Source organism: Mycobacterium colombiense, from assembly GCF_003284935.1.
GTDB lineage: Bacteria > Actinomycetota > Actinomycetes > Mycobacteriales > Mycobacteriaceae > Mycobacterium > Mycobacterium arosiense_A.
On sequence record NZ_QMEV01000040.1, the window covers coordinates 1 to 49,065 of the forward strand.

Annotated in this window: 55 protein-coding genes and 2 pseudogenes; 25 read left to right on the top strand and 32 right to left on the bottom strand. The window is 65.6% G+C overall.

Annotated elements, in window-relative coordinates:
• The 13 genes and pseudogenes from DQP57_RS27650 to DQP57_RS17395 all read right to left on the bottom strand — a co-directional run.
• On the bottom strand, positions 1-424 hold a 424-nt coding region (locus tag DQP57_RS27650; RefSeq protein ID WP_165821834.1), incomplete at its 3' end, for a site-specific integrase.
• A 22-nt stretch (positions 425-446) separates the two neighbouring features.
• Positions 447-1,583 (bottom strand): annotated as a pseudogene (locus DQP57_RS17335) (FAD-dependent monooxygenase); the annotation flags it as partial.
• Between the two features lie 39 nt (positions 1,584-1,622).
• Positions 1,623-3,314: an FAD-dependent monooxygenase gene (locus tag DQP57_RS17340; protein ID WP_081284207.1), complete on the bottom strand. Its 1,692-nt coding sequence runs from the start codon at positions 3,312-3,314 to the stop codon at positions 1,623-1,625.
• Between the two features lie 7 nt (positions 3,315-3,321).
• Positions 3,322-4,416, bottom strand: coding sequence for a biotin synthase BioB (bioB, locus tag DQP57_RS17345; protein WP_240631798.1), 1,095 nt, complete (start codon positions 4,414-4,416; stop codon positions 3,322-3,324).
• Positions 4,417-4,612: 196 nt separating this feature from the next.
• Positions 4,613-5,047, bottom strand: coding sequence for a type II toxin-antitoxin system VapC family toxin (locus DQP57_RS17350; RefSeq protein ID WP_231119640.1), 435 nt, complete (start codon positions 5,045-5,047; stop codon positions 4,613-4,615).
• Positions 5,038-6,444 (bottom strand): hypothetical protein, encoded by a 1,407-nt coding sequence (locus DQP57_RS17355; RefSeq protein ID WP_133259255.1) that lies wholly within the window; start codon positions 6,442-6,444, stop codon positions 5,038-5,040. Before DQP57_RS17355 ends, DQP57_RS17350 begins: the two co-directional genes overlap by 10 nt.
• A 376-nt stretch (positions 6,445-6,820) precedes the next feature.
• Positions 6,821-9,160, bottom strand: a complete 2,340-nt coding sequence (locus DQP57_RS27450; protein ID WP_276310842.1) for a hypothetical protein — start codon at positions 9,158-9,160, stop codon at positions 6,821-6,823.
• Positions 9,161-9,256: 96 nt separating this feature from the next.
• Positions 9,257-9,742, bottom strand: a complete 486-nt coding sequence (locus tag DQP57_RS17365; protein WP_112634083.1) for a hypothetical protein — start codon at positions 9,740-9,742, stop codon at positions 9,257-9,259.
• Positions 9,743-9,921: 179 nt separating this feature from the next.
• Positions 9,922-10,521 (bottom strand): hypothetical protein, encoded by a 600-nt coding sequence (locus DQP57_RS17375; protein ID WP_064893909.1) that lies wholly within the window; start codon positions 10,519-10,521, stop codon positions 9,922-9,924.
• Between the two features lie 15 nt (positions 10,522-10,536).
• Positions 10,537-10,890, bottom strand: coding sequence for a hypothetical protein (locus DQP57_RS17380; RefSeq protein ID WP_064893908.1), 354 nt, complete (start codon positions 10,888-10,890; stop codon positions 10,537-10,539).
• 122 nt (positions 10,891-11,012) lie between these two features.
• Complete coding sequence (locus DQP57_RS17385) at positions 11,013-11,474, bottom strand: hypothetical protein (protein WP_064893907.1); 462 nt, start codon at positions 11,472-11,474, stop codon at positions 11,013-11,015.
• On the bottom strand, positions 11,471-12,049 hold the full coding sequence (locus DQP57_RS26650) for a winged helix-turn-helix domain-containing protein (RefSeq protein ID WP_064893906.1): 579 nt from the start codon (positions 12,047-12,049) through the stop codon (positions 11,471-11,473). The genes DQP57_RS17385 and DQP57_RS26650 overlap by 4 nt, the downstream gene beginning before the upstream one ends.
• Before the next feature lie 62 nt (positions 12,050-12,111).
• Positions 12,112-15,456, bottom strand: coding sequence for a type ISP restriction/modification enzyme (locus tag DQP57_RS17395; protein WP_081284202.1), 3,345 nt, complete (start codon positions 15,454-15,456; stop codon positions 12,112-12,114).
• Between the two features lie 418 nt (positions 15,457-15,874).
• Here DQP57_RS17395 and DQP57_RS27245 point away from each other — a divergent pair, with 418 nt between their 5' ends.
• Both DQP57_RS27245 and DQP57_RS17400 read left to right on the top strand, forming a co-directional pair.
• Entirely contained in the window at positions 15,875-16,645 is a 771-nt protein-coding gene (locus DQP57_RS27245) for a hypothetical protein (RefSeq protein WP_240631801.1), read from the top strand.
• Complete coding sequence (locus DQP57_RS17400; RefSeq protein ID WP_231119639.1) at positions 16,642-17,031, top strand: nuclear transport factor 2 family protein; 390 nt, start codon at positions 16,642-16,644, stop codon at positions 17,029-17,031. Before DQP57_RS27245 ends, DQP57_RS17400 begins: the two co-directional genes overlap by 4 nt.
• Here DQP57_RS17400 and DQP57_RS17405 read toward each other — a convergent pair.
• From DQP57_RS17405 to DQP57_RS17420, 4 genes are all read right to left on the bottom strand, one after another.
• A complete protein-coding gene (locus DQP57_RS17405; RefSeq protein WP_064893904.1) occupies positions 17,028-17,441 on the bottom strand; it encodes a hypothetical protein in 414 nt (137 codons plus the stop codon). The two genes, DQP57_RS17400 and DQP57_RS17405, sit on opposite strands and share 4 nt — an antisense overlap.
• A 32-nt stretch (positions 17,442-17,473) precedes the next feature.
• A complete protein-coding gene (locus DQP57_RS17410; RefSeq protein WP_231119638.1) occupies positions 17,474-17,773 on the bottom strand; it encodes a type II toxin-antitoxin system PemK/MazF family toxin in 300 nt (99 codons plus the stop codon).
• Positions 17,774-17,781: 8 nt separating this feature from the next.
• Positions 17,782-18,087 carry a hypothetical protein gene (locus DQP57_RS17415; RefSeq protein WP_231119637.1) on the bottom strand — a complete coding sequence of 102 codons (306 nt, stop codon included), beginning with the start codon at positions 18,085-18,087 and terminating at the stop codon, positions 17,782-17,784.
• A 288-nt stretch (positions 18,088-18,375) separates the two neighbouring features.
• The gene (locus DQP57_RS17420; RefSeq protein ID WP_112634085.1) at positions 18,376-18,927 is read right to left on the bottom strand and encodes a hypothetical protein; all 552 of its coding nucleotides are present in this window, start codon (positions 18,925-18,927) and stop codon (positions 18,376-18,378) included.
• A 248-nt stretch (positions 18,928-19,175) separates the two neighbouring features.
• On the opposite strand from DQP57_RS17420, the gene DQP57_RS17425 reads away from it, so the two are divergent.
• Both DQP57_RS17425 and tnpB read left to right on the top strand, forming a co-directional pair.
• Complete coding sequence (locus DQP57_RS17425; protein WP_064893901.1) at positions 19,176-19,760, top strand: IS607 family transposase; 585 nt, start codon at positions 19,176-19,178, stop codon at positions 19,758-19,760.
• Positions 19,753-21,213, top strand: a complete 1,461-nt coding sequence (gene tnpB, locus DQP57_RS17430) for an IS607 family element RNA-guided endonuclease TnpB (protein WP_064893900.1) — start codon at positions 19,753-19,755, stop codon at positions 21,211-21,213. Before DQP57_RS17425 ends, tnpB begins: the two co-directional genes overlap by 8 nt.
• 270 nt (positions 21,214-21,483) lie before the next feature.
• Here tnpB and DQP57_RS17440 read toward each other — a convergent pair whose 3' ends face one another.
• From DQP57_RS17440 to DQP57_RS17455, 5 genes are read right to left on the bottom strand one after another with little or no spacing between them, the layout of a single operon-like run.
• Positions 21,484-21,792, bottom strand: a complete 309-nt coding sequence (locus DQP57_RS17440; RefSeq protein WP_064893899.1) for a hypothetical protein — start codon at positions 21,790-21,792, stop codon at positions 21,484-21,486.
• A gap of 23 nt (positions 21,793-21,815) precedes the next feature.
• Positions 21,816-22,169: a hypothetical protein gene (locus tag DQP57_RS26655; RefSeq protein ID WP_133259257.1), complete on the bottom strand. Its 354-nt coding sequence runs from the start codon at positions 22,167-22,169 to the stop codon at positions 21,816-21,818.
• Positions 22,166-22,582, bottom strand: a complete 417-nt coding sequence (locus tag DQP57_RS17445; protein ID WP_112634086.1) for a hypothetical protein — start codon at positions 22,580-22,582, stop codon at positions 22,166-22,168. Before DQP57_RS17445 ends, DQP57_RS26655 begins: the two co-directional genes overlap by 4 nt.
• On the bottom strand, positions 22,575-22,925 hold the full coding sequence (locus DQP57_RS17450; RefSeq protein ID WP_064893897.1) for a hypothetical protein: 351 nt from the start codon (positions 22,923-22,925) through the stop codon (positions 22,575-22,577). Before DQP57_RS17450 ends, DQP57_RS17445 begins: the two co-directional genes overlap by 8 nt.
• The gene (locus DQP57_RS17455; RefSeq protein ID WP_064893896.1) at positions 22,925-23,161 is read right to left on the bottom strand and encodes a hypothetical protein; all 237 of its coding nucleotides are present in this window, start codon (positions 23,159-23,161) and stop codon (positions 22,925-22,927) included. Before DQP57_RS17455 ends, DQP57_RS17450 begins: the two co-directional genes overlap by 1 nt.
• Positions 23,162-23,218: 57 nt before the next feature.
• Here DQP57_RS17455 and DQP57_RS17460 point away from each other — a divergent pair, with 57 nt between their 5' ends.
• From DQP57_RS17460 to DQP57_RS17470, 3 genes are all read left to right on the top strand, one after another.
• Positions 23,219-23,464 carry a hypothetical protein gene (locus DQP57_RS17460; protein WP_064893895.1) on the top strand — a complete coding sequence of 82 codons (246 nt, stop codon included), beginning with the start codon at positions 23,219-23,221 and terminating at the stop codon, positions 23,462-23,464.
• Between the two features lie 493 nt (positions 23,465-23,957).
• Positions 23,958-24,317, top strand: coding sequence for a hypothetical protein (locus DQP57_RS26660; protein ID WP_036473420.1), 360 nt, complete (start codon positions 23,958-23,960; stop codon positions 24,315-24,317).
• Between the two features lie 38 nt (positions 24,318-24,355).
• Complete coding sequence (locus DQP57_RS17470; RefSeq protein WP_240631802.1) at positions 24,356-25,183, top strand: hypothetical protein; 828 nt, start codon at positions 24,356-24,358, stop codon at positions 25,181-25,183.
• Between the two features lie 394 nt (positions 25,184-25,577).
• Here the strand turns inward: DQP57_RS17470 and DQP57_RS17475 are convergent, their stop codons facing one another.
• The 7 genes from DQP57_RS17475 to DQP57_RS17505 all read right to left on the bottom strand — a co-directional run bounded on the left by DQP57_RS17475 (position 25,578) and on the right by DQP57_RS17505 (position 29,409).
• Entirely contained in the window at positions 25,578-25,991 is a 414-nt protein-coding gene (locus DQP57_RS17475) for a PIN domain nuclease (RefSeq protein WP_036473422.1), read from the bottom strand.
• Positions 25,982-26,176: a hypothetical protein gene (locus DQP57_RS17480; RefSeq protein ID WP_036473423.1), complete on the bottom strand. Its 195-nt coding sequence runs from the start codon at positions 26,174-26,176 to the stop codon at positions 25,982-25,984. Before DQP57_RS17480 ends, DQP57_RS17475 begins: the two co-directional genes overlap by 10 nt.
• A gap of 160 nt (positions 26,177-26,336) precedes the next feature.
• Complete coding sequence (gene ligD / locus DQP57_RS17485) at positions 26,337-27,320, bottom strand: non-homologous end-joining DNA ligase (protein WP_331245064.1); 984 nt, start codon at positions 27,318-27,320, stop codon at positions 26,337-26,339.
• A gap of 141 nt (positions 27,321-27,461) precedes the next feature.
• Positions 27,462-28,385: a discoidin domain-containing protein gene (locus tag DQP57_RS17490; protein ID WP_036473425.1), complete on the bottom strand. Its 924-nt coding sequence runs from the start codon at positions 28,383-28,385 to the stop codon at positions 27,462-27,464.
• Positions 28,386-28,388: 3 nt separating this feature from the next.
• The gene (locus tag DQP57_RS17495; protein ID WP_036473426.1) at positions 28,389-28,772 is read right to left on the bottom strand and encodes a hypothetical protein; all 384 of its coding nucleotides are present in this window, start codon (positions 28,770-28,772) and stop codon (positions 28,389-28,391) included.
• Positions 28,769-29,170, bottom strand: coding sequence for a nucleic acid-binding protein (locus DQP57_RS17500; protein ID WP_051641673.1), 402 nt, complete (start codon positions 29,168-29,170; stop codon positions 28,769-28,771). The genes DQP57_RS17495 and DQP57_RS17500 overlap by 4 nt, the downstream gene beginning before the upstream one ends.
• Entirely contained in the window at positions 29,167-29,409 is a 243-nt protein-coding gene (locus DQP57_RS17505) for a type II toxin-antitoxin system Phd/YefM family antitoxin (protein WP_196771116.1), read from the bottom strand. The genes DQP57_RS17500 and DQP57_RS17505 overlap by 4 nt, the downstream gene beginning before the upstream one ends.
• A 237-nt stretch (positions 29,410-29,646) precedes the next feature.
• Here DQP57_RS17505 and DQP57_RS17510 point away from each other — a divergent pair, with 237 nt between their 5' ends.
• The 3 genes from DQP57_RS17510 to DQP57_RS26890 all read left to right on the top strand — a co-directional run bounded on the left by DQP57_RS17510 (position 29,647) and on the right by DQP57_RS26890 (position 30,412).
• Positions 29,647-29,877, top strand: coding sequence for a hypothetical protein (locus tag DQP57_RS17510; RefSeq protein ID WP_133259258.1), 231 nt, complete (start codon positions 29,647-29,649; stop codon positions 29,875-29,877).
• Positions 29,849-30,115 (top strand): hypothetical protein, encoded by a 267-nt coding sequence (locus DQP57_RS17515; RefSeq protein WP_064893758.1) that lies wholly within the window; start codon positions 29,849-29,851, stop codon positions 30,113-30,115. The genes DQP57_RS17510 and DQP57_RS17515 overlap by 29 nt, the downstream gene beginning before the upstream one ends.
• Positions 30,116-30,238: 123 nt before the next feature.
• Entirely contained in the window at positions 30,239-30,412 is a 174-nt protein-coding gene (locus tag DQP57_RS26890; RefSeq protein WP_155762053.1) for a hypothetical protein, read from the top strand.
• Between the two features lie 697 nt (positions 30,413-31,109).
• On the opposite strand, the gene DQP57_RS17520 is transcribed toward DQP57_RS26890, so the two are convergent.
• The 3 genes from DQP57_RS17520 to DQP57_RS17530 are packed head-to-tail and all read right to left on the bottom strand — an operon-like array spanning position 31,110 to position 33,571.
• Positions 31,110-31,436 (bottom strand): hypothetical protein, encoded by a 327-nt coding sequence (locus tag DQP57_RS17520; RefSeq protein WP_036473432.1) that lies wholly within the window; start codon positions 31,434-31,436, stop codon positions 31,110-31,112.
• Positions 31,437-31,487: 51 nt separating this feature from the next.
• On the bottom strand, positions 31,488-32,855 hold the full coding sequence (locus tag DQP57_RS27455; protein ID WP_064893759.1) for a cutinase family protein: 1,368 nt from the start codon (positions 32,853-32,855) through the stop codon (positions 31,488-31,490).
• Positions 32,852-33,571, bottom strand: coding sequence for a hypothetical protein (locus DQP57_RS17530; RefSeq protein ID WP_064893760.1), 720 nt, complete (start codon positions 33,569-33,571; stop codon positions 32,852-32,854). Before DQP57_RS17530 ends, DQP57_RS27455 begins: the two co-directional genes overlap by 4 nt.
• Positions 33,572-34,141: 570 nt before the next feature.
• On the opposite strand from DQP57_RS17530, the gene DQP57_RS17535 reads away from it, so the two are divergent.
• The 15 genes and pseudogenes from DQP57_RS17535 to DQP57_RS17605 all read left to right on the top strand — a co-directional run.
• A complete protein-coding gene (locus tag DQP57_RS17535) occupies positions 34,142-34,342 on the top strand; it encodes a hypothetical protein (protein WP_064893761.1) in 201 nt (66 codons plus the stop codon).
• A 146-nt stretch (positions 34,343-34,488) separates the two neighbouring features.
• Complete coding sequence (locus DQP57_RS17540; protein WP_240631803.1) at positions 34,489-35,358, top strand: hypothetical protein; 870 nt, start codon at positions 34,489-34,491, stop codon at positions 35,356-35,358.
• A gap of 3 nt (positions 35,359-35,361) precedes the next feature.
• Positions 35,362-35,679, top strand: a complete 318-nt coding sequence (locus DQP57_RS17545) for a hypothetical protein (protein ID WP_036473439.1) — start codon at positions 35,362-35,364, stop codon at positions 35,677-35,679.
• 15 nt (positions 35,680-35,694) lie between these two features.
• Complete coding sequence (locus tag DQP57_RS17550) at positions 35,695-36,198, top strand: hypothetical protein (protein ID WP_064893763.1); 504 nt, start codon at positions 35,695-35,697, stop codon at positions 36,196-36,198.
• 36 nt (positions 36,199-36,234) lie between these two features.
• A complete protein-coding gene (locus DQP57_RS17555; RefSeq protein WP_036473441.1) occupies positions 36,235-38,733 on the top strand; it encodes an ATP-binding protein in 2,499 nt (832 codons plus the stop codon).
• A gap of 15 nt (positions 38,734-38,748) precedes the next feature.
• Positions 38,749-40,578, top strand: coding sequence for a hypothetical protein (locus tag DQP57_RS17560; protein WP_225337322.1), 1,830 nt, complete (start codon positions 38,749-38,751; stop codon positions 40,576-40,578).
• Between the two features lie 16 nt (positions 40,579-40,594).
• A complete protein-coding gene (locus DQP57_RS17565; protein WP_051641675.1) occupies positions 40,595-41,731 on the top strand; it encodes a C40 family peptidase in 1,137 nt (378 codons plus the stop codon).
• A 28-nt stretch (positions 41,732-41,759) separates the two neighbouring features.
• Entirely contained in the window at positions 41,760-42,407 is a 648-nt protein-coding gene (locus DQP57_RS17570; protein WP_133259259.1) for a hypothetical protein, read from the top strand.
• Entirely contained in the window at positions 42,407-45,151 is a 2,745-nt protein-coding gene (locus tag DQP57_RS17575; RefSeq protein WP_064893765.1) for an FtsK/SpoIIIE domain-containing protein, read from the top strand. The genes DQP57_RS17570 and DQP57_RS17575 overlap by 1 nt, the downstream gene beginning before the upstream one ends.
• Before the next feature lie 17 nt (positions 45,152-45,168).
• Entirely contained in the window at positions 45,169-45,582 is a 414-nt protein-coding gene (locus tag DQP57_RS17580; RefSeq protein WP_064893766.1) for a hypothetical protein, read from the top strand.
• The gene (locus DQP57_RS17585; protein WP_036473449.1) at positions 45,582-45,776 is read left to right on the top strand and encodes a hypothetical protein; all 195 of its coding nucleotides are present in this window, start codon (positions 45,582-45,584) and stop codon (positions 45,774-45,776) included. Before DQP57_RS17580 ends, DQP57_RS17585 begins: the two co-directional genes overlap by 1 nt.
• On the top strand, positions 45,776-46,654 hold the full coding sequence (locus tag DQP57_RS17590; protein WP_036473452.1) for a hypothetical protein: 879 nt from the start codon (positions 45,776-45,778) through the stop codon (positions 46,652-46,654). Before DQP57_RS17585 ends, DQP57_RS17590 begins: the two co-directional genes overlap by 1 nt.
• A 21-nt stretch (positions 46,655-46,675) precedes the next feature.
• A complete protein-coding gene (locus DQP57_RS17595) occupies positions 46,676-48,574 on the top strand; it encodes a bacterial transcriptional activator domain-containing protein (protein ID WP_064893767.1) in 1,899 nt (632 codons plus the stop codon).
• 10 nt (positions 48,575-48,584) lie between these two features.
• The gene (locus tag DQP57_RS17600) at positions 48,585-48,818 is read left to right on the top strand and encodes a hypothetical protein (RefSeq protein WP_036473454.1); all 234 of its coding nucleotides are present in this window, start codon (positions 48,585-48,587) and stop codon (positions 48,816-48,818) included.
• Positions 48,819-48,831: 13 nt separating this feature from the next.
• A pseudogene (locus tag DQP57_RS17605) lies at positions 48,832-49,065 on the top strand (Fis family transcriptional regulator); the annotation flags it as partial.

A 49,065-nucleotide genomic window follows, 5' to 3' on the forward strand; every position in this document is an offset into this window, starting at 1 on the left:
CACGATCCCACTTCGCCCCGCCGATGCGGCGAGGATTGTGCTCGGCGAACCGACGCCAATGCTCATAGTCCTCGACATCATCACGGGTCGCTTCCCACCAACCCACCTTCTTTGCCCACAGAAAGGTCAAAAATAAGCGCAGGTCGGTCACATGGTTGCGCCGTGTCTCAGCGGTGTAACCGCGGAAGATTCTCGTCTGGGCATACGTGGACAGCCGCGCGTCGACTCGGCGGTCCGGCGCCAAAAAGATAGGGTCACCCGGCCGAATCCCTACCGATTCTTCGCGATTCGCGAGATCAGCCCAGCCGGCTAACAGTCGTGGTCGCACACCTTGGACCAACGATGCACCCGGAATCCAGAAAACTCGCCAGCTCGCCAAGCGAAACCCTCCCGCGACTGGTTTGCTGACCAGCCACCGCGCCATCCCCAGACTGCACTCAAGAAAACCCTGAACCTAGTCGACACGCCGACTCAGCAGGGAACATCATCGCGGCGATTCGCTTGCGCGGCTCGTCCATGTTCAGCAGCTCAGACATGGTGTCGCGCAACGCGTCGAGACGTTCGCCGGGGGCGATGAGCGCGGTTTGGGCCATGGTGTTGCGTAGCACACCAGCGGCGACCGGGTGCCGCTCGTCTTGGTAGGTGTCCAGCAGGCGTTCCGGCGAGGTCGTGTTGATGACCTGGGCCAGCTTCCAGCCCAGGTTCGCCGCGTCCTGGATACCGGTGTTGAGGCCTTGCCCGCCGACCGGGAAGTGCACGTGCGCGGCGTCGCCGGCTAAAAGCACGCGCCTGTCCCGGTAGTACGCCGCTTGTCGCGTCACATCGGTGAACCGGGAAACCCAGATGGCACTGCGTATTCCGTAATCGGTTCCGCGAACGGCGATAAGCGCATCCCTGAGTTCACGCAAGGTAGGCTCACCGGTTTGCTCGAGATGCGGTTCGGCGACCATGACCCGAACCGGCCCGCCATCCTCGAGTTTGAAGAATGAATGAAATCCGCCGTGTCGGTGCATGCCCCACGGCGGGTGATCGTCCATCTCGACATCAGCGAGCAGGCAACTCATCGATGGATCCCACCCCGGGAATTCGATGCCGGCGACTTTGCGGATGACGCTGCGTCCTCCGTCGCACCCGACAAGATATGCGGCCCGTAGCGGCGGGCCGTCGCAGATCTCGACGTCGACACGAGCGTCGTCTTGGGTGAAACCTTTCACCTCGCGGCCGCGATAGATCGGCACCCCCAACTCGCTCACCCAGTCGGCCAGGATGCCCTCGATGCGGTACTGCGGCAGCCCCAACCCATAGTTATGCCGGGTGGGCAAGTCGCTGATGTCGATCGAAATCCCTGAGTAGTGCCCGATCTGGCCCGTCCATCCTTGCGACAGGAATCGATCAGCAATCCCGCGCTGATCGAGAACCTCAATCGTGCGCGACGTCATCCCGCCCGCGCGCGAGCCGATCAACTCATCGCTGTTGCCGCGGCGCTCGACGATCGCAACGTCGATTCCTGCCAGCGCCAACTCACCGGCCAGCATCAGCCCGGTCGGGCCCGCGCCGGCAACAACTACCGCATGGTCTGCCACATGCAACCTTTCGTGTTCGCTGGTCCCCGGAAAGTCCAGTTACGTGCGGCGATCCAGGATCTGTTCGACGGCTTGAATGAGCGGCGCGCCGTCGCAGCAGCCGGCCGAGCTGCGCCAGGCGACATACCCGTCGGGACGCACGAGGACCGCCCCGTCGCAGCCGATTCCATAAAGGTCGAAGAACGTGTTGGTGTGGTCGGCCAATCCCGGATCGCCGATCGCGTAGCTGGCGATAGGCACGCCGAGCTCTCGAGCTGCAACCGCGGCTGCTTTTCGCCAGATCGTCCCGCCTGGACCGGTAAGCACCGTGAACCCGGCGCCAAAGAGATCGAGTGTGGAGACCGGTTCAGACTCGGCGCCGAGCCAGACATGTGGGGCCCGGCAGCCCGGTGTCGCGCAGGGCGCGTAGTCGCTGTAGTCGTCGTCGACCTCGGGAGCCGGTGTGCCATCGGAGATGACGGCGGTCGAGCGATACGCGGTGCCGAACTCGACGCCGAAATGATTACCGAAGCGTCGACTGGCCCGCTCGGCCTCCTGGGCACTTAGGTCACTGCTGGCCGGATAGTAGTAAGCCGCGGCAAGCCGCGCGAGATTGCCGTGATTCTGCAAACACTGTTCGATGGTGGTGATCGCAGGTTCTCGCCGCTCGTGCTCATAGGTCTCGAGCAACGACCACCCAGCCAGCCCGCGCACGCACAGGGCTAACTTCCACATGGCGTTGTGCATGCCTTGCAGGCCGGTGTTGACTCCCAGTCCCCCGGTGGGCGGAAACTGGTGGGCCGCATCGCCACACAACACCACGCGCCCTTGGACCCAACGATCGGCGACCGCGGCGTTCATCTGCCACAGCCCAACGCCTTTCACCTCAACCTCGAGATCGGGAACCCCGACCGCGCCGCGGACCCAGCTCCTCACCCGTTCGGCGTCCCAGAGCTCGCGCACCCACTGGTCAGGCGACACACCGATCTGACACAGCCAGCGCCCGCGCGCGTCCAGTGGTTGCAGCAGACCGGCGGCGTTGGGGTTGGCGACGAAAAACACGACTCCCCGGCGGTCTCCGACGTGGTGTTCGATATCGGCGCGGAAGTAGCAGTTGACGAAATGGTGGATGCCCTGCTCGCCGTTCAAGGCGATGCCCAGCTGGCGACGTACCGTGCTGTCGGCACCGTCGGCGGCCACCAGCGCATCCCCGGCCAGGGTGTAGGTGTCTCCCGTGGCGGTGACGCGCACCGCCACGGGCGCCTCGACGTCGTGCTCGCGTGACCCGGACAGAATGTCGGTGACCTGGTGACCGAACCGAAGGTCGACGATGCCCGTGGCCCGTGCCGCGTCGCGCAGGATGGCTTCGGTCAGATCCTGCGACGACATGATCGGCAGCACCGGGCTGATCGCCGGCCCGGGCCCTTCGAAACCTCCCGTCTCGATCTGACCCACCTGCTGGCCGACAATCGTGTCCATATACCTCATCGGGCTCTTCCAGCCCGGCGGGGTATCGATGCCGCGCAGCCGTTGATACACCACACTTCCCCACCCTCGGGCGATCTCCATCGTCCGCGCATTCAGATTGCGCGCCTTGGGATGCCACGACGTCGAATCATGGCGCTCGACAACAACGCTGGGAACCGAGAACCTGGCGAGTTCCAGGGCGGCGGCCAATCCGACGGGGCCGCCACCGACAATGATCACCGGGTTGTGCGACACGATTGGGCTCATCTCGTGGTGCGACGTCATCAACGGCTTAGGTGTTGGCCGGAGTGGTGGTGCCGGCACCGCGCTGGCGGGTGATGACAAGGTCGTGGCGCTCGACTGGCAGCGCGGGTTCCTCGAGGCCTTCGATCACGAAGCCTGCGTCGGTGATCATCGCCCGATCGTCCTGGCCGGGCTGTCCTTGGCTGGTGAGGTAATCGCCGAGGAACATCGAATTGGCCAGGTGCAAGGCCAGCGGTTGCAGTGTGCGCAGATGTATTTCGCGTCCACCGGCGATGCGCACTTCGACGTCAGGGAAGGCGAACCGGAACATCGCCAGGATGCGCAGACAGCGTTGCGGGGTCAATTCCCAATGTCCACCCATCGGGGTGCCCTCAAACGGGATCAGAAAGTTCACCGGCACCGAATCCGGCTGGAGCTCGCGCAATGCCAGTGCGACGTCGACGATGTCGTCGTCGGATTCGCCCATTCCAACGATGGCGCCCGAGCATGGCGACAGGCCAGCGGATTTGGCAGCGGCGACGGTGGCGGCCCGGTCGTTGAAGGTGTGGGTTGAGCAGATCCGCGCGTAGTTCTCTGCGCTGGTGTTCAGGTTGTGGTTGTACGCGTCGGCGCCGGCCTCACGCAGCCGGTCGGCTTGCCCCTGTTTCAGTAATCCCAGGCAGGCGCACACTTCCACTGCCGGGGCGAAGTTTTTGATCGCGGCGATCGTGTCGGCGACGCGCTCGATATCGCGGTCGGCGGGGCCGCGGCCGGCGGCGACCAGGCAGATGCGTTTGGCGCCGGCGTCCATCGCGCAGCGCGCGTGGCCGGCGGCCTCATCGGGGTTGATCCAGGAGTACTTGAGGATCTCAGCGCTTGAGCCGAGTCGTTGCGAGCAGTACCCGCAATCCTCCGGGCACATACCGGATTTCATGTTCACCAGGTAGTTGAGCTTGACCCGCCGGCCGAAAAACTTGCGCCGCACCCGTGCCGCCGCGGCGATCACATCGAGCAGGTCATCGTCACTGCTTGCTAGCACGGCGAGCAAGTCGTCACGAACCACGCATCGTCGCTGCAACGCTGCGGCGGTCATCACTGACAATCGCTGCTCAAAGTCCATATTCGTCCCGGCTGAGTCGTGCACGGGCTTCTCCTTTTCTGGTTGCCGATCAACGCGTTGGGCCCTCGGTCGTGCGGGATGTCGATCCCCAAACGGGTTGTTTGACCGCCCCGAACGCAAAGGCGTGCTGCTGGCCTCTCAAGCCCATGACGAGCGACCGTACACCAAACTTAAGAAAAGTAAGAGTATCGTAAGGTCACATTAAGGGGCGTGGACACGGCTAGGTGTCGTCGTAAGGCAGAAGCGTGAACGCTGGGCAGTGGCGAGGTTCCACGTTCCGAAAGTGCCTTAGGTCCACGGTCGCGACCTGGGTGATTTCGAGGCGTTCAGCAGTCGCAACGACCGATGCGTCCACCGTGCCGAGCGGAAATCCTCGGTACTGGGCGACCAATTCGCGGATCCGCGGCCAATCCTCATCGACGACGGGCTCCACCTGAAAGTCGTCCTCATCGAGGTCGTTGAGAAACTTCTGCTCGGCCACTACACCTAGGTCGCGACACAGAACATGAGTGACTTCCGCGATGACGAGCATGGGCACAATGAAAGGGCCCGAATAGGTTTCGAGAAAATCGAGGAACGTCTCGTGATGTTTATCGCCGGCGTTGCCGTAGGCGATCAACGGCCCGGCGTCGACGATGACCGCGGTTATTTCCACACCTCATTGGCCAGGATTTCGTCGACACGCTCGGAGCTATCACTGCGCGCGCTGCGCCCGGCGGCCGCGGCATGCAAACGCCGCCGGCGCCTCGTCGCGGGCCGCTCAGGATGTGGCGCTAACTGCGAGGCCGCCTGTTGACCGTTGGCGGTCAAGGTGAGCCAGGGACCCTCGGTCCACGCTGGCCGCCCGCCCTGTTCAACCTCCGCGGTGACTGTGTCCAAAACGGCGTTGAGGTGTTCCTGTTCGTCGGCCAACGGCGGCGCGTCGCCGGTGGTCTCGTCTGTGAGCGTGATCAGGCCGTCGGCGGCCAGCGACCGCACCGCCGCCGCGGCATCAGCCCACGCTTGCTGCCGTGTCGCGAACGGGCTTTCGTCGACGGCATGCCACAACGCCAGCCGCAGTGACACCGGTTCGGCCAGCGCATCGACCAAGACGCGTGTACGCAGCGCCGCATGCACCGCGACGCTGTCGCGCTCAGGCAACGTTTCAGGCTCCTCAGCTTCTGCCGACGCCGCGCTCGCTTCGGGGTGGTCGATGAAGCCGACCGGTCTGCCTTTCACGGGGCGATGAGAGCGCTTCGGTACCGGCTCCCCTGGCGCGAAGGTCCGCCGCATCGTGTCGTTGAGGAAGGGCTCGGCCCGCAGGCGTTCGTCGTCGACGCCGAACCGTACCGAAGGCAAGTGTGTGTGCATGGCGCCCAGCGTGTAGGTGTGTGTGCCGACGGGCACGATTAGCGGCTCAACGATGATCAGTTCGTAGTGCGCCCTGGGGTCGATGGCTGTTCCCGGCGCCAGAGTGAAGGCTTCCCATTCGCCCTCGACTGTGTCGCCTGCGACCAGGCGGGCAGCGTCTTTGACAGCTCGCGCGTCCCGGCGGCTCACCCTGCTCAAGTCGGGAATCACCACCGGCGTACCCGCGTATGGCTGCAGGCTCGCCAACGCGCGCAAGTACTCCATCAGCGATTCCGGGAACATTTCGTCCGAAGGCGGGAGCTCCTGGAAGTCGACGAACTCCCCCGACGCCCAGGACACCTGTAACACGTTCGGCGCCCGAAAGTCCTGAAGTAGCTCGATGCTCGGTAGTGCGTCAACAACTTTGGCCCCTACGATGCCGGCCCGTGTGAAAGTGAATGTTCCCGTCATCGTCGCGGTGTCGCTACGCAGCTCGAACGACAAGAAACCGGACTTATCAGATCCGCGCTGGGTGACAACGGTTTTCGTGCTTTCAACGGTCACTGAAAGCAGCACGCTCGGGCCTGCGGTGGTATCGGGCCGTCGGACACGGAATTGCGCCTGATGAGCGTTGCGATCATCAGGGTTGAGCCAGAACGCGTGGCGGGCGCCCGCCATCGTCGTTGTGGCCGCCGGCGTCGACACGGTCTGCTGTCGACGCACGCTGCTAGCTGGTGGTGCAACCCAACGCTCATCGACCGCAGGGACTACCGGAGTCGCCGGCAGTGCCGCGTCAAGCAATGAAGTGGGCGGCACTCAACGACTCCTCGGCGAATTCAACACTGCCGCAGCAGGATCGGCGTGGCATGCAAGGCGAGCGCCGCCTGACGTCAAGGCTGAGTGCGGGTCCAACATTCGGGAAGAACCTCCATCCAGCTGTTCGCGTTCGACGAGTTGGTCGCGCCATCAACCTCCAACGCGCCCCGCCGCGACCGATCGAGAATCGATTCCGCGCAGCTGCGGCGCCGTTCGACATAGGTGACGGTTGCCGCCTTCTGCCAACACTCGCTGCCGTACTCCACCCGCCACACGCCCCTGCTCAGGCGACGGCGGCCGCGGGACTCAACGGGGCGCCGGCCAACCGCGTCGCATACAACAAGTCCGCACACCCCTCCGCGGTGTCGTAGTGACGCAACGACTCAATTACTTCAGCGGCCCGCACCGTCGCCAAGGACAACGCTGGCTCTGATCCGCCATGGCCCTGGCCGCCTATGGCCTGTTCGTATTCGATCAGCGCCATGAACCGCTCTTGGCGAACCTGCGCCCATAGCTCCTCACCGATCGGTTTGCGTTCCTCGAACAGCCGCATAACCTTCTCGCTCGCAGCCCCGTGCAGGTGACCAGAAAGGGCCGCCATGTGCATGTGCCGGGCCGCGACCTGCAACCGCTGTTGCTCATCAAAAGCGTTGGCCTGCCGCCACTCCCACGGCATCGCGACTTGGCAGCGATGCACAAAATGCCCGCCTGGGTTGGTGGTCGGCGAGACGTCGCGAGGGTTGACCTCGACAGCCCGCGCATTGACTTGATGGGTCCAGTCGGTCATCTGCTGCATAGGCAGCGATGAGGCGATCGCCAACACGCGTGCACCTGGAGCGGCCATCTCACGGGCTTGGGCGTGACGCACCACCACATCAAGGGGATTGATCCCTCCGACGGCGGCGCTGGCCTCCCACAGCTCGCGACCCACGACCGGATCGGTGACCGCCAACCGCACATCCTGCGGCACCCGTACCCCCAGCGGAATGCTCGAGGGACCCTCGCTTGTCGCCAGCCACGCCGTCACTCCCCCGGTGCGTTCGTAAATCAGCGAGACCGCGTAATGAGTCTGGATATAGCCCTGGGCCAGGGTCTGGGCCAGCATGGCCCCGATGACGTCATGGCCGGCGTCCATGGCCTGCTGGAACAACACCTCACCGCTGGCACCGTCGGCACCGATGGCCTGAATACGGGCATGCTGCTGGGGCATCGCCAACGGCGCCACCTGCGCCCCATTCGGCGCGCCGCCCGCCGCCGGGGGCGGCCCACTACCCCCTGGCGGACCGCCCGCGGGCGTTGACGGCGTCACAGGACCGACCGGCCCCGTGCTACTCACCGGAGTCACCGGTGTCGCACCCGCGGCGGCCGACGGCATCATCGCCATCGGGGCACCACCAACGCCGGGTGCGGCAGCCGCAGGAGTTGTCACCGCGGACGAACTGACAGTGGTAGCAGCCGGCACCGCCGCCGCGGCCACATTCTGCGCGACCTGGTGACCCACATTGGCCGCCGCGCCAAGACCATTCGCGACACCGCTGACCGCTCCAGTCGCCATCCGCGCCGATGTCTCAGCAATACCGGACCCCAACCCCGCCAACCCCGGCGCACGACCGGCCCCCGCGCCCGCGCCGGTGCCGGTCCCGACGCCAGTGCCCGCGCCGGTAGCGTTGGGGAACTGCCCGGCTTGTGCCCCAGCAGGATTCATCCCACCCGGGTTACCCATACCGTTGCCAGCAGCTGCCGATCCCGGCGACATCATCGACCCCATCGACGCGGGCGACCCGCCTCCTCCGGCCCCCGACGAGATCGGTTTCATCATCTGCCCGATCACCGAACTCGGATTGCTACCGCCCGATCCCATCTGCGGAGCAGCCGGTGCCTGCTTCGGGTTAGTCCCGTTCTGATCAGTTCCATCCGGCTTGTGAAACGCGGTCTGCTGCACCTGATTCTGCTGCTGCGACTGCGGAGTGTCACCCTTGTTGAACTGGGTTGTATCCGGGCTATCTTTTAGCCCGGTGCCGTTATGAACGGACTCGACCTTAGGGCCACCGCCTTGAGGCGCAGGTAGAGCTGGTGCGGCAGGCGCAGGAGCGCCGACGCCGGGGACGCCGCCGGATTCGGGCAGTGTTGGGTTGCCGTACGGCACCGCCCACTTGCCGACATCGGCCGCCAATGTCGCTATCTTCCCTGCACCCTCGGCATCGCGCGCCTGGGCCAGACCCGCGGCGCCGGCAACGATTGAAGCGATGTCCGCCTTGAGCTGAGCGTCGATCGCTGCAGCAGCACCCGGGACGGCCGTGGCCGCCTGCTTGGCCTTTTCGGCGGCCTCGCGTGCGGCTTTGATGTCCTCTTCGGCCTTATTGACGATTTCGACCAAATCGGCCTTAGTGGCATGGATCTCGCCCGAGGCCCACAACGCTCTCTTGGCGAGGTAACGGTAGCCCTCAATACGATTCTCCAGCGTCGTCTGACGACCGTCGACGAGTCTGCGGGCCGCATCGATAAAGGCGCCCTCCATCGGCGCCACGATGCTGCGGATGTCGTGCTGCGTATGGAGTTCAGGGAATAACTTGTTTGCCGCGCCCGTGAAGCTCTCCGCATAAGCCGACCACGCGGAGGCCATCTGCAACGGCCAGGACGTCCCCAAGATCGCCTGCGAGTGCTCAGTAGTAGGTTTTGCGGGATCGCCAGCGCCAGAAGCCATTCCAGTCCTTTCGGCCTAAGGTGCCAAGCGATTGCACAGAGTGCCAACTTCCTTGGCGGCGGCGTCGGCGATGCCGAACGCGTTGCCATTGGCAGGCGAGCCGGTGGCGATAGCGGTTCCTAACGTCTGCAGTGCTTTGACTGCGGTGTTTGACGCTTCAAGCAGGACCGGCGTCGTGCCCGGCGCAATCTGTGAGCGCAAGGCATCGCTAGCCTGCTGGTAAAGGCTGCCAGACTTTTGCAAGGCGGCTGTCCAATCCGGATTGGACTGGATCGCGGGATCGCCGATCTTGACGTCCTTAGGCAATACCGGCAGTGCATCGTGCGCCATGTTGGCGTAGTGGTCGGCGGAGTCCCAGCCTTGGTAGCAGGTCTGGTGGTCTGCTTGCGCGGTCGGCAGAGGTGCCGGGGCCGCCGGCGCCGGCGGCTGAACGGTCTTGGTCACGGGCGCGGGCGTCGGCGCGGCGGCTGGCGTGGTGTCGCGGACCTGCATGGTGATCACTGCGGCGATGATCGCGGCTACGACCGCGCCCGCCGCGGCGGCGGTGGCGAGGGCGGGCCAGCTCCGCCGCGACCCGCCCCGAGGCGGTGGCGGCGGCCCGGGTGGGGGCGGCCACTTCCCTGGATCCGGCGGCGGAGGCAGCGGCGGTGGGAAAGCGATGTCGACGGTGTGGTGTTGAGTCATCGTCCGCACACCCAATCGAGGGAGTCGCGGCCGGCGGTGAACATGTCGACAACTTTTCCTGAGGTGGGGTCGGAGGTCTTGTAGGCCACCGCGAGGGTGCGTAGCGCGCTGACGGTGCTGTCAGCGAACCCAGCCAGCATTGGGCTGGTGCCGGGCGCGATCTGGCCTGCGAGGGTTTCGGCGGCTTGGCCGTAGAGCTGGCTGGCGCGGTCTACTGCTGCCTTCCAGGTGGGGTTGGCCTGTACGGCGGGGTCGGTGAACGGCATGTTCTGCGGGATGACGTTGAGGCCCGAGGCCGCGGTGGTGACCAGGTCGTCGGTGATTGCCCAGCCTTGGCAGGTCTTCTTGTCCGCCTCTGCGGCCGGCAGTGGGGCTGGTGGCGCTGGGGGTGAGGCGGTCACGATGACCGTCGGTACCGCGGCTGGCGCGCTGTTGTTGGCCGGGCCGGGTGTGGCGGCGATGGTGACCAGGGTGGTGATGACTCCGGCGATGATTGCGCCGGCGCCTGCGGCTGCGGCGATCGCCGGCCAGCGGCGCCGCCGCTGCAGCGGCGGGGGCGGCGGCCACGCGGGTTGGGCCGGTGGGGCGATCGACATGGTGCAAACTCCTGGCTAGATGGTTCGTGGCAGGTTGGATCCGCCGCCTGGTTTCATGACCGGCGTCGGGAACTGGACCTGGTTGTAGTCCTGCGCGGCGTGTTGGTCCTGTTGGGCCAGAACGGGTGGCGACTGGGTGAGTGCGGCTTGCTGCTTGGTGGCCCACAGCGAGTCTTGGGTGTCCACGTTCGTGCGTACAGCTTCGGTTTTCGCGATCACACCAACGAGCGCTGCGTCGAGTTTGGACGCGGCGGCAGGCGGTGGCGGGGCGAACGTCGGCGCGGCGCTACCGGTCAGCGTCTGCGTTGCTTTACCGCCCGCGGACGCCAACTCTTGGGTGTCGATCTGCAGCTTCGATTTAGTCCCCATAGGTGCATTGTCCCAGCATCTGCCGACAATGGAAACCGCTTTGAGTCGCGATGGTCGGCTCACGAGGGGCCTGGCGCGTGCTCGGCGACACTGCCTCTTGATGGACGGGGTGCGTCGGGTGGTCATGGCGCGGTGTAAATCGTGAGGTGTGGAAGGAGTTTGACGGCGTTGTCGATGATGTGGGCGGCGGCGTTCAATGCCTCGACGACCTCGCTGCTGCGGACTTCCACGCCCGGATACGACGGGTACTCAAGCTCGGCTCTACGCCGGCGCAGCGTCCCGAAATCAACGAATAAAGCCCCGAACTGGGCGCGCACGGCGCGCTCGACGGCCACGTGGCCGCCCCTCTGTGTGGCGCGTAGGCCCTGGTGGGCGAGTACTCCAACGAGGGCAAAGCGCGCTGCGTCGTAGGCCGTGACGTAGGCCGTGTGCGGGTCGATATCGGCGATGGCCTGGGCTGTCTCAACTTTGCGCTGAGCGTCAGCGATCCAGCCGTCACCGGCGGCCTGGCCCCCTGTCACCTGCTGTAAGTCGCCCGTGCGTAGCGCGGCGGCCACATCATCTTGACCCTGCTCCCAGGTCATGACCGACTCACCTCGACGCGTGGCGACGATCTGATCTCCGTCATCAAGGGGTCGTTGTCGTCATTCCAGCGTTCCTGGGAAGCGATCACGGGGTTGACTGGCATGCCGGTGAGTTCTTGGACCTTGTCGGCGGCCTGGTAGACCGCGGCGCGGTCAGGGTTGCCGACGGCCAGGATGTCCAGATCGTTGGGGGGCGGTCCGGGCTGGCCGTGGTAGCGGGCGGCCCATGACCCGAAGATGAGTAGCAGGTCGATGTTGGCGACGTCGGCGAAAGCGTTGCTCACGATGAGATGCGGACCCATTGTCGCTAAAGCGATTTCAGTGAGCGGGGCGACGAGGCGATTATGGGGGTTAGCCCGCACGAGTTTCGCGCGCCCGACGTGGCGGGAAACGAGGATCTGCGCGTCGATGAGGCGGGTGACTTCGTCAGAGACAGTCGCCAGCGGTATACCCAAGAGGCGGGACAGGTCGCTGATGGTCCGTTCACAGTCGGGATGGAGCAGCGTGGCAGCCAGGACCTGGGCTTGGGCCGGGGAGCGGAACACCGGGAACAGCGCCGGAGCAGAACTACGCATAACCCGATAATAACAACGGATAATGCGTAGATCAAGGTTTGTTTGCGCGGCCGGGCGCGACCTCAGTTGCCGCCGAATGTGAAGCCGAGCTGTCCGTCCACGTCCTCGGTCTGCTGGCCCTGGTCCGCCTCCGCGTAGTTGGGGCTGCGCTGTACGTCGTTGGCGTTCGGGCCAGGCCAGGTCACTCCGGCGGCGGCGAGGTCGGTGTAGCTCGCCACCGGCTTGGCGAGGATGGCATTTAGCAAGTCGGCCTGCGCAGGCTCCAGCTCAACGAGGCGACTGAGCACCGACAGTAGGTCGATGAGTTCGCCGTTCCACTCCGTCGGCCAGGTCGTGGCGTTGATGTCGTCCAGCGGGCTGGTGCGGCGCCCGGTCGGGTTGGCCTTGCGGTAGTTGAACCAGGATTTGACGACTTCTCGGCCGCCGACGGTGTAACCCCAAACCGCTTGCGGGACAGGGCCGAATGAGCCCCCGCCGATGTGGATGGTGGCGGTGTCGGGGTCGTAGGTCATTGCGGTGGGCATTGTCTTGACTGCGGTCAGGTTAATGATGCGCTGCGGGTCACCCGCGGGGTATCGGACGTCGCTGCAGTGGATAGCGGTGAACCGTTCGGCGTAGGTGTGTAGCCAGATCGTGTGGCGGCCGAGGTCGATGGCTTGTTGGAGGAGTTCGGGGTCAGTGGTGATCGGTACGCGGATTCCGGGGGTGCCCAGTTCTTCGGCGAACTGTTCGGTGAATCCGGGGTGGGCGGTGACGCCGGCGATGTATGCGATCAGGTCCTCGGCGGTGAGTACGCGGCCACTAATTGTCGACAGGGCCCCAAGGAGGCCTTTGGCGATGTTCGGGCGGCCGCCGGGGTGCAGCATCGGTAGTGCGCGGCCGCCTCGGTTGTTGAAGAGGTGGGCGTCGGGGATGAGGGCCGAGACCATGACGCCTGGTCCGTCGCTGACTGGTTGGGAATGCTGTTCGATGACGAACATCTGACCGGGGAGCCGCGCTGCCCACAGTTCCGGGCGTGAGCGGTCCAGCAGTCGTCGGTCGGCGATTATCCACTGGCGATCGAATGAGCGGTAGCCGTATCGGACGATGCGTGCGGTGTTGACGTAGCTGGCTGTTTCATTGTTGAACGGGCGGTCGGTGTGCGGTTCGGTATCCGAAGCGGCGAAGGGCTCTTTGCGCGCGGTCAATGACGATGTGTCAGTTTGCTTGAAAAGTTCGGCTTTGCGGGCGGTATCAGGTTCTGCGACAAGCCGTTTGAGGCGCTCTTTGAGGACGGCGACGGCGGGGGCGCTGGGCCAGTTGCGGTTAGCAGTGATTCCGGTGCTGCTCCAGGGCAGCAGATCGTTCAACGCGGGATAGTCGTCCCACTGGGACTGGGCCGCAGGCGTGAACGGGGCCTGCCAGCTGGTGCGCGTCGGGTGCCACTGCGTGTCGTGGAGGTTCAGCTTGGCCAGGGCGTCGTACTTTTCGGCACGGTGGCCGTGTACGGCGGTGTAGTGAATTTGGGCGGGGGTCTGCGGGTCGCAGTGCGGGGTTCGGGTGAAGATGGCGATCGCCAGGGGTTGTTGGACGCCCGAGAAGATGCGCGTGGCCACCTCGGGGCGTTGCCCTTCGGGCGAGACGTCGATGATCCAGCCTTCGGTGGTGTTGCGTCGCAGATATTCGCGCATCCCTTTGAAGCCGGGCCCGCGCAGGTAGCCCGATGTGGTGATGTAGCAGACGATGCCGACGTCGCCGTTGGGCTGATCCCTGTTGGCGTCGAAGACTTTCCATGTGCCCCAACGCCAGAAGTAGACGTACAGGTTTTTCAGGTTGAATTCGTGGCGGCCGTTGCCTTCGGCTCGGAAATCGTCGAGCGGCTTGTAGGGGTCGGCGCCGCTGCCCCGCTCGACCCAGCCGCCCATTCCTTCGGCACGTTCGCGGTACGGCGGATTGCCAATTACCACAGTCACTTTCGTCTTTGCTTTGACGCGGGCGGCGCGTTTGCGAGAGCGGCTGATCAGCTCCAGCCCGGAGCCCAGTTGGGTCTGCTCGGCGTAGGGATCGTCGAGGGTGTCGGTGACGAACAGGCCGAGCCCTCTGGGTGGAAGGGTGGCACCGATATCGGCCAGCAGGTCGGTGGCGCGCAGCTCGGCGACGGCGAACGGCCCCATCTGCAGTTCGAACCCGTAGAGCCGGGTGGCCAAGTCGGTCACCGCGCCGGCGACAGCGCCCTTGCCGTCGCGGGCCTCGACGCGGTCGGCGACGTGCTCGATGACCTGCTGGAGATACCCACCGGTGCCCATCGCAGGATCCGCGATCACCACCGATGGGTCGGCGAAGCCCTCGGGCCGGTCTAGTCGGTGGACGAGAACGTCTTCGGCCAGGCGCACCATCTGCTCGATGACCTGGTGCGGTGTGTAGTAGGAGCCGGAGAGCTTGCGGAGCTCGGGATCGTATTCGCCGAGGAACCGTTCGTAGAGGTGCAGATATGTATCGCGGTTGCCTGCACGGACTTTCGGCCAGTCGACGGCGCCGATCACGCGTACCAGCAAGTCCAGTGTTACCCGGAAGTCAGCGGCGACGTAGTCGGTGAGCAGCTGCAGGGCACGTGACATCAGGGAGTGCTGCCCGGCCAGCTTGGTGCCGACCTCGTGCAGACTGCCGGCGGCGACAAGGTCAATGTTCTCGGTGCGGGCCAGCAGCAGCGCGAAGGTGACGGTCTGGGCGTACCCGTCGGCGAAGACGTCGTCGGTGGCAGTGGGAAACAACAGGGCCCGCCAGTCGCGGGCCAGGCCGTGGAACGGCTGATCGGCTTCCTTAGCGCCGGCGGCGATCGCGCGGGTTTCTTCGGCGAGCTGGTCGAGGACTTCCCCGCGTAGAAGCCGGCACAGCGGTGCGACCTCGCGAACGAGTGCGACGACACCGGTGATGTCGACCGGGTCCCACCGCAGAAAGTCGGTCAGCAGGACCTCAAAGTCGTCCCCGCAGGTGAGTTTGGTTCCCGCGGTACGCAGTGTGCCGCCGGACAGGTGCACAGGGTCTCTGACCGGGTCGCCGTGGTGGTAGAGCCGCCACTCGGTTCCGTTGGTGTAGATCAAGTTGGGAAAGTCGCGTTGGCGTTCCCATTGGCGCTTGTTGTGGCCGGTGAACGATTCGGGGTCCAGGTTCGCCCCCGGCTTCTTGACCTCCAGGTAGCCAGTGATGGCCCCGTCGACGCGGATCGCGTAATCCGGGCGGACGCCGCGGTCTTTGTCGCTGACTTCGTCGTGAGGAACGACTGTTAGCGACAGGTTCTGGCCGGCGGCGGCGAGCAGTTCTTCTATGGGGGCTCGGATCGCGGCCTCGGCTTCTCCTGGCCCGGCCAGCTTTTTCTTGCAGACATCACCGAGTGCTGATGTCGCATCGACGATCCATTGCGCAGGCATACGTCCTCACAGGTCATTCCGAGCATCTGAGGACATCAAACACTGCTGACCGTGCAGGATCGGGTATTTCTGGGCCCTGGAGCGCCGGTAGATGCCGCCTTACACGGCATCACCTCGCGCCGTCTCACCAACGTGGTGACACACCACCGCCTACACTCCGCTGGCCAGCTCGCGCTGCTGACGTTCGGGCCACACACGGTACCGAAAGACCGAAAATGACGCCGGACCGCAGTACGCATAAACCGGCCATATGTCCGGATAAACCCGACAGTCCGCATAAACCGGACAGATAGCAAACGAAAAGACGACCCAGAGCCGTCGGGGACGCCGCGACGAGCGGCCCTCTGAGGGGCGCATTGAGTGCGCGGTAAGTCTCTCTGCGTCTCGTTCAGTCTCGTTGATAGGTAGGCTGATCAACGTGCGTGTGATAGCTCTCAAGTCCCTTCTCGAGGAACGCCACCTGCACGCCTATTCAGAGTTCGTCGCCGAATACAACCGGACCGCAAAGGAATTGGGCGTCTCACGCCAAGCAGCACCCCCCACGAAGGCGCAGTACTACCGCTGGCTCGGAGGCGAAATCCAGAACCTCCCACGCGGCTACCATTGCGCCGTGTTAGAGCGGATGTTCCCGGGCTGGTCCGCCAAAGAACTGTTTGGACACCCCGACACCCCGCACCGGGGCGATTTGCTGACCGGTGTCCATCCCGGCATTGAACCGACCGACCTCGCCGGCCTATGGGTGACGAGCTACATGGTCGACGGGCTGCATCACGCCGATCTATCACAGGTCGACGTCACCAAAGGCGGCATAACAGCGACCAACTACCCACCGAGCCCACGACTCGAAGACCACGAACGCGGCTATGCCAACGACATCGAAGCCGAAGTCTTCGGCCGCCACATCATCGGCAAGTGGCGCAACGTCAACGACCGCTACTTCTACGGCTCCATCCATCTCGCCGTCTTGCCCGGCGAAACGTCAATGGACGGCTACTACACCGCAGTCCTAACCGACACCGAGGTCACTTCGGAGCGATGGCGATGGGCGCGAGTGGATCCTGGATCCGGCGCGGGCGTGGATCTAACGACCGTGAAGCTGGCAGAACCCAAAACGATCTTCCAAAGCCTCAGCGACCGAACACGTTTCGACGGGCCAATCCCACTCGCCCAGGTAACGGAGCACCCGTGAACGCACCCACACCCCACCAGCACGTGCGCCAACTCATCGACACCTATCTGCGTGCATGGACAACGCAAGACCCCGACCTGATCGTCACGATCTTCACGCCCGAGGCGACGTATCACGAACGCGTCCTCGACGAGCCGATGCGCACCACCGCCGAGATTCGACGGTACTGGGAAACCAAAGTTGCGCGGGAGCAGGCCAACATCGACGCGCGGCTCATCACCTTGTACGTCGACGGATCCACCGTCATCGCGGAATGGGAAGCCCGATTCGACGACCTCGTCAAAGGCCACCGCAAACTGATGCGAGAAGTGGCCATCCTCGAGCTCGACGGCGATCGGATCGCCAGCTTGCGCGAATACTGGGCGTCGAAACCGATAGAGGCTTAGAGCGCCGCCTGCCCGTTCTCAGCCCGTTCCGCGGCAAGAAGGAGTTCGTTCCCGCGCTGCAGCAGGCCGTTCGCCGCCCTCATCAGCTCATCGAGCACCGCGCCGCGGTCGAGCTGGGCGAGCGCTTTGCGGATCAGGTTATCCCCAACCAGCACCAACTCGTCGGCGACAACTCGTGCTTCATCCGGGGTGAGTTGCATGTCGAGCCCGATTCCGTTGTGCCGCACTGTATTGGCAGCGGGCTCCTCTGTCGAGCCGTCAGTGATCGCAAGCATGCGGCGGATATCGACGCTTCGGAGTTGAACCTCCAACTCGCAGTCCTCGAGGGCATCCACGTCCGCCGCCGAGCGCTGTCGCGCATGGGCGATCAGGGCGACCGCGGTGTCCCGGTCCAGTGAGATGTTGAGCATTCAGATCCCCCTCCAGTTTCAACCCCCAGCGCTTACGGCAGTGCTATCCGCAGCGCTGCACTGATCTCCCGCATCGTCGGTAGCGAGAGGCTGCCGAACGGTTCGGTGAGTTCGTCGTGATAGAGCTGCACGATGTCGTCGACGAGCACGTATCCGGAAACTGGGTCGGCGGCGTTTAGGGGCACCACTGTCGGCGGTCGTGCATTCGTGGTCGTTGTGGTGATCCGCGCCGCCAACACGGTGTCGAGATTCCTATTGCGAGAGTCGTTGCTCAGGACCACCCAGGGCGTGGGTCCACGCCCGAAATCGACGCGGTATACGTTGCTCTGCATCGCGCGATTCACCGGTTTGCCTTACTTCTACGCGCGTGCCGACCACGCGCAGTTCGACGCTCGGCGTTGGCGGGTTCGCTGTTGAACTCGGACGCCAGTTCGGCGTACCCGACGTCGAGCACACGCTCCCCGACCGCTTGGGCGCCGGCGTGGAGCAACGCGCGAAGCGCGCCCGCTTCTGATTTGATGTCCCCTTCGCCACGCTGGCTGGCCAACTGGCGTAACGCCTCGAACGCGGCCGAGCCCTCGCTCAGGTACGGGGCGATCGCTGCTTCATCGGCGTCCTTGAGAATCAGGCTCACCCGCTTGGCCATGGTGCAGAAGATACACCGGTTGTGGGTGCATTAACCGGCGCAGAGTTGTACCGACAGCTAGCGCCACCTCTACTCGTCGCGGCTCGGTCCAACAAGGGCGACGCTGTGTGTGATGCAGCATGCATCACACCTGGTGATCACCTTTATCGTTGATAAACGGATCAACGCCGGCACCTGGGGCCACGCACTCCCCACGCGATCGACGGAGAGATCTACGGAGGCGCGCTTCGGGGTCATGCCCCCGGGAAATTCCTCCTGCCAGCCGGCTATCGATAGTCATTCATGCGGCTACTGCGCTACCGCGCCAATGGCAGAGCCGCTGAGCTCAACGAGGACTGGGAAGCCAGGGTCGCTGGGCTGCATCAATGATCTGAGGTAGCTCAGACGGTGGCGCCCATCGTGGAACCACATTGCTCGTCCGTTCCAAAAAAGGCGGGGCGGGTCCAAGATCCACCACGCGATTACAGGGCCGTGGGCTGCTATGAGCTCGTCGAGCGACGGGATGCCGCAGCGATATTGAGTAAACGCCTCGGCATAGGTGCCGGTGATATCTCGGTTGAAGGCGTGGCTGGCGTGTGCACCGTTGACGGCCCGCGTAGCGACCTCGACGATGTCGCCGCGTCGGTCGAAATACGGTTTGAGATGACTACGAATGAGATCCTGGTAGCGCGGTGTCCAGAACAATCGCTCGTTGGCGGCCGGGTCTTCCCAACGGTGGCCCAGGAGTCGCCTCATGCCAAATTCGAGCTCAGGGTGATCGCCTTTGCCCAGTCCCTGCGGGTAGGGAAGGTCGCCCACCGCAATGGTGGTGAACCGATAGGTTGTGACGTGATTGCTCATGCAAGTGACGGTATCGCTGGCCAGCGACAATTTGTGGCCGAATGCCACCGGACGGCAAAGGAATTGGGGGTCTCGCAGCCGTCACGCTTCGAGATGGCTACTCCACCTGCGTCGGCGTGCTAGTCCGGGTACGGCCAGACAGCGCGGCGAGACCGTCGAGCGCTGGCGCGTCGCTGCTAATCGGTTGGGGCTGGAGCTGATCGGCGAAATGTGATTATTCGTGATCGAATGTGTGTTTTAGTGAGTGTATGAAGCTGGCCGAGTGGGCGCGTGCCAATGGTGTGCACCCGCAGACTGCGTACCGGTGGTTCCGTGAGGACCGTATGCCGGTGCCTACTCGTCGGTTGGAGTCGGGCACGATCTGGGTCGATGCACCGGCGGCAGAGAACGCCGGTCGCGCAGTCGTGTACGCGCGGGTGTCCTCGCATGATCAGCGCCAGGATCTGCAGCGGCAGGTCGCACGACTGACCGCCTGGGCCACCTCGAACGGTCATGTGATCAGCGAAGTTGTCACCGAGGTCGGGTCAGGGTTGAACGGTAAACGGCCGAAGTTGCGAAGGATTCTGTCGGACCCGTCTGCTTCGGTAGTTGTCGTGGAACACCGTGATCGGTTGGCGCGCTTCGGGGTTGAGCACCTCGAGGCCGCGTTGTCCGCGCAAGGCCGCAAGGTCATCGTCACCGAGGGGGGCGAGACGGCCGACGATCTGGTTCGCGACATGATCGAGGTGCTGACTTCGATGTGCGCTCGCCTCTACGGCCGCCGCGGCGCGCGGAACCGCGCGATGCGGGCGGTGACCGCAACCAAGCAGGTAGAGGCCGGTGGGGATGGCTAGGTTCGAGATCCCCCACGGGTGGACCGCGCAGGCCTACCGGTTCGCCCTGGATCCGACCCCAACACAGTTGCAGGCGTTGGCATCCCATGCTGGCGCGGCGCGGTTCGCGCATAACCACATGCTGGCCTTGGTCAAAGCGGTGATGGATCAGCGGGCCGCCGAACGCAGTTACGGCATCGGCGAGGATCAGTTGACCCCGGTGTTGGGGTGGTCGTTGCCGGCGCTGCGCAAGGTCTGGAATCAACGCAAGCCGTCGTGTGCGCCCTGGTGGGGCGAGAACTCCAAAGAGGCCTACAACACCGGCCTGGATGGGTTGGCCCGCGCCCTGGAAGCCTGGTTATCGTCGCGACGTGGCCAGCGCGCTGGACGGGTGGTCGGGTTTCCCCGGTTCAAGTCCGCCCGTGCCCCGAAGTCGGTGCGGTTCACCACCGGGGCCATCCGGATCGAAGCTGACCGCCGGCACGTCACGTTGCCGCGGTTGGGGGCGATCCGCACCCATGAATCGACCCGCAAGCTGGCCCGCCGGATCGAGGCCGGCACTGCTCGGATCTTGTCGTCCACCGTGCGTCAGGACAGTGCTGGGCGCTGGTACTGCTCTCTACAGACCATCGTCGCAGCCAAGACACGGCCCGCGCACGCAGCGCGCTCAGTGCATGCGGTGGTCGGTGTCGATGTCGGGGTGAAGGCCGACAGGCTGCTGGTGATCGCAACCCCCGACGGGACCGAAGTCGATCGCATCCCCGCGCCGAAGTCGCTGAGCACGGCGCAATCGCGGTTGCGGGCTCTACAGCGCCAAGCCGCCCGCCGACGCGGCCCGCACGACGCCGCCACCCGGACCCGCCAGCAGCCCTCGAAGCGGTGGCGACGCACCCAGGCCCGCATTGGCCGCACGCATGCCCATGCCGCGGCGGTGCGCCGCGACGTCCTACACAAGGCCACCACCGCCTTGGCCCAACGACACGATGTTGTGGTGGTCGAGACGCTCAATGCTGCGGGCATGCGCGCCGCCGGCGGAGCTCGCAAGCGCGGGCTCAATCGCGCGTTGGCTGATGCCGCCCTGGCTGAGATCCGGCGCATGCTGAGTTACAAAAGTCGTTGGTACGGGAGCCAATTGGTGCAAGCCGACCGGTTCTACCCGTCATCGAAGACCTGCACAGGCTGTGGGAGGCGAAAGTCAAACCTCACCCTGGCCGATCAAGTCTTCGAGTGTGACGAATGCGGTATCCGGATCGACCGTGATCTGGGTGCTGCGATCAACCTCGCCCGACTCGGCGTACCCACACCCGTGGGTGAACAGAGTCCCGCCGGGAGTGGCCCGGTGGCAGGACGTGGAGCCACGCGTGAGACCGAACCCGCGCCAGCGGGTGACGCAGCAGGCGACGAAGCGTCAACCCCGCACCACCAACAAGTGGATCAGACGGGGACCGCCTCACCGCAAGGCGAGGCTGCCTGATGAGAGAGCCGAACTCACATTCGCTCAACAAAAGGCAACGGCCGCGCCGGTAGCTGGCCTTGGCTTCGCTGCGGTCAAGGTTCGCTTCGATCGCGTCGCCGTGGAGCCACCAGCCGAGTAGGTCCGGCCATGGGGTCTCGGTGAGGAAGGAGCGGGCCGCCGCGGAGGCGGCCAGGGCCGCGGTCTGAGCAGTCTTTTCGGCGGCTTGCACCTCGCCGAAGAGGTCGTATTGAATCACGTTGGCCGGCAGCCTGTTACGGCAGGCGGGCCTCATTGCAGATCGCTCATGGCCTGGATGATCGTGAAGGCGCGCACCTGGGTGATCTGCTCCCAGGTCGACCCGGTGCTCGGATCGTAGAGAACATGGGCGGAGTTGTTGGCTTCGCCGTAGACAGTGAGAGATTCGCCGCCATAGCGCTGGTTGGGCTTGTGAATCGTCCAGCAGCGCTGCGTGCTCGCCGTCGCGTACACGTCCAGGCCGTGGCGAAGCGCGGACTGCAACAACCGTCGCGCGCGTGAACTGTCGACGAGGGCGATGTCGTCGAGTGTCATCGAAGTGTCGAGGTCAGCGGTGGACATCGGCTCTGCCTTTCGAGGGTGTTTCAGTGTGAATGTGCTTGGCGCCGGTGCTGATTCCAGGCGGAGATGTCGTCGAAGGGTGCGCCGCAGTGTGGGCAGCCTTCAGCGCGTAGGAGGTCCTCGGCAAGCGCGCGCATTGCCGCGGCCTCGGTGCGGTCACTTGCGATGGCGCGGCGGCAGCCTGGGCATGTTGTGTCGTCGCGGCTGACCAGCTCAGTGGTGCGAATCCGTTTGCCGCACGCGGATTTTGTGGTCTTTCCGTAGACGAGCACGAAATCGCCGAGCAGGGCATAGGGCGCGTGACGCACTTTCGGCTTCGGTGTCATCGCTTGATGGTGCGCCGCGAGTGCGACAGTAAAGCTGTTTGGCTGAGTCATGGGCGCTCGATCGCTGGGGTTGTGGAGGTAGTTGTTTGGCCAGTGGCTCGGTGTAGTGCGGCTTGGCCGGCGTCGGTGAGTTCGACTTTGGCGCGCCACCCGTCATCGGCGGGGGCGGAGTGCTCCGGGAGCTCGATGACCTTTTCGCTGCCAGTGATGGTGTGGGAGATGCGAGTTCGGGCGGGAACGGTTTTCAGTGGGAGCAGGTCGGTGCGTTCGACGATCCAGCCCAGCTCGGCGAGCCGCGAGTAGGTCGCGTGTTGGCCACCGTAGACGCTGTGTCCGTCGATCAGGAACACCAGCGGGCCGGTGTGCCCTCTGCGCGCCATGTCCGGGTAGGCGTTGCCCCATTGCACGCGGCCGGCGGCGACCGCGCTCAACGCTTCGATCTGGCGGGCTGTGGGCTTACGCATCGCCGAGGAACGCGATCGTGTCGGTCGTGATGGTGACGGGCTGGCCGCCGTTGTCGATGACGAGGGTGTAGTCAACGCCCCTGCCTGCCGGCCGGTTCTTGGTGTGCCAGTCGACTACTTCGAGGACGTCGAACCAGTTCGTTGCTGTGTAGGCGCGCAGGCGCAGCGGGCCGAGGTCGTTGAGGTCGGTGGGCCAACCATTGGTGCCGGCGAGGGCGGTGAGGAGGCCGTGCGCGGCGCAGATGGCGTCGTCTGGTGTCTTCGGGCCGTGTTCGCAGGGTTCGCGGTAGCTGGTGTGCCAGTAGGCGACCGTGGTCCGGCCGGCGGCGGGTTGGGCGGACATCAGAGGACCTGCCGGTAGGTGTTGCCTTGGAGGGCGTTGGTGATGGCGCTGGCGATGACCGCGACCTGGTGGCAGTTGATGGTGCCGTTTTGGAGGTTGATGAGTTCGACGACGGCGTTTCTGGCCACGATCTTTGCGACGTCGTCGAAGGCATCGAGCCGGCTGACGGCGTCCTGGCATGCTTCGCCGGCGCTGAGATAGTCGCCGGCCTTGAAAGGCACTGTGGGGGTGGGCATAACACGGACCTTACAGCGAGAACGCTGTAAGGTCAATTGTGTTGTAAAGTCGTGCGTGTGATCGAGCTGCTGTCCCTGCGCGGCTTCGCCAACCGCCGCGGCCTCGCACACGGGACCGTGCGCCGCTACCACGTCGAAGGCCGACTACCGCAGCCCGACGGAGAACTAACCGACGGCGCCGACATCCGCCACCCAGGCTGGCTCCCAGAAACCGTCGACAACTGGCAGCGGCCAGGACAAGGCGCTCGCACCGACCTTCAGTCGGTCAAAGGTTGCGGCGACGCAGCCAACGCGCCCCGATGAAAATCACCACCGCGACCACCGTGAGGATGACGAGTCCTGGCGCTAGGCGGAAGAGAGCGCCGGCCGCGTCACTGCCAGTGCGCCAAGCGAATCCGTGTACCAGCGTGTTGAGAAATCCCTGACCGGTGTGGTGTGCGCTCGCGAGGTGAGTCATGTGCCTTCCGCCTTCTCTGATGCGTTGGTGGGACTGTAAGTCCGCGAAGCGACAGCAGCGGATAAACCGGTGGCCCGGTCGGCTGGCGACCCCCGTGAAGCGGCAGGATTTGATTGCATCGTGGTCAACGAGCAGCCCTCCCCCACCGTCGAACGGATCAGCATCCGTGCCCGGCAACCTGCCGGGAAGAGATTGAGGCGCATATCCTCGCCCCGGCCCAGCGGAAGTAATTCGCAAGAGGCTCGCTGAAGGCACGAGCCAGATAGGTGGACTTGTTCCCTCAACCGTCACATGATGCAGGCTGCATCACTTGTCAGCGCTGGACCGCATAATCCAGGGATGCGGCAGGATGGGAACGCTGGGCGGCCGCGCAACGCGGTTGAGGCATATCTCGAACAGCTTCGACAGGCTGAGCTGGTCGCCGAAGCAGAGGATGCGGCGCACGGCAAGCACTATTTGTCGGTTGCCACAGGAGATTTGGAGACCAGTGATGACGTGGCGCGGGTCGAGCAGCTCACCGCTACGGCCTGGGCCGGGCGTGAAGGCGCACACATGACCTCCTCTCGAGGAGGAAGCGACTACGTGACGCTGGTGATCGAAGGTCCGTCTGCCGCACAGTTCGTCGACGAGCTGGCAGACCTGGCCGAAGAACTCGATCCGGGATTCTGGCGCATCTCCCGCTCGTCGAGCCAATTCTGATGTACGGCTCGGTTGCGCGGGCCAGACAAGGACCAAGGATGACCGCCACCCATCGCGCGTTGCCCAGGTTCGCCGCAGTCTCGACCATCATCGCGATCCTTTGTGCCACCGCGAGCTGCGATTCAACGCGTCACGCTCAAGGAAATCCAACGCCGACGGCCCGCGCCTCCGGCTGGCCGACAACCCTGAACGACTTCACGGTGGTCTGGACCGCTGAACCCGGCATCGACGTCACGACCGGGCCCGTGGTAGCGGTACGCGCCTACGCCGAGTCCTACCTGCTCGCCTCCATCACAGGAGACAATCGCTACCTGTATCCCGGCTTCCAGCAGTCCGTCGATCCCAACCAATCCATCGACCATCCCACCGGCACGCAATACCTCTGGCCGAAGCACTACGAACGCGAACACCCGTGGGTGGGCACCGACCAGGTGCACATCTCCTCTGTAACGACGTCCGGCCGCGACGTGACGGTGCTGGCTTGCGAATACACGTTTGGCACAGCTCAACTAGCCCGAGACGGGTACGAACCCAACATCGCTCTGCCGCCACCGCATTCAGGCATTACATCCATGCGGATCACCATGACGGCTCCCGCAAAGCCGGCACCCCAATTCCCCCAGCAGGGACCGGCTCGCGCACCGTCGGCCGACGTCTTCAACGGCTGGCGGATCACCAGCCATCAAGGCGGCTACTTCGCGCAGACCGGGATCGGCGACGAATGGCCAAATGTCATCGAAGACGAAAACACCTGTATCGCCAAGGCGCCTCAACACCCCGATCTCAAACGCGGCGGCCGATATCCTCGCGGCGACTTTCCTACCCAACCGGCATCCCCGGGATGGCCGGCCCCCAGCGCGGTATAGCCGATTGCTATACGCGCCTATACGTGGCTATAAATCGTGGGCCTCGCGAGCGTAAGGGTCGCTGACCAACCACCGCGTGATGGTGGGGTCACCACCATCCGAACGTCCGGCTTGTAGCAGCTTCGTTGCGCTTCAACGTGATTGAGGGCAGTTCGGTTTAGCGGGCGGGGAAAAGAGCCGCGGTCGTAGCCGGCGCTGGATCCGCTGTCAGCTAATCGCGGACATGGCCAGATTCCCCAGTTTCGATGAGAATGCTGCCCAAGGTTCACTGAGATCGGACAAGTATCGCACCGGCGTCTGAAGGTTATGGCGTCGATTTCACGCGTCCTCTGACCCTCTCCGCGTTTCGTCACGTGACGGGCTGTCGTTGTGCCCGTAACTGGTCAAGGGCGCTCTAGTCGACGGTCCCAGCAGGCACCACCCACTGGCAAGGTTGGCCAGTCACTGCCGAAATCAGGTCGAAGTCTGCGTCGTAGTGAAGAACAGTGAGTCCGTGTTCTTCTCCGGCGGCGGCGATGAGTAGGTCAGGAATCTTGCGGCCGCGCTGGCTTCGCTGAGCCAGGAGTCGCTGGACCTGAAGCGCGCGACGATGATGCGATTCGGTCGATTCCACAAGCTCGAATGCATCCAACGCCGCTATTAAGTCGTCCCACTCGGCTTCATTCCTCGCCGAATAGCCGACCTCGAGATCGGTGATACGGGCCCGCGCGAGTTCGCCCGAAGCCGCGAGCGGTTCCACCACCTCCCGGACGCTGGGCTGGCTGAGTCGCTTTATCACACTGGTGTCGATAAGAAACGTCAGCGCCATGCCTCGGCGCGATCTTCGGACGGCGCGGCGGCCAGTGCATCCAGCGCGGAGGCCACGTGTTCTGCGCGGTGCGACGTCGCGCGGCGCAGAGCCGCGTTCACCGTCTCTTTGATCGTGGTTGTTCCCAGTTCTGCGCGAGCCATCTCCAATGCCTGTTCGTCAATGTCGATCAGATGCTTGCCCACATGCCCAGTATATACAGGGAGGCGCGCGATATATACCCGCTGGTACGGCCCGGTCGCGAGTCACCAGAAGGCGGTTCGCCCCGGGTTCGATGAGAAAGCGTGAGGTCCCCCAACCGGGTCCGGGTTTGTCCCCGCCTGAGGCAACCGCGTCGTAGCTGCTTCAGCGGTCGCTCGGGATACGGATGTGGGCGGGGTCGGTGTCCCGTAATCCTTTGAAGCTGGCGTGGCGAAGCCAGCGGTGGGCCACATATTCGCGGTAAGCGACTTCGCAGACCAGTTCGGGTTCGACCCACGACACCCCGTGTGCCTCAACGGGATTGGCGGCGGGTGTGGCGGTGCGCGTGATGGGGTGGAGCATGGCATAGAGGTACCGGCGGGTGGTGTCGCTGAATCCGGTTCCGACTTGTCCGACGACGATCAGGTCGCCGTCGTCGTTGTGGCCGGCTAGCAGCAGTGAGCCGATACTGGTGCGTCCCCCGGGACCGGCGGCGTGGCAGTAGCCCACGATGATCAGTTCGCAAGTTGGGCGGACGAGGGACTTGATCCACTGGGTGGTGCGGCCGGGCCGGTAGGGCGCGTCAAGGCGCTTGGCGACGATTCCCTCCATCTGGTGGTAGACGGCGACGTCGAGCATGTCTGCCGGGACCACCGCGGTCAGGGCACGCGGAATGGTCAGGGTGGGCGACTTGTCGACGACCATGAGTGCGTCGAGCAGTTCGCGGCGTTGGATATACGCCTGAGTGGTGAGGCTGCGGTTGTCGAGCGCTAGGAGGTCGAAAGCCAGCAAACGGACGGGCACTTCGCGCAGCAGCTCGGGGTGTGGTCGACGTTGCTGTGGCCAGCGGCGCTGCAGGCGGGTGAACGATGGCCGGCCGGTGTGATCGACGGCGACGATCTCCCCGTCGAGAACCGCTTGGCGATCGCCGATGGCGGCGGCCACGCCGGCGAGTTCGGGGAAGGTCCGCGACACGTCTGCACCATGGCGGGTGAAGACCGTGACCGCGCCGTGCTGGACGTGGACGGTTGCTCTCTGGCCGTCAAACTTCCACTCGACGGCCCAGCCATCCGCGCGTCGTGGCGGGGTGCCGAGCGTCGCCAGCATCGGTGCCCATGCCGGATTTCGCACAGGCGTCTGGGTGGCCACCGGATCGACGGTACCCGCCCGCTCGGCGGTGGGATCTATCTGCGTGGTGATGGTCCGGTGATGCAGCCTGCATCACGGCTTAGTGGGCGTGGACGATATTCCGCGGCGCTTCGCCGGCGCGACGGATCTGCACGTCATACCTCACGTCGGGTGGGTGCCTTCGGTGCCGATGAATTGAATCTCGCTGATAGCTACGGTGGTCACCTCATCGGGAGTCCCCGACGCGGTTGGGCTTGGGGACGTTGCGGATTGAGGCGGATCAGAGGTTGCTTTGACGCGGATGAGTAGTTTGCTGACAGTGGCTGGTGGATTGAAGGTGATGAAGCGCCAATCCCTGGCCCCTGCGGTGTCGATGACGACGGGGTCGCGTTTGAGGTCCTTCGGGAACCACACCTCGAGTTGGGTGACAATGCGGTGCTTGGACCATTGGTCGGAGCCGTCGGGCGCGGTGGCGTCGAAGCCGCCGATGGCCCGGAGTTGGGTCAGGGTGACTTGGCGGCCGAAGTCGACTTGCAGGGTTTGTCCGTCCTGGTTCTTGACCCGGGTGCAGACCCATGCGGTGTTGAAGTCGCCGTCGAAGGCCCGGTTGGCGTCGGAGTAGTTGGCGTCGCGCGGGCACACGTCGCTGGCGGTGACCCCTTTGAGGATGGTGTCTTGCCGTAGCGGCGCCTGTGAGGGTGGTGGCGGTGCGGTCGCGGCCGGTGTGGTGATGTGGGGTTGCGGGTTGATGTCAGAGGTGAGGTAGTTGACGGCGGCCAGGGCCACCAGCAGGATCACCACGGCGGCCGCGGTGATGAATGCGGTGTGCATTCGGCGATCGGGCGGCACTCGCTTGTTGAACGCGCGGCCGCCGGCGCGGGCCGCGCGTCCGGACGCGCGTAGGGCGCGGGTGAGCAGGCCCGGCTTGTCAGGCGGTTGACTGTCGTTGGGGGTGTCGTCGTCGGGGGGTGGGGGTAGGCCGCGGCGGGCGGGCCGGGTGGTTGTGCGGGGGGCCAGCGAGGCCAAGATGAGGCGGCCGTTTTCCCAGCCGTGGTCGGTGTGGAGGACTTGGTCTGTGCTGCTCATGGGCTACAGGGTGTCGCTGTCGATGGTGTTGTAGATGGCGTCATGGGCGAGCTGCTGGCTGCTGCGCTCAGGTAGTGCCGGGCGGCTGTAGTCCGGGCGTAGCGTGACCGGCGGTGTCGCCATAGGCGGACCGCTGTAGTAGTGGTGATGGTGGTTGATCTGCGTCAGGTGGGGGCCGGGAGCGGCGGCCTTGGCGGGAGCGCGGCGGGGATGGCGCCGGCGGCGCACACGGCGGATCTGGCGGGCGGCCACGCGGGCGGCGGGCCAGGTGAACCAGAGCGCTCCGCACAGCAGAAGGCTGTAACCGAGCGCGGCGTCTTCGGGGGCGCCGAAGAAGTGGACGGCGGCGCCGGTGAGCAGCACCGCGGCGATCAGGGCGCGTATCACGGTGAACCTCCGGGCGAAGTTGTGGTGATGTGGTGGGCTGCGGCGTCGCGGGTCAGCTCGGGGTTGTAGGTGATCAAGGTGTGGAGTCGGGGGCCGGCGGACAGGGCGGCGGCGATGTGGAGCGCGTTGGTGGTGTGCCCCGGGGCGGGGGCGAGCTCGATCGCGACGTCGAGGAGCCGGTCGGTGACTGCGACGAGGTCCAGGCCGGCCAGGACGTGGTGGGCGTGCTCGGCGGCGTCGGGGTGAAGAGTGGCCACGGTGCGCATGACGTCGGCGCGGCTGAGGGCGCACGTGAACCAGGTGGTGTCGGTGCGCGAGCGCAGGTAGTCGGCGAGGGCCGGGGACTCAGGCGTCGTGGTGATGAGTTTCATGATGGCGGTGGGATCCAGGTAGATCACGGCGGCGGGGACTGGGGGCTGTAGCGGCGGTGCGGGTGGTCAAGGATCTGGGCCGGGGTGAGGCGGGCGGGCGTGACTTCCTTGCTGGCGATCAGGGCCGACCAGGCGTCGTTGGTAGCGGGAATCAATTGCGCGACCGGGTGCCCGTGGTGGGTGATCTCGATGGTGTGGCCGTCGGCCACCGCGCGCAGAAGCACACTCGCATTCTGGCGCAATTCACGGACACCAACCCGTTTCATGTAGCACATCGTAACTCAGCGTGCTACATGAGGTACACAATCTGGACCGTTGTTTCAAGTTGCCTTCCCTTGGCTGCCCACACCTCGAACGATTCTCCGACGGCTAGGTGCCCAACTCGCCTCAAAGTGCCTGGTCTCCGACCAACGATTCGTACGCCTTGGGTGGCTGCTGAGTAGCCTTGACAAAGATCAGGCGCGGCCAGTCGCGTGCGGCCTGCGGCGGAGGAGACGACGACGATGAGGGTCTCTCTCGACGACTTCGTCAACACCCTCGACCCGGCCCGCGCGACTGTTGAGATGTTCAGCCCGTCCCTGCACCTAGAAACCATCGACGCCGTCTACGACTCCGGAACGGTGCTGTGGCGCGCCGACATCACGATGACCCACGTCGCCTCCCACGTGGGGGATCCGGACGTGGTCGTCCAACGGGTTGATCCTGATGCATCCGCATTGGGATTCCGAGGCTGATCCGGCACCGTCCGTCGAGCAGTTGGAGACGGTCGAACGCCTGAACAAGTACTGGATGACCGCGGGTATGGTGCCGCTTACGGCGGGCCCGCAGTTCCTCGGCCAGCACGCCAACCGTCCCGCGCTGAAATTCGCGCTGCACGCCTATCGGCAGCGCTTCTTCGACGACGACTACCTGATCGAGGTGCCGCTGGACCCGCTTCGGCAGCGGATCCGCGACGGCGACGACTTCCTCTGACGGAAACTAGTCGACGCCAACCGTTAGTCGAACGAGCGAGGGCGGCGGCGGAAGGTCGCAGGGTGAAGCACGGGTCGGCGTACTCAGCCTGACGCATGAGAATCGACTCGGATCGGAGACACGGTGAACCACAACGCGAAACTGCGGTGGCCGATTGTGGCCATCGTCTTGGCGCTTTTAGGTCTATGGATCACATGGGATCACCCGCATCTCATCGATAAGGTGATGGGCGTTACCGTCCTCAGCCTCGGTGCAGCGGGAACGGTTTGGGGACTCGTCGAGAAATGGCCGCTTTGACGTCCCTCTGGAGGGGCAGGGACAGGTGGGGCTCCCCTGGCTCCGACCAGAGGAGGACGTCAACGTGCCCACGACTATGCCCCGGCGGCGGCGAGTTTGTTCGTTGCACTTGAGGGCCCAACGTCCCGTTTGGTGAGGTCGAATCGTTGTCCCTGCGGCGACGTTATCCGCGGTCACCACCACGACGCGCAGACGACAACCCAACTGCCGCATCTGCCACACCCACGGACTGTGTTCTGCCACTCCCTGGCCCCGGAGGCTGACGCAGTGACCCGTGCGGAAGGGTCCGGTCGCGCGGTACCGGCGCGGGCGGCTCGGCACGCCGTGGCGCACGTTGGCGCGGGCTGGCGCGCATCCGGTGATCGAGGGTGTTTGAGGGCGGTGAAGCGTCGGGATGAACCGCGGTCTGCCGGTGCTTGCGGGGCTGTGGCCGGCGGCTTGGTGCGGGGGTCGGTCGGGGCGCCTGCAGAGCCTTGGCGGAAGGTCTGGGCGCGGGCTCGGAGGGCGGGTCGAGTGACCAATTACGGGGACTGTGCGACCCGTGATTGGTGCGTGGTGGCGCGCTGTGGAGCGGCATCCCAGCACCGGCCGGGGCAGGGCGTTTTGGTGGCGGTGGGGCTGCTGGTTGATCGCGAGCGGCGGGGCCCGCCGGTGGGTGTTTGGAGGTGGGTTGGCGCGGCCTGGAGCGGTCGGTCGGTTACCGGCGGTCGCGTGCTCGGTCGGTGTCGAGTGCGGCGCGTAGCGCGGCAATGTCGGGGTGGCGAACGTAGACATCCCAGTTCTTGTCTAGGTCGCTGAGGTCGTGGCCGGCGGCCAGGTCGAGGCCGAGCTCGGTGAGGCGCGCGGCGAGCTGGCTGGGTTCGCGGCACAGCGTATAGACGGGCCAGTGTTCGGTCTTGCTCGCGGCGACGGCGCTGGTGGCGCCGGGGGTTTCCGACCAGCCGGTGAGGGTGATTGCGCCGGTCGGTTCGCGCAGCAGCCAAAGCCCGTAGTCCATGTGGGTGGTCTCCTGGTAGACGGTCATTTACGAGCTCTGGGCGGGGGTGTCTGGGGTCATGGGTGTCCGGGGTGCCTTTCAGACGATTCTGTTGAGTTGGTTGACGAAATAGCGTTGGACGAGCTGGGTGCCGGTGTGGCCGGCGGGGTCGAGGCGGGCGGTGTCGTAGTCGTTGTGGTAGTCGCCCTTGATGAATTCGGCGAAGTGTTTGAGTGCGGTGGCGACGGTGGCGGCGCTGAACTGGGCGAAGGTGGGGCCGAAGATGCCGGTCGCCTGCGTTCCGACGCCGCCGGTGGCCACGCTGATGGCGTTGATGACTGCGGTGACCAGATCGCCGAGGCCGGGGCCTGGGTGGGCGAGGCCGGCCCCGACAGGGCCGAAGGCGCTGACGTTGATGGCGTTGGTCTGCTCCTGCATTTTCGACAGCGCGGTGGCGACGTTGGCGGCTTTGGTTGCGATGGCCGTGATGAGCGCGGGCAGTGCGGTCCACGCGCGTGCCTGGATGAGGTTGATGATTTGGCCGGCGGCGTTGAACAGCTCGGATGCGGTGGCCGCGACCTGTGGTCCGGCGAGCCAGAACAGCTGCTGGGCCAGTGCGACGCCGAAAGCGACGCCGCGGTGGACGAGGTCGGGGATGAGGTTGGGGTCTTTGACGAGCTGCAGGATTTGGTTGACGGCGGCGGTGGCGGGGGCGACAAGGCCGGCCATGAACATGGTGGCGAGCTTTTGGGCGGAGCCGGCTGGATCCGAGGCGTCGAGGTGAGATCCGAGGTGGCCGATGAAGCGCATGACGAGGTCGGCTTGGGGCAGGTTGCAGAAGTAGTCCAGCGGTGCGCAGATCGACAGGATGCCGTTGCGTTGAGTGAGCGCGCCGAAGCCGCCGGCGCGTACGCCGGCGAAGCCGACGCCGGGCTTGTTGAGCCCGATGGTGGGCTGGCCCACCGGGGACTGTGAGGGGTCGGCGACGAGGGCGACGCCGAGGAGCCGGTTGGCGGGGATGGCGCCTCTGTTGTGGCCGATTGCGGCTGCGATGTCGCCGGCGGCGTCGGCTCCTTGGCTGTAGCCGGTCAGCAGGAAGTTGGTGTGTGGGCAGCGGTTGGCGACCGTTCTCATGTGGGCGTCGGCGCTGTCGATGCCGGCTTGTTTGGAGGCCAGGTAGCCGCCGCCGTCGGTGCCGCCGAAGATGGTGGCCGGGTAGGGCGTGTAGAAGGTGTCGACGGTGAGGTGAACGATCCGTTTGATCGGTTCGAGGATGTTGCCGAGGATGCCGACAGGTTTGGTGGGATCGGCCTGCGGGGTGGTCTGCGTGGTGCCCGGGATCGCGATCGCTTCGACGGCTGGGCAGGTGGGCGGTGCGGCATGGGCAGGCGCAGCGGTAGACAGCAGCAGGGTGGCGGTGAGGGGTAGCGACACCGCCAGTGAGGTGCAGCGGTGGCGGATGGTCATGCTGCTGCTGCCGCGCTCTCGAAGTGGCTGCTGATTTTGCGGATGGCGCGTTGGGCGCGGCGTTCGATGGCACCGACGTTGGCGCCGAGGCTGCGCGCTGCGCTTCTGGGGCTGTAGATGTCGGTGTTGAGGTAGAGCGCTTTGAGGGTCTCGTATTCCAGGGCGGTGATGATGCGGTGGGAGCGGGCCTGGGAGAGCAGGTGCGCGGTGTGGTCTTCGTCGGTGCCGGTGTCGCTGCGGTCGAGGATCGCGGAGTGGGGGTCGACGCGCACCGCCGCGGTGGGGGTGCCGGCGCGTGGCCGGGCGGCCATGACTTTGCGCAGGGTTGCGTTGTAGAGGTAGCGCGACGTCAAGATCTGTGGTTCTGCGGCGGTGCGGATGAGGGTGAAAAAGATGGTCAGGGTGTCGTTGTCGCGGGCGTCGCGGTCGGTGGACAGGTAGCCGTCGGGGTCGGCGAGCTCAGCGATGCGGCGCAGGGCGTGGCGCATCAGGACGGCTGCCATGAGCAGGGCGTGGCGGTCGCCGTTGCGGGCGTAGCGCGCGAGGGTGGGCAGCACGGTTGATGCGGTGGGCAGGTGCGCGCAGATGGCGTTGGGGGTGTGCGGGGCGCGCGGGTGCAGGGATTGGATGAGGGTTACTGCGGGCGTGAGGTCGCCGCGGCGGGGCTGGGTGAGCAGGCGGTGGGCCTGGTCGGCGAGTTGGTCCCAGATGGTCATTGGATTCCTTGGCGTCGCGGGGAGGTGACGCGCTTATGGAATCCGTGGACGTTGTTGCGGGGGTTTGCGAAGCGGTGTTTAGAGCGGTTGACAACCCGTCCTCATGGAGGTGACGTGTATCACATCCAGGAGTGGTGACCTTGGGTGATGTGGTTGTCAGCTCGGTTGACGGGAAATGGGTGGGCGCCGCTGTCGGAGGTTGCTGAGCGCGGCGTACCCGGAGGCCGGCGCGTCGGTTCGCGGGGCGGCACCTGGGCATAGCGATGCGTGGGGGCCTTCGGCAGGGGTGCGGCGGGGATTCGTCCGGGCTGTCGTCACCGCATATGCGGTGATGCCCGTGGCGCATACGTTGACGAGCTAATGCAGGAGGGGGAGGCGCTCGTCCGTGGCTTCCGCCTCGCGGCTACAGCCGAGCCGAGCGTAATCCCCCTGTCAAGCATCGAGCGAACATCGCGATGTCATACGCGCGTATGCGTTACCAATTCGTTATGTATGCGGTTGTCGCCAAATCGGTGTTTTGGCCCGCATTAGAGGGCGTCCGAGCATCTACCCCTCTTGGAGGCCTTACCGATGGCGCAGCCGATTCGCCGCACCCACGCTGCGGTCCGCTCCTACTGCGACCAGCTGCGCGAGCTCATGGACCAGCTGCGGTCCGACCCCCTCAACGAGGCCAAGTCCGTGGCCCTGGTCGCGCACATCATCAACAACCGCAGCACCGCCCTGCAGCTGCTTGACGTGCTGGAAAACCAGGCGGTGGGGTCCGTATGTTGACGCGCCCCATCGCCGGTGCGCTGGACTCGCTCTTTCTGCGCGTCAGTGGCGGGGACACCATCCGCGCCGATGAGCTTCGCGCCCGAGCGAGCGCGTCGTTTCTGGCGTTCATCATGATCAGTTACATCCCGCTTCTAGCCGGGGTTGTGCTGCTCGTCATGAACCGGCCGCATGCAACCGATACAGCGGCCGAACAAGACCAATTCACGGCGGTGAAGTCCTACGCAACCCGCTACGTGGATGCCTATCTGAAAGACCCGTCGAACACGGCGGCGATCAAGCAGTTCTACGACGGCGATATCCCCCCGTCTGCGCTGCCGGCCGGCGGGCGGGCGCTGCGCGCCGCGTCATGTCTTCCGGGTGTTTTCAACGACGGTTTTCAGACCTATTCGGTCGTCGTTGACGCCGAGATCCCGAAGGCCGCCAACGCCGCGTCCATGGTGCCGGTCAAGCTCCAAGTCGATATCTCAGCAGACACCCACAACTTGTACCGCGCGTTCACGCTTCCGCACGCACGACCGGATCGCCAACCGGGGCTGCCGGTGCAGCTGGCCACGCAAACATTGGTCTCCGAAGACCGGCCGGTGTACAAGACCGTCGCCGGGTTCCTCGCCGCGATGCTCACCGGGCAGGGAGACCTGACGCCCTACATCTCTGCGGCGGCCAAAATCACGGCCGAACAACCACCGCGCTTCACCACGATGGCCATCGAGCGCGTGCAAACCAATTCCGAGGCTGCCACCGCCCAGGACGTTCCTCCCGCAGCCGACGGCATTGAGGTCACGGTGCGGGCCGTGATGCAAACCGCCAGCGGCGTGCTGATGCCGATGGATTTCCCCCTCGTGATGTCGGTGGCAGCAGGCCACTGGCAAGTCGACCGGATCAACGATGCCCCCAGCATCATCCCGCCCAACCAAGCAGGGCCGTCTGGACCGTCATTGACCCCAACGACCACCACCACAACGTCCACCAAATCACCGCGCGGCTACGCCACCAACAGCCCCGAAGGGAGCTAACAAATGATCACCACCGTCGCCTCGTTCATCGCGGACGGATCCGCCTCAGCAGCAGCCACCCATGTCCGAACCGTGGCAGCCCCGATTTGGGATATCGGCGCCAACATCAAAAACCAGGGCATCAGCTTCGCGGTGTTCTTGGCGATGGGCGGCACGGCGGTCTTGGCGGTGTTCGAATACTTCGTCGTCAAGAACAAGACCGCCGCGCTGAAAACCGTCGCTGTCGGTGTCATTCTCATCGGCATTATCGGGGCACTGCCCTCGCTGGGTGTGGTGTCCAAAGACACCGTCCACAGCCTGACCAACAGCGGAACCCGCTGAGCCGGGACAGCGCCGATGTTTGTCGCCAAGTGGTACACCCGAGCCTCGCGGGTCCGCATCGTCATCGCCAAGTTCGACGGGCGATGGAAGCTCCCCGGCGGACCCTTCCCGATCCCCGAGCTGATCGCGCTCGTCGGCGGGTTGTTGATCACCCTGTTCGCGCTGCCCCGGTTCGGCGATCCCTTACTGACCGGCGCGGTGGGAGTGAGCGTCACAGTCGCCGCGGTCGGGGTGATGCGGCGCATGCCGTACTCCCCCGTCAAATTCAGCACTCGGCTGCACCGAATCTTCCTCCTCTACACCAGTCCCCGAAGCAGCAGCGTCAACGAACAGCGCCGCGTCGAGGCCGTGTCGACGGTGCGGCCAACCATCACCATTCTCGACGCAATCGACGCGGCGCCGGTATCGCACCGCGGCGCCGAATCGCGCCCACATGCGCCGACCGCACCAGTCACCGATTCCGGGTGGGACGACCTGTTCGACCGGCCGCACAGCACTGCAGCAGAACTGTTCACCTGATCACCGCCTCAAACACCCTCGAAGAAGGACGCTCTGATGGCTCACCAGCTCGACCAGAACCTGCAACCCACCATGTCGGTGATGGGCAACCTGCGCCGCATGCGCGATGGCGCAATCTGGGCCGACTACCGGCTCACCGGACTGGCGTATGGATACACCAGCGACGAACGCAAATACGACACCTTGATCCACCACAAAAACCTGATCCGAGCGCTGCCGAACAACGCGGTCATCGCAGGCGTCATCGCGGCGATGAATCCGGACGAAATCCTTGCGCGCGCGATCGCCGGAACAGACCTCAGCGCCCGTCCGATGTGGCGCGAGGAATGCGAGGGCAAGCACGAGTACTTTTCGTCCACGGTGCACGCCGCCGAGCGGATTTTCGTGCTGTCATTTCCGGTCACCGACGCCGACGTCGTATCCGATCTCACCGGCTGGGGCGGCGTGGCGCGCCGCTCGGCGGAGCGTGACCGCGTCGAGATGGCAAGGGCGGCAGCGCTAGCGGCCGCGATCGTCGCGCGTCTTCCGTCGGTGTTTGCGTTCGAGCCATTGACGGCAGCGCAGATGGTGTGGCTGTGGAACCATGCTTTGTCACGCGGGACGCGCCGCGAGGTGTTTCCGCCCTCGATTTCGTCGAACGTGTCCTCCCCCGCCGGAGCGTTCGCCGCAGCGGAATTCGACGAAGGTGAACGGCGTGGCGACCGCAAGCGGTGGCGGCCGGACAGCTTTGCGCCGCTGGTGAAGATCAGCCAGCCCGGCCGGATCGGCGCGGCCACCTCATGGCAGACGCTGCTGGCGATCGAATCGCTTCCCCTCGAGGGGTTGCAGTTTCCGGGGTCGGAGTTTTTCACCATCGCCGACCGCGTCGATGGATTCGACGTCGACTGGGCAGCGCGGATCAGCAAGACCAGCCGCGAGCAGGCGATCGCGCGCAACACCAAGAACCTGCGGCGGCTCAATGAGCAAGTCGGTGAGCGCGACTCCGAGGTGTCCTTCGCCCAAGACATGCTGTCGCAGCAGGCGCTCGATCTCGGCGAATACAACGCGCTGTTGGAAACCAACGACGACGAGATCGAGGTGTCGATGTGCCCGATCTTCGCCATCGCCGGCGCCTCGCGGGCCCAGTGTGAGGACGGGGCGCTCAAACTGGTGCAGGCCTTCGAACGTAACCGCATCAAAGTGGTCGCCCCGCTGGGCGGGCAACGCGAGCTGTGGTCGGCGATGAATCCCGGCGGTGCCGGCCTGCGTGTGGTTGCCGACTTCTCCCACGTCACCATCAGTGAGTACCAAGCCGCCAGCGTGCCGTTCGCGACCAATGCCGTCGGTGATGCGCAGGGGCCGATCATCGCGCTGAATTTGTCGGGTCGGCGCAATCAGCCGGTGCACCTGGAGTGGTGGCGTGAGCCGCTCAAAGACGCGTCCTCGGCGATCGCGATCGCCGGTGAATTGGGTGCGGGCAAGACCTGGCTGATCATGTACATGCTGTTCCATTTGGTCGACATCGGTGGTCAGTTCTTGGCGATCGACCGCACCGATTCCGGGGAGTACGCGCGCCCGGCGGCCACCCTGGGTAGTCACGCGATCATCGACCTGATGCGGCCGCAGTGGTCGATGGATCCGCTGCGCACCTTCCAGGCCGATATTGGGGTCGACTCCGCCGTCGAACTGCTCACGCCGCTGTTCGAGTGCGAAGCGAACTCCCCGATGGGAATGACACTGGGTGAGGTGCTGCGCCCGGAATGGGGGGTGCGCTCGATCCCGGACCTGCTTGCCGTGCTGCAGCGCGGGGCTGACATGGGCAAGTTGGCCGACGGCAAGCCGCTGCCTTCGGGATGGGATGAGCTGCACCGCCACCTGGCCTACTGGTCAGGCCGCCGCTATGCCGCGGCGCTGTTCGACCCGAATCTGCCGTCGCTGGATCTCAACACCGAAGGCATCGTGATCCGCACCAACAGGGTCGAGGTGCCCACCGGTGAGGAAGTGGCGGGCCGCGAGGCACTGAGTCCGAGCAAGGTGTTCGGTCGGGCGATCTATGGGCTGTCGATGGAGTTGGGTCGCCAAGCATTCCAGCTCAACAAAGCGCGACCGGCCGCGGTGGCCCTCGATGAGGCCTACCACGTGACCTCCACCTCCACCGGTTTGGCCCGTACGGCGCGGCTGGCGCGCGACGGCCGTAAAGACAACATTTCGTTGATCCTGGGCAGCCACGACCCGGTCAACGACTATCCCGCGGGCACCGCATTGGACCTGATACCGATGCGGATCGTCATGCGCCACCGTGACGAGACGCTGGCCAGGCGGTCACTGAAATGGCTGGGGATCGACCCCGACAAGAACCCGCACATCGTGCGTGACTTGACGACCAACACCTCACCCAAAGGCGCCGACGGCAAGGTGGTGCGCGGCCGCGAGGGCGAGGGCTACATGCGCGACGCCCGCGGCGCGATCGGCCGCATCAAGGTGCTCGGCCCCTCCTCGCCGCTGCGGCGCGAAGCGATGAGCACCACTCCCCCCGACCACAGCCAAGTCGCCTAGCCCACGGAGGTTCATGTGAGGGACCATCGGCCCAACAGCGGCGGCCGGGTGCTCGTCGACGCCGATCGGCTGGCGCGTTGGGATCAAGGGATTCGGGCCTGGACTCCCGCGGCCGTGCTGCGGTGGTGTGCACGTCACCGCGCGGTGACCACGGCGGTGCTGATTGGATTTCTGCTGCTCGTGGTCGGCGCGGCCCAGGCGAGCGCGGATCCAGGTACCGGCGCCGACACCGGGGCCGGGGACGTGCTGATTTCCTGGATGGGAATCAAAGACTCCGACAATGTGCCGGTCGCCAAATACACCTTGACCCTCAATCAGGGCGGCTGGGACGATCCCACGGCGAAGATCTTTTCCTACGTCGATTCTGTCGTCTACGAGGTGTATCTGTGCGTCACGACGACCGCGCTGTGGCTGATCAAATTCGTGCTCGACTTTTCGTGGTTGAAATTATTCACCGGCCCGTTTCAGACCATCGGTCACGGCGTGGATACCGCGATGGACCGGTTCGGGTTGGCCGCGACCGCCCTGGCGGTCTTGGCGATCATCGCGGTCTGCACGGTGCTGGCCGGCCGCACCGCCAAAGCGGTGTCCAACATCGCCATGGCGATGGTAATGATCGGTATTGCCGCAACGATTTTCGCTAACCCGCTGGCCGAACTCGTCGGCCCCGATGGGCTGCTGGCCAAAGGGCGTGACACCGGTCTGCAGATCGCGTCGTCGGTGTCGGACGGACACATGAGCGACAACGGCGGCAAGGCCAACATCGACGACATGGTGTCACGTCTGGCCGATAGGTTTTTGCGTTCGCCCACCCAGATGATCAATTTCGGGCAAGTCAGCGACTCGATTTCGCGTAAATGCAAAGAAGCATGGTCGAAAGGAATCAAAGACCAGCACGGCGACAAACTCAAAGACGACATTCAGGGGTGCGACTCCAAAAAGGGCGACCAAATGCACGACAAGTCCATGGGTAACCCCGCCGCCTTCCTGGTGCCGCTGTCCATCTGCGGTTTCCTGGCCAGCATCCTTGTCGCCTTCGCCTGCTACTTCGTGTGGCATGTGGTACGCGCGGCGGTACAAGCCATGCTGTATGCCGCGCTGGCCCCGCCGGCGTTCGCCATCGGCGTGATACCGGGCGGGCCGCAGATGTTCGCGTGGAAAACCCTGCTGGACTGCGCGATGGCGTTCGCGGCGATGGTCATCTACACCGCGGCGTTCGGCGGTTACAACGTGATCCTCGACCAAGTCTTCAAGGAGTCGACCAACGCCATCCAGTCGATCTTTCTGACCACGCTGGTCCTGGCGTTCGGGTTCGCGTTCTTCGGGCCGCTGCGCCGCATGTTCGACCGCAGCCGCGACACCATGGCCGCCAAACTCGGCGGCGGAAACAGCGGCGGGTCCGGCCGAGGCTGGCTTTCCAAGTCCGCTGACCTGGCTGCACTGAAGGGCAACCTGGCGCCCGGCGGGCGCGGCGCCTCGAGCAACAAACGCGAGCCGGGCCGCATCCAACCAGAATCGGACTCCTCCAGCAGCGCCGGCGGGGGCGGTGGCGGCGCCGGTCCAGACGGCGGCGACGGACCTGGATCCGGGCCGGCATCCATCAGCGACCCCGCAGCAGGTGGCGCAGGCGCATCGGGGGCAGGCCGCGCCGGCGGCGACGCCGACACCTCCTCGGATGCCGGCGGCCACCAGCGTGCGCCGCAGCCAGCCGAACCGGCGGTCGTGGTCAGCGATGCCAGCCGAGTTCACGACCGGCTGGCCGAAGCGGTCCGGATCTACCGCGCCAGCCGCGGCGGGGGCGGGGGCGGCCGCGAGGGCCGCCACGCGTTGTCTGAGGCTGCCTGACTAGGGCCGGGCACTGATGGAACCGATGGAATGGGTGGCGATCGCCCGCACGGTATGGGCGCATCGCCGCAAGCTCTACGCCGCGCTGGCGTTGCTGGCGCCGTTCGCGTTGACCGCGCTGCTGGTGATCTTCGTGGTGTTCCTCGGTGGCGGGGCGCCGCCGGCCACGGCGGGGCTGACCCCGCAGTGCCAGCACCAGCTGCAGTCCCAGGGAATCAGCCCCGACACCGGGGTGTCGTTTGGGCCGGGCCCGATCAACAACGGCAAAGCTGTCATCGCCGCCGGCCTGCAGATGAAGGTGCCCGAGAAGGGCATCATCATCGGCTTGGCGGTGGGCATGGAGGAATCCGGGCTGCGGAACCTGGCCAACTCCAATGTGCCCGAATCGATGGGCATTCCCCATGAGGGCGTGGGACACGACCACAAGTCGGTCGGCATCATGCAGCAACAACCATGGTGGGGCAGCCTGCGTGACCTGATGACCCCCGGCGTTGCGGCTCAAAAGTTCTTCGCCAAGCTGCTCAAAGTCGGCGGCTGGCAGAACATGGCCCCCACGGTGGCCGCCCAAGCAGTCCAAGGATCGGCCTTTCCCGACGCCTACGCCGCATTCGTGACACAGGCAACCGCGTTCTACCGCCAGCACTTACACGAAGTGATGGCCAGCTCTGGTCATCCCACCCCGCCGGAGTCCACCAAAGACGACAGCGGCCGCGACATCTGCGGTGTGGTACGCGATCCGCACGCCGGCGCGCCGAGCAACCTGGGGCCCGGCACCGCGGCCGGGGTGGCCGCCGCGCGAGCCGCAGAAGCCCAGATCGGGCTGCCCTATGTGTGGGGCGGCGGAAACACCAACGGCCCCACCGGGGGCGGATTCGACTGCTCAGGTCTGGTGCTCTACGCCATCTACCAAGCCTCAGGACACCGAATTGTGTTGCCCCACTTGACCTACGACATGGTCCACTACGGCAGCATCGTCCCGCGTACCGCCGTGCAGCCAGGCGATCTGGTGTTTTTGAACCCCGACTCCCGCGGGCCCGGACACGTGGCCATGGTGGTCAACCCCACCACGATCGTGGAAGCCCAAGACTTCGGGATCCCGGTGAAGCTCTCACCGTTTCCCTCCCGCTTCGTCGTCATCAAACGCGTCCTGTGACCGAGAAAAGAGGCAGGCTGACATGAACATGAGCACACAGCAGCGATCACTGCGAGCCCGATGGTGGCGCCTGCGGTGGTGGATGCGGCGGGTCCCGCTGCGTCTGCGCCTGGGAGTGATCGCCGGCATCGTCGCCGTGGCGGGATTGTGCTGGCAGTACAGCACCCACCACGGTGAGACCGCCGCCAGCGAGCGCCACCAGCAGCGGCCAGCCGCCAGCGCCACCCCCGCGCCGGCGCCGGCGGCCCCGCCTGCTGACTACGGCGACAACCCTGCGGTGGACCAGCTGCCGGCACCCACCGTGGCGCCGCAGCTGGCCTCGATCGACGCCGCTCGGGCCCTCGCCGCGCGGTTCGCCACCAATTTCGCCTCCCCGAACGACAATCACGACGACTGGTTGGCCCGCATCAGCCCCGATGTGTCGCAGCAGCTGATCGAGCAATACCGGCTCACCGATATCCGCAACGTCCCCCAGGCCGCGGTGAGCTCGCTGGACGGGCCGCTCGACGAGCTGCCCGGCGCCGTGGCGTTTCGCGCCACCTACAACGACGGGTCCCAGATCGAAATCCGTCTGGCGCTGGCAGCAGACGGCTGGAAGGTCGCCAACGTGGTGCCGGTCAACTCCGACACCACGCCGGCGCCGGCCTCCTCCTCCCCGGGCCCGGGGGTGCGGTGATGGCAGCGAACAAGACAGCTCCCGGCGCCAAGGCTGACACCAGGACGGCGCCGCCGCCGCGGCCCTACGCGATCAACAACGCCGAGCTCAAACGCCCCCACATCGCCGGCGAATCCGCGGCCGAGCAGAAGCAGGCCGCCCAAGGGTGGCGGTGGATCATCCTGTCCGCGCTGGCTGTGGTCGCGCTACTGACCTACACCAAGATCTGGCCAGCGGCCCAGCACCTGCTCTATTCGCCCTCACCGGTGCGCGACTACCTGCTGCCCCCCTCAGCCAACCCGATCTACGTCGTCGCCGGCGTGGGCGTGGGCTGGTTTTGGATCTTGTTCATCGCCGCCCCGGCGATCGCCGCGGCGGCGGCCGCACTGCGGTGGGCCATGCTGGCGTGGTCCAACCACCGCGCCCGCACCGGCCATCTGGGCCAGCTGCGTGCCGGACAGGCCTGGACCGGTGAGCAGTACCCCACGGTGCCGCTGATTGTGGGAGGCGCTGGTGTGACGCTGGCCCTGGCCGGGGCCCTGTTGCGCTGGGCCGGGCCCGCGGCGAGCACCCTGCCTGGTCGGCTGGTGGTCGTTGCGCTATTGGTCGCGGCCGGCTACGGGTTCACCCAATTCGCCTGGTGGGCGTACCTGCGCGGCACCATCACCCGCCAGATCAACAAGGTCACCTACCTGGCGTCGTTCACGCTGGGATGGACCGATGACCTGCGAGCTGGCCGCGTCAAGGTCATACGCTGCGCCTACCCGCGCCGGCAAAAAGCATTCCCCAAGGTGGTCAAGCTGCTCTACAGCCAGCATCCCCGAGCGGTCGGCGACGACCTCATCGCCGAAGTCGGCGCGGTGCTGCGCGAGGTCACCGGCCACACCTACACCCTTGAACATGAGGCGTTGACCCGCACACTGACCGCCACCCACACCGTGACCGTCGATGAGCACGACGCCGTCGACGACGCCGAAACGGTGCTCGCTCCGCTGGTCGCCTCCTGGTTTGATGCGGCAGCCCACATCGCCTCGGTGACCGTGGACACCCCAGCCCCGGTGACCGACGAGGCTGACGGGCAGGCCGCCAGCAGCCCGCCCGCCGATGTCGATGAGGAGCTGGCGCAACGAGCGGCCGCCACCGGCAACGACGCCATCGCCTCGCGGATCCGCGAATTCACCGTCGGCTTCGCCTACAACCTGAAGGTCAGCTCGGCCTATCGCCGCGGAGTCATCGAAGGCATGGTCTCTGATGCGCTCGGAGGATCCTGGGAAGCCGAATGGAGCATGGCCTCGCGGCGGGTGCGGTTCGTGCGCAGCCCCGGCCTTCCCGTCCTGGTCGACCCGCCGCTGCAATTCCCCACGGTCACCCGGGCGACCATCCGTTCCCTGTACAAGCACACGGTCATCCCGTTCGGCGTCGACGCCTACGGCAACACCATCAGCTGGGACTTCAAACAGTCCCCGCACATGCTCATCGCCGGCCAGACCTCCTCGGGCAAGACGTCGGCGCTGATGACAGTGGCCACGCAGTGCGCCCGAAGGGGTTTCAACGTGGTCGAAATCGACCCGAAGGGCTTCGACTCCCCAGGGATGCGGGATTGGCCGAACGTGTCGCTGGTGACCGCCGGTACCGACGAAGACGGCTTGGTCGGGCACACCGCCGCGCTGCGGTTCATCGCCGACACCATGCGCGATCGGCTCTCGCAGGTCAAGATCAATCCCAACCGCGCCGACGACTTCGACCCCATCATCGTGATCACCGACGAGTTCTCCAACCTGGTGGTGGCGTTGGCCGAGTTCTACGCGACGTACAAGACCAGCAAGGAAAAAGGAGCGCCGCCCACCACCAAAGACGTCGGGATCCTGCTGCGGACCGCGCGAGCAGTGGCCATCCATATGGCGATCGGCATCCAGCGTCCCGACACGATGTTCATCTCTGGTGAGGCGCGCGACAACACCGCGTTGCGGGTGGCGATGGGCCGCCTGCGATCCAAGGACGCGGCAATCATGATGTTCAACGACGCGGTCGCGGGCACCCGCATCCAACCGGGCATCAAGGGCCGCGGCACCGTGCAGCTGCCCGACGGCCGGTTCCGGGAGATGCAGGCGTTCTACACGCCGAAAATCCCGGCCACCGAGGAGCAGTGGGCGGCGTTGACAGACCACGAACGCGCCATCCTCACCGAGCTGCGCAACGTCGACAGCTTCTGGCCGCGCCGGGTGGTCGACAGTGCGCTGCGCGGCTACGACCCCGAGGACGAAGACCAGTCGCTGTCGTTCGCCGACATCCGCCAATCACCGATCGTGCTCGCCTCCGAACGTCCCGACCTGGACCCCCTGAGCGAGCAGTACGTGCGACCGTTGAGCGCGGTCCGCCAGGCCACCATGGACGACGAGCATGCCGACCTCGCGGGGATACCACACGGCCACGATGGGCAGGGCGCCACAGCGCCGGCGGCCGCGTCATTCGGGGCGCCCGTTGACGGCTTCGACGACGACTATTTACCGACCATCGAAGACGAATACGCTGCCGCGATCCCGGTCGCGGCCAACGAGATCGCCCACGGTGATCTGGTGGACCTTTCCGTTGACGGTGTCGCAGACTGGAAGTACGTTCACGCCGAGCCTTACCTCACCGAAGATGCTGACGGTCTTGACCGGCTGGTGATCCCCTATCGGGACCTCGATGACGGTCACGACGCCGCCGACATCGAGGTCGATCCCTACGAGGTGATGCAGGCTCGCAAACTGCATATGCACTAGCGACAACGGAGGTGGGTATGGCGCCCAGGAAAAGGAAAAACGGCAGGGCTGCCGCGGAGGCCGCGTATGCCAACCTACTCAAAGACAACACCGCCCTCGTCGGTGATGTCGGAGAAACCTGGGACGCCTACGTGGCCCAGCTCCACGACGCGGCGGCGGCACGGGAGCGCTACGAAGAGGCGCGCGCCGCGGCGGTCAAAGGTGGTGCGGTCACCAACGATCAACTCGACCAAATGGGCTACAAGAAAACCGCCAAGTTGCCCACACCGCCGCCCAGAACCCCGGCCGGCCACACCTCGCAGAGCTCGCCGGGGTCCAAGCCGGATGCCCCCGCGGGGCGGCCCGAGCCATCTTCTGATTCACACACCAACGGTGTATCAGCCGAGCCGGCGTTGGCCTCGGTGGGCGCCGCCAACCGAGGGGAGTACTGATGAGTGCGATCGACGCGCTGGTCCAAGAGTCTCAGGAGCAGCACCGCCGCTACTACGACCTGTTCGGCCATAACCCGGTGCGTGGTGACGGGCTGCGTGAGGTCGGCGAACTGAGCCGGCAATGCGCCGAGCAGGCCCGCGAAATCCGTCAACAGGTCTTGGATTCGAACTTCTCCACGGCGGTGCTCGGCTAATGGGCGGTCACGGCGGCCCTTTCGCCCAGTCAACCGGTCATGATCACGTACCGCTGGACGGGTTCAACGGAAACGCCACCGGTGCCGGTGGTGCCGCGGACGGCAGTGCTGATGTCAACATCAACGGCGGCAACGCCATCGCGGGTAACTCCGCAGCCGAGGCCGCCGAGATCGCCGCAGTCCCCAATCCGCAATCACCCGAAGGCCAACGTCAGATCCTGGCGATCATCGAGAAATACCAGTCCAAAAGCGCTGGCACAGTTGAAGAATCGGCGGCCACCCAGCAGGCCAACGGCGAGGACGCCGCCAACGGCGGTCACCACCACCATGGAGACGACGACGGTAAAGACGACTCCAAAGGCGGTAGCGGCCTGATGGACATCTTGAGCCAATTGCTCGGCTCAGGGAGCTCAGGGCTGCAAGGCATGAACCCGTTGGGTCAGGGCATGAGCCCGTTCGGGCAAGGAATGGGCGGTGCTGGCGCCAACCCGTTCGGCGACCCCTACGGTGCGCAGCAGGCCGGTGCGACCAGCCCGGCCGCCAACCCCTTCGCCGACCCGCTGGCCTCGCCGAGCGCGCCGGCGGCCACCACCGTGGGAGCCACCTCAGACCCGTTCTCCAGCTCCCCCACCGGCGCCACCAACGCGACCCCGGCGGGCAGCAACCCCAACGCGGCCACCAACCCCTTCACCACCGCAGACAACCCCGGCGGACAAGGCGGTGGCGGCGGTGCGGGGGCTGTTCCGGCGACCGGCGGCGGCACCAAGCCAGGCGCGAGCGCGACGAACACCTCGGGTGTGGACCTGGATGCGTTTTCCGGCGGTGATGGCGGCGCTGTTCCCGCGGACCCGGCCACCAGCGCTACGGGCAGCAAGTAGTCCGGGCACAGCGCGCAGGTCATGGTGTCCACCGCCGTCAGTAGCGTCCCGGTCACCTCATGGTGGTACGGGCAAAGCCGAGCGCGCGACGTTGCGCGGCGCCTGGAATCGCTGTCGGGGCTCTCACCGGCACCGGGGCCCGCCGGGGTGATCACCGCCCGCCGCGACGAACTGACGGTGACCTTCGTCGAAGGGCTCAAAGCTCCCCTGCCCCAGCCGTGGCAGCCCGCCGGCCGCGAAGCCCGCATCGGTTGGGAAGCCGTCGACCCCGGGTACCCACCGGACCCCAACCATCCGGTTTACCTGGTGGTGTTCGGGACCACCGATGACGGTGGACTGGTGGGGTTGAACCTGGCCGCATTTCCCCGGCTGCGCGTCGAAGGAGATCCCGACACCGCTGCCGCATTGATCCGCCGCTGGGTGCTGGAACTGGTGGCTACCCATCCCGCCATCAGCATTGGGATCACCGACGACGTGTGGACGGGGCCATGGACCACCCGGGTGCAACCAGTGGCGCCGGGGTCTGTTCCCGGCGTCGACGTGCTGGTGTGTGGTCCCGGGCTGACCTATGCCGAACGCGCCCAGATCGTGGCCGCGGCGACCAGCCCGATCCTGATTGACCTCGGTCAAGACGCGGCGATGTCGAGCACCTGGGTGATCAACTGTGGTCCCGATCGGCTCGGGCAGATCAGTCGCGGCTCCTCGTCGCGGCCGATGACGGCCACACTGATCGTTCCCAGCGCCGAGGTCGTCGAGCGCTGCGCCGAACTGCTGACCGACCAGCCTGAGCATCCGGTCGCCACCCCTGAAGCGGTGCCGGCCGAACGCGGCGCCGCCGCCGGCGCAGTGCACTGGGATGACTCGGCCCTCGATACGACCGGCCTCGACGAGGACAGCCCGACCACTGGGACTGCAGGCCTTGCCGACAGCGAGCCCCGGCCTGAACCCGCGCCTGGCGAGCAGGGCCCGATCGACTTCTTCGCCCCCGGGAACGCAACCTCGACGCCCGCGGCGCCGACGTTCCTGGTCGCCGACCACCCCGATGACAGCCAAGCCGCCCAACGCGCCCCCGTTGCGGCACCCGCAGACGAGCACCACGCTCCGGGCCCGGCCCCGCACGCTGCACAAGCCGACCTGCCGGCAGCTGCACTGCCTGTTGCCGCGGCGACCGAAAGCCGGCAACAGACCGATGGGCCAGCGCCGGTGATCGCGCCGATGTGGAACCGCATCCTTGGCCAGGTAGTACTGCAACCACCGCACAGCACCCAAGAGCCCGGGCCCCGGGAAAAGCGGCTCAACGAACTCACCGTGTTCCTTCAGCACCGCCCCTGGGCCAGGGCCGATGACATCATCGCCTGTGTCTACGGCGGGGCGGCCTCAGAAAAAACGGTGACCCAGCAGCTCTCCTTGCTGCGCGCACGGCTCGGAGTCGTGCGCCCCGGTGGGCCAAAAGCGTTGCCGCCCATGAGCGATGGTGGCTATCACCTCGACAACGCGGTGCGCTCAGACTGGATGGAATTCGAGCGGCTGGTGGAAATCCTCGTCGAGACCACCCCCACCCCGAACCTGATCGCAGCGATGGATCTGGTCACCGGGCCGCCGCTGAGCAGAATCCCGCCGAAAGAATGGGCCTGGACCAAAGACTTGCGCGAAGAGTTACGTGACCGAGTTCCCGCAGCTGCGGTGGCCCTGGCGCGCCGGCACCACGACGCCAAGCGGTTCGGGGCCGCGGTCGAAGTCGCGCGCAAAGGCTTGTGGTATGACAGCGTTCGACAGGACCTGTGGCAGGTCGCGCTGGCGGCGGCTCTCGAGGGCCACGACAAGGACGCGTTCCGCGCATTGCGCGGACAGTTCCTCGCGACCGTCGCCGGACCCGATCGGGATCCGGTGGTCTTCGATCTCACGCGACAGGCAGGATAAAGGGGCCGCCATGCATTCCATCACTGTGACGCAATTCAAGGACGACGACGACGAGGTCATCACCACTGCCGAGACCGACCCGGCTGCCTTGTCGGTGTCGGTGTGCACCACCGGCGCGATCGTCGATGTCGACGCTGCCGTCAAGACGCTGCGTCCGCTGGGTGTCGAGGGATTCACCGAGTTGTTCCTGGCCTGCGCGCAGGCGGCGTTCGCCCACCGCTACGACCCACTGTTGTCCGAGTAGCGGCAGGGTCGTCATGGGCTTGGATATCGACACCAGTGGACTGCGCCGCGCCGGCGAACTGGTTCACGCCGCCGGTGAGGTCTTACACCAGCAGTTAGACGCCGACGCGCCGCCCTGCGGGGACGATGAAGTGTCCAAGGCCCTGATGGACAACCTCAACGCCTGGCAACGCTGGCTGGTCGCGCACCTCAAAGCCGGTGCCCAGCAAGCATTTAGCGCCGCGGCCGGTATCCACAACGCGGCCGGC

What these genes read in the sequence shown, in the direction of transcription:
- DQP57_RS17340 (WP_081284207.1), bottom strand. Translation starts at nt 3,314, where the DNA reads ATGACGTCGCACCACGAGATGAGCCCAATCGTGTCGCACAACCCGGTG.
- DQP57_RS27450 (WP_276310842.1), bottom strand. Translation starts at nt 9,160, where the DNA reads ATGGCCTCCGCGTGGTCGGCTTATGCGGAGAGCTTCACGGGCGCGGCA.
- DQP57_RS17375 (WP_064893909.1), bottom strand. Translation starts at nt 10,521, where the DNA reads ATGTCGATCGCCCCACCGGCCCAACCCGCGTGGCCGCCGCCCCCGCCG.
- DQP57_RS17380 (WP_064893908.1), bottom strand. Translation starts at nt 10,890, where the DNA reads ATGGGGACTAAATCGAAGCTGCAGATCGACACCCAAGAGTTGGCGTCC.
- DQP57_RS17385 (WP_064893907.1), bottom strand. Translation starts at nt 11,474, where the DNA reads ATGACCTGGGAGCAGGGTCAAGATGATGTGGCCGCCGCGCTACGCACG.
- DQP57_RS26650 (WP_064893906.1), bottom strand. Translation starts at nt 12,049, where the DNA reads ATGCGTAGTTCTGCTCCGGCGCTGTTCCCGGTGTTCCGCTCCCCGGCC.
- DQP57_RS17395 (WP_081284202.1), bottom strand. Translation starts at nt 15,456, where the DNA reads ATGCCTGCGCAATGGATCGTCGATGCGACATCAGCACTCGGTGATGTC.
- DQP57_RS17405 (WP_064893904.1), bottom strand. Translation starts at nt 17,441, where the DNA reads ATGCTCAACATCTCACTGGACCGGGACACCGCGGTCGCCCTGATCGCC.
- DQP57_RS17410 (WP_231119638.1), bottom strand. Translation starts at nt 17,773, where the DNA reads ATGCAGAGCAACGTATACCGCGTCGATTTCGGGCGTGGACCCACGCCC.
- DQP57_RS17415 (WP_231119637.1), bottom strand. Translation starts at nt 18,087, where the DNA reads ATGGCCAAGCGGGTGAGCCTGATTCTCAAGGACGCCGATGAAGCAGCG.
- DQP57_RS17420 (WP_112634085.1), bottom strand. Translation starts at nt 18,927, where the DNA reads ATGAGCAATCACGTCACAACCTATCGGTTCACCACCATTGCGGTGGGC.
- DQP57_RS17425 (WP_064893901.1), top strand. Translation starts at nt 19,176, where the DNA reads ATGAAGCTGGCCGAGTGGGCGCGTGCCAATGGTGTGCACCCGCAGACT.
- tnpB (WP_064893900.1), top strand. Translation starts at nt 19,753, where the DNA reads ATGGCTAGGTTCGAGATCCCCCACGGGTGGACCGCGCAGGCCTACCGG.
- DQP57_RS17440 (WP_064893899.1), bottom strand. Translation starts at nt 21,792, where the DNA reads ATGTCCACCGCTGACCTCGACACTTCGATGACACTCGACGACATCGCC.
- DQP57_RS26655 (WP_133259257.1), bottom strand. Translation starts at nt 22,169, where the DNA reads ATGACTCAGCCAAACAGCTTTACTGTCGCACTCGCGGCGCACCATCAA.
- DQP57_RS17445 (WP_112634086.1), bottom strand. Translation starts at nt 22,582, where the DNA reads ATGCGTAAGCCCACAGCCCGCCAGATCGAAGCGTTGAGCGCGGTCGCC.
- DQP57_RS17450 (WP_064893897.1), bottom strand. Translation starts at nt 22,925, where the DNA reads ATGTCCGCCCAACCCGCCGCCGGCCGGACCACGGTCGCCTACTGGCAC.
- DQP57_RS17455 (WP_064893896.1), bottom strand. Translation starts at nt 23,161, where the DNA reads ATGCCCACCCCCACAGTGCCTTTCAAGGCCGGCGACTATCTCAGCGCC.
- DQP57_RS26660 (WP_036473420.1), top strand. Translation starts at nt 23,958, where the DNA reads ATGCGGCAGGATGGGAACGCTGGGCGGCCGCGCAACGCGGTTGAGGCA.
- DQP57_RS17470 (WP_240631802.1), top strand. Translation starts at nt 24,356, where the DNA reads ATGACCGCCACCCATCGCGCGTTGCCCAGGTTCGCCGCAGTCTCGACC.
- DQP57_RS17475 (WP_036473422.1), bottom strand. Translation starts at nt 25,991, where the DNA reads ATGGCGCTGACGTTTCTTATCGACACCAGTGTGATAAAGCGACTCAGC.
- DQP57_RS17490 (WP_036473425.1), bottom strand. Translation starts at nt 28,385, where the DNA reads ATGAGCAGCACAGACCAAGTCCTCCACACCGACCACGGCTGGGAAAAC.
- DQP57_RS17505 (WP_196771116.1), bottom strand. Translation starts at nt 29,409, where the DNA reads ATGAAACGGGTTGGTGTCCGTGAATTGCGCCAGAATGCGAGTGTGCTT.
- DQP57_RS17510 (WP_133259258.1), top strand. Translation starts at nt 29,647, where the DNA reads ATGAGGGTCTCTCTCGACGACTTCGTCAACACCCTCGACCCGGCCCGC.
- DQP57_RS17515 (WP_064893758.1), top strand. Translation starts at nt 29,849, where the DNA reads ATGCATCCGCATTGGGATTCCGAGGCTGATCCGGCACCGTCCGTCGAG.
- DQP57_RS17520 (WP_036473432.1), bottom strand. Translation starts at nt 31,436, where the DNA reads ATGACCGTCTACCAGGAGACCACCCACATGGACTACGGGCTTTGGCTG.
- DQP57_RS27455 (WP_064893759.1), bottom strand. Translation starts at nt 32,855, where the DNA reads ATGACCATCCGCCACCGCTGCACCTCACTGGCGGTGTCGCTACCCCTC.
- DQP57_RS17530 (WP_064893760.1), bottom strand. Translation starts at nt 33,571, where the DNA reads ATGACCATCTGGGACCAACTCGCCGACCAGGCCCACCGCCTGCTCACC.
- DQP57_RS17535 (WP_064893761.1), top strand. Translation starts at nt 34,142, where the DNA reads ATGGCGCAGCCGATTCGCCGCACCCACGCTGCGGTCCGCTCCTACTGC.
- DQP57_RS17545 (WP_036473439.1), top strand. Translation starts at nt 35,362, where the DNA reads ATGATCACCACCGTCGCCTCGTTCATCGCGGACGGATCCGCCTCAGCA.
- DQP57_RS17550 (WP_064893763.1), top strand. Translation starts at nt 35,695, where the DNA reads ATGTTTGTCGCCAAGTGGTACACCCGAGCCTCGCGGGTCCGCATCGTC.
- DQP57_RS17555 (WP_036473441.1), top strand. Translation starts at nt 36,235, where the DNA reads ATGGCTCACCAGCTCGACCAGAACCTGCAACCCACCATGTCGGTGATG.
- DQP57_RS17565 (WP_051641675.1), top strand. Translation starts at nt 40,595, where the DNA reads ATGGAACCGATGGAATGGGTGGCGATCGCCCGCACGGTATGGGCGCAT.
- DQP57_RS17570 (WP_133259259.1), top strand. Translation starts at nt 41,760, where the DNA reads ATGAGCACACAGCAGCGATCACTGCGAGCCCGATGGTGGCGCCTGCGG.
- DQP57_RS17575 (WP_064893765.1), top strand. Translation starts at nt 42,407, where the DNA reads ATGGCAGCGAACAAGACAGCTCCCGGCGCCAAGGCTGACACCAGGACG.
- DQP57_RS17580 (WP_064893766.1), top strand. Translation starts at nt 45,169, where the DNA reads ATGGCGCCCAGGAAAAGGAAAAACGGCAGGGCTGCCGCGGAGGCCGCG.
- DQP57_RS17585 (WP_036473449.1), top strand. Translation starts at nt 45,582, where the DNA reads ATGAGTGCGATCGACGCGCTGGTCCAAGAGTCTCAGGAGCAGCACCGC.
- DQP57_RS17590 (WP_036473452.1), top strand. Translation starts at nt 45,776, where the DNA reads ATGGGCGGTCACGGCGGCCCTTTCGCCCAGTCAACCGGTCATGATCAC.
- DQP57_RS17595 (WP_064893767.1), top strand. Translation starts at nt 46,676, where the DNA reads ATGGTGTCCACCGCCGTCAGTAGCGTCCCGGTCACCTCATGGTGGTAC.
- DQP57_RS17600 (WP_036473454.1), top strand. Translation starts at nt 48,585, where the DNA reads ATGCATTCCATCACTGTGACGCAATTCAAGGACGACGACGACGAGGTC.